The following is a 54019-nucleotide window of genomic DNA, read 5'->3' on the forward strand; positions in this document are numbered from 1 at the left end:
CTCCCGTCCCTCCGCCCCGTCCTCGACGGACGCGCCCGGCCCGGGCCTGCTCGCGCTGCTGGAGGGGCTGCCGGAGGCCTTCCTCGGCGTGGACGCGGGCTGGCGCATCACCTGGCTGAGCCCGCGCATGCGCGAGCTGTTGGGGCCCCGCGTCCAGCCGGGGGACGACCTGCGCAAGAAGGTGGCGGACGTGCTGGACCTGGGCTCGCACCTGCGCCTGGACGCGCCCGCGACCGCGCAGCCGTCCGCCGCGCGCTACGAGCACCGCTGGCACGAAGGCGGCTTCTGCTTCGAGGTGTCCACCCGCCCCGTGGACGGCGGCCTGCTGGTGCACTGCCGCGACATCACCCGCGAGTTCCAGGCCCGCCACGAGTTGCAGCGCGTGGGCCAGCTCTTCCAGGCGGTGATGGAGGGCACCACCGACGCCATCTACATCAAGGACATGGAGGGCAGCTACCAGGTCATCAACTCCGCGGGCGCGCGCGCGCTGGGCCGCACCGTGTCCGAAGTGCGCGGGCGCACCGACGCGGAGCTGTTCCCGCCCGAGGAGGCCCGGGCCAACCTGAAGCATGACCGGGACGTGCTCAAGGCGGGCCACCCCCTCACCTACGAGGACGCGCAGAAGGCCCCCAGCGGGGAGCAGCGCGTGTGGATGTCCACCAAGGGCCCGCTGCGCGACCCGGAAGGCAACGTGTTCGGCCTGTTCGGCATCAGCCGCGACATCACCCAGCGCAGGTGGGCCGAGGAAGAGGTGCTCCGGCACTCCGAGTTCCAGGAGCACCTGATGGGCATCATCAGCCACGACATCCGCAGCCCGCTCGGCGCCATCATGAACTGGTCGCGCGTGCTCGCGGCCGGTGGCCCCGCGGAGGAGACGGCGCGCACCAGCCAGCGCATCGCCACCGCGGCGGTGCGCATCGAGCGGCTGACGCGCCTCTTGCTGGACTTCACCCGCGCCCGGCTGGTGGGCGGCGTGGTGATTGAACCGCGCGGCACGGACACGCAGGAGCTGCTGGCCAAGGTGGCGCACGAGTTCCGCGTGGCCTTCCCGCAGCGCGCCATCGTCGTGGAGCACAAGGGCAACACGCAGGGGCACTGGGACCCGGACCGCCTGGCGCAGGTGGTGTCCAACCTGGTGGAGAACGCCCTCAAGTACAGCCCCGCGGACGAGCCCGTGCGCCTGGCCACGCACGGCCTGCGCAACAAGGTGGTGGTGACGGTCCACAACCAGGGCCGCCCCATCCCGGAAGCCACCCTGCCCCACCTCTTCGAGCCCTTCCGCCAGGGCCCGCAGCAGACGCGCACGCTGAAGATGAGCTACGGCCTGGGGCTCTACATCGTGCGCGAAATCGTGCACGCCCACGGCGGCACCATCGAGGTCACCTCCACCGAGGGCGACGGCACCACCTTCACCGTCACGCTGCCGCGCCGCGCGCCGCCCAGGAAGGGCCCGCCGCCGCCTCCTCCTCCGCCGCCTCCCGCGCACCGCCCCTGAAGGGCCGGGCGCGGCGGCGTCCCTTCGGCTTCCTCAGACGAAGCGGGAGATGAGGGGCACCAGCTCGTCCAGCGGCGCGCTGCCGTTGGACAGGCCCGCCTCCGCCACCGCGCGCGGCATGCCGTACACCACGCAGGAGGACTCGGCCTCCGTGATGACCACGCCGCCCGCTGCGCGCAGGGCCCGCGCGCCCTTGAGCCCGTCGTCGCCCATGCCGGTCAGCACCAGCCCCAGGGCGTCCCTGCCCCAGACCTCCGCCACGCTCTGGAAGAGCACGTCCACGGAAGGGTGGTGCGGGGTGCCCAGCGGATGGCGGTCCAGGCGCGCCAGGTTCAGCGCCCCGTGACGCGCCACCTTCAGGTGGTACCCCGCGCGCGCCAGCACCGCGCGGCCCGGCACCAGCTCCAGGCCGTCGCTCGCCTCCACCACCTCCAGCGCGCTCTGCGAGTCCAGCCGCTTCGCCACCGCCTCCGTGTAGCCGGCGGGGATGTGCAGCGCGAGCACCACCGGCGCCGGGAAGTCCCTGGGCAGCGCGGACAACAGCCGCGTCAGCGCCTGCGGCCCGCCCGTGGACGTGCCCACCGCCAGGAGCTTCGGGGACGTCGCGGGCAGCGGACGCGCGGGCGGGGCGTTCACGGAGGCCTCCAGCTCGTTCGCGTAGCGCGGCACCGCGCGCCCCGCGACGCGCACCTTCTCCACCAGCTCCGCGCCCAGCTCGTAGAGCCGGTCCGTGGCGAGCGCCGTGGGCTTGTGCACCATGTCCACCGCGCCCGCCTGGAGCGCGGCCACCGCCAGCTCGCTGTCCGTGCCCGCGCTGCTCACCACCACCACGCGCGGCGCATCCGGCATTCCGGACAGCGCGCGCAGGAAGCCCGTCCCGTCCAGCGACGGCATCACCAGGTCCAGGGTGATGACGTCCGGCTTGAGCTCCGCCACCCGCTCCAGCGCGTCCAGCCCGTCGCGCGCGGTGCCCACCACCTCCAGGCCCTCCGCGTCCGACAGCACCTTGCGCAGCACCTTGCGCGCGAACGCCGAGTCATCCACCACCAGCACGCGCAACGTCATGGCCCTGCCTTGCAGTAGAAGAACGACCCGCGGCGCTCCTCGCAGTGCAGCGCCGTGCCGAAGCGCATCAGCGATTCGGACGTGCCCACCACCAGGTGCCCGCCGGGCCGCAGCGTCCGGGTGAGTCCGTCCACCACGCGGCGCGCGGTGTCGTCCTGGAAGTAGATGAGCACGTTGCGGCAGAGGATGGCATCGCAGCTGCCCGGCGCCGGGTAGTTCGCGGTGTCCACCAGGTTGAGCTGCCGCCACTCCACCCGGGCCACCAGGTCCGGCCGCACGCGCGGACGGCCGTCCACCACGTCCAGCCAGCGCCCCTGCACACCCGGGGGCAGCGCGCGCAGACAGCGCAGGTTGTACTCCCCCGTTTGCGCGCGCTCCAGCGCCCGGGCGCTCAGGTCCGTGGCCAGGATGGACACGTCCTCCAGCACGCCCCGCGCGTCCAGGAGCATGGCCAGCGTGAGGGGCTCCTCGCCGGTGGCGCATGCCGCGCACCACACCCGGGGCTTCCGGCCGGCCCGGACCTCGGGCACGAGCAGCGAGTCCACCAGCACCTCCAGCGCCTGGGGCTCGCGGAAGAAGTACGTCTCGTGGACCAGCAGCGCTTCCACCAGCGAGTCCAGCACCGCGGGGCCCTTCGGGTCGTAGCGAAGGAAGTAGTAGTAGTCGAGCAGCGAGTCGAACCCGGCATCCAGCGCGCGGGTGGACAGCTTCTCCGCCAGCAGGTCCCGGTCCTCGGGCCCGTAGTGCAGGCCCGAGCGCTGCTCGATGAGCATCGCCAGGATGGCCAGGACCTGCGGGGACAGCGGCAGCGTGCTCATGGGCCGTGGCTTCTCTAGCGGCCCAGGGCCAGCAGGCAGGCGCGGCGCACTTCGGGGTCCTCGTCACGGTGGGCGGACCGGTCCAGCGCCTCGCGCGCCTCCACCGTGCCCAGCGCCGCCACCGCGGGAGCGGCGGCCCTGCGGCCCGCGGGGCTCGCGCCGATGAGCGACTGCATCAGCGCCGCCCTCGCGTCCGCCCGGCGCATGCGCGCGAGCGCCGCCACCAGCAGCGGCGCCGTCGCGTCGTCCGACACCTCCAGCGCCGCCATCAGCCCGGGCAGCCGCCCTTCCACCGGCAGCGCCAGCGCGCCCACCACCTGCTCGCGCAGCATCACGTCGCCCAGCAGTGACACCAGCTGCTGCGTCGCGTGCGTGCCCGTGCGCGTGGCGAGGAAGCCCACCGCCGCGCTGCGCACGCTGTCGTCCCGGTCTCCCGCCGCGCGCAGGAGCGCGGGCAGCGTCTCCGGCGCGTCGTATTCGGCGACCGCCGACAGGGCGACGAGCCGCGTGGCCGGGTCCTCCGAATGCACCGCCTCCAGCAGCACCGGCAGCGCGTCCGGACGCCGGGCCACGCCCAGCCCCAGGAGCGCCGCGCGGCGCACGTCCGCGTCCGTGGACGAGGCCGCCCGGCGCAGCGCCGCCATGGCGCTCTCCGTGTGCAGGTGCGCCAGCGCGTCCACCACCGCCACGCGCACCTGGCCCGCGTCGTCGTTGGCCAGCGCGACGATGGCGTCCGCGGCGGCCTCCTCGTTGAGCTTCCCCAGCGACTGGCACGCGTAGTAGCGCACCCACGGGTCGCGGTCGTTCAGGCCTCCCAGCAGCGTGGAGGTGATGCGCGCCTGCTTGTCCGTCTGGCCCAGCGCGCGCATGGCGGTGGCGCGCGTGCGCTCCGACTCGTGGCTCGCGGCGGCCAGGAGCGCGTCCACCGCGCGCGGGTCGTCGATGAAGGGCAGGCCGTAGATGGCCGCGTCGCGCAGCCGTTCATCCGGATCCCGCATGGCCGAAAGCAGCGCGTCCAGGCCGCGCGGGTAGCCGAAGTACGCCACGATGCGCAGCGCCGCCCGCCGCTGGCGCGCGTCCGCCGAGCGCGCCGCCTCCAGCGCCAGGGCCTCCGTGGTGTCGCTGCCCAGGGACTGGATGGCGCCCACCACCGCCTGCGACACGCGCGGGTCCTCGTCCGACAGCCGCGCGAACAGGGCCGGCACCGCGGACGTGTCGCCAATGCGCGACAGCGTCTCCGCCGCCAGCGCGCGCACCGTCGCGTCCCGGTCCTCCAGGCACAGGAGCACGTCCGGCACCGCCGCGGAGCGCTTGCCCACGAGCGGCAGCAGCACCCGCCTGCGCGAGCTGTCCCCCTCGCGCAGCGACTGGAGGATCTGCGCGTCAGCCTCCGCGCCCAGCTCACCCAGGGCCGCCGCGGCCGCGCGCGACACGCCCAGGTCCTGCGAATCCAACAGCTTCAAGAGCCCCGTGGCCGCGTCCGCGCCGCCCACCCAGCCCAGCAGGCGCGCCACCGCGGTCTTCTCCCCCGCGTCCGCGCCCGCGATGACCTGGGCCAGCCGGCGCCCGGTGGGGTGCGGCTCCGAGGAGGTGGAGCGCAGCACCGACGGCACCGTGCGCGCGCCGCCGAAGCGCTGCACCTGCGCGTCGTGGATTTCGACCAGCGCCACCGCCGCCACGCGCACCACCGCGTCGTTGCCGCGCTGGAGCAGCCCCACGAGCGCGGGCACTGCGGCCTCCTGGCCGGTGCGGCCCAGCGCGCGCGCCGACTCCAGGACGTAGAAGGGGTCCGACAGCAGCGCCATCAGCGCCGGCACGACGGTGGGGTCGGCCGCGCGGCCCAGCACGTCGATGGCGGGGAAGATGCGGAAGAAGTTGCCGCTGCCCAGCGAGGACAGGAGCGCGTCCACCGCCGCGCCGCCGCCCACGCGGCCCAGCGCTTCGATGGCGGCCACCGCCACGTTGTCGTCCGGGTGGACGATGAGCCGCGACAACAGCGGCACGGAGCGCCGGCTGCGCCGCCGGCCCAGCACCTGGGCGGCGTCACAGACGATGGCCGGGTTGGGGTCGTCCCCCAGCGCCTCCACCGGCCCCTCCACGTCGCCGGTGGCGGCCACCAGCGCGTCCACCGCCGCGGCGATGCGCGCCTCGTTGTCCCGGCGGTGGCAGAGCACGTCGCACAGGGGCCCCACGGCGGAAGTCCCCAGGCGCGCCAGCGCGGACACCACGGCGCGGCGCACCGCCCACGACGGCGCGTCCAGCCCGTCCACGAGCACCGGCAGACTCTCCGGGCCCCTGCGAGCCAGCTGCTCCACCTCTTCCACCCGGGCGCGGTCATCCGCGGACAGCGACAGCGGGTGTTGCTTCACTGTCGACCCTGTCACGTGGGCTGCTCCCGCGTATTTCGTGGCGTCCCTGACTCCTGGGCGCCCAGGAGCCCGCTCAAGTGGGCCAGTCCCTCCACCTGCTCCCCGTTCAGCCGCGCCAGCTGCCCCAGCCGGCCCGCGACCTCCCGCACCTCGTGGGCGGTGGCGGCCGTGGAGCGCGCCTGCTGGGCGGTGGTGACGGCGATCTCCCGCGCCCGCGTCCGCATCTCCTCCACGGACCGGCCCAGCTGTTCGGTCACGGTGGCCTGCTCCTGCACCGCCTTGGCCACCACCGCAGCGCCGGAGGCCTGCTTCGCGGTGGACGTGGTGAGCATGCTCAGCGCCTCTGACTGCTCATCCAGCGCGCGCGCGGTCGTCTTCGCCACCCGGCGCACCTCCTCCGCGCCGCGCACCAGCGACGTGAGCGCCTGGGCCTGCTCCTCCGTGGCGCGCGTCACCTCCTTGGCCAGGTTCGCCACCTGGCGGCTGGCCACCTCGCCCTGCTTGAGGGCGCGGGCCTGCTCCGCCATGGCGCGCGTGGACTGGGCCACCTCCTTGCGCGTGGCCTCCATGGCGCGCGTCACCTCCTGCGCGGCCTTGGCCTGCTCCGCGATGCCGGTGAGCGTGCGCTGCGTGGAGGACGCCACCTCCTGCGCCGTGGCCCCCAGCACCGCCACCTGCTGGCCCTGCGCCATCACCGCGCCGCTCACGCCCTGCACCAGCTGGCGCATCTGCGCCGTGCTCCGGGCCAGGTCCGTGGCGGCCTGCGCCTGCTCCTGCATCGCGCGCGACACCTTCTCCGCCACCTCCGTCAGCTGGGTGTTGGAGCGCACCGCGTCGCGCAGCGCCTTGGCCTGGTCCTGGGTGGCCTGGGTGGTCTGCCGCGCCATGCGCCGCATCTCCGTGCCACCCTGGTTCAGCGCCTGCGCGGCCTGCGCCTGCTCCACCGAGGACGCGGCGATGAGCCGTCCCTGCTCGCTCACCTTCGCCGTGGCCTGCACCAGCGCCTGCACCGCCTGCACCTGCTCCGTCGACGCACGCGACGCCTCGCGCACGTTCTGGCCCAGGTCGTCCACCCCCTTGAGGATGGTGCCCAGCGCCCGCTCCGCGTCGCCCGCCAGCGCCGCGCCCTCGTCCGCCGCGCGCACGCCCTCGCCGGTGGCCGCCGCCGCCTCGCGCGCCGTCGTCTGGAGGCCCCGGACAATCTTCGCGACGTCGCTGCTGGCCGCCGCCGCGCGGTCCGCCAGGGCGCGGATCTCCTCCGCCACCACCGCGAAGCCGCGGCCGTGTTCCCCGGCGCGCGCCGCCTCGATGCTGGCGTTGAGCGACAGGAGGTTGGTGCGGTCCGCGATGAGGTTGATGGTCTGCACGATGTCGCCAATCTCCTCGGCGCGCCGGCCCATCTCCTTCATCACCCCGGACGACTCCACGATGGACTGGCGGATGCGGCCGAAGCCCGCGATGGAGCGCGCCACGGTGACGCCGCCCTCGCGCGCGCTCGTGCCCACGCGCTCCGCCGCCAGCCGCGCCTCTTCCGTCAGCTGCGCCGCGCGCCGGGTGGACGACTCCAGCTGCGAGGACGCGGTGGCGCTGGTGGACGCCAGGCCATTGATGCTCTCCGCCGCGCGCGCCACCGCCTGGGCGGAGCGCGACAGCTGTTCGATGGTGGCCGCGTTGGTGTCCACCACGGCGGCGTTCTTCTCCGCGGTGGCGGCCACCTCCTCCACGCTGGCGGCCACCTCCTGCACGGTGGACGCGGTGGTGAGGGCGCTCGCCTCCAGGGCGCGCGTGTGCTCCGCGACGCCGCGCGTGCTGCGCGCCACCTGTTCGGTGGCGGCGGCCGTCTCCTCCACGCTGGAGGCCATGGTGGCCGCGTCGCGGCCCACGTCCTGGAGCGTCTTGCCCAGGGACACGACGGCGCCGGACACCTGCCCCATGCGCTCGCCCACGCCCTGCGCGTCGGCGGACAGGCGGGTGATGCCCTTGGACATCTCCTCGATGGTGGCGGCGACCTCTTCCGTGGTGGCGGCGCTCGTCTGGTTGCGCGACACCAGGTCCTCCACCGTGGCGGTCATCTCCTGCATGCTCGCCAGCAGCTCCTCGCTGGAGGCGGCCAGCTCCTCCGCGTTGGCGCTCACGCCCTTCACGGAGCGAGCCACCTCTTCCAGCGTGGTGGCCGTCACGTCCGCGCTGGTGGCGAGCGTGCCCGCGTCCTTGCGCACGCCGGACACCGACGCGGTGATCTCCTGCATCGTGCCCGCGGTGGCCTCCACCTCCTGCTGCACGCTGCGCGCGGAGGCGCTCACCGCGCCCTGGTTGCGCACCAGCGACTGCACCGCGGCGCTCGTCTCCTCCACCTGCGCGGCCACGGACTCGATGGCGATGCGCACCTGCTCGCCCGCCGCGGCCTGCTCGTTGCCCGCGGAGGCCAGCCGGGACGCGAGCTGCTCCGTGGACTTCACCAGGCCCGCGCCCTCCTCCACCTGGAGCGTGGTGCGCTCCGCCAGCGCCCGCGCATCCGCCAGCCGCACGCTGTTACCGTTGTCCGTCGACATCCGCTGTCTCCTCCCCTACCACGCGGGGAAAATCGATGAGCATCACCAGCCGCTGACCCACCTGCGCCACGGCCTTCACGAAACCCTTCGCGCCCTCCACCACCATGGGTGGGGGCGGCTGGATGGTGCGCGGGTCCAGCTTCAACACCTCGCGCGCGCTGTCCACGAGCAACCCCACCGTGCGCTCGCCCAGCTGTCCCACCACCACCCGCGAATCCAGCGACGGCGTCCCCGCGGGCAGCCCGAAGCGCATGCGGGCGTCCACCACCGGGATGACCCGGCCGCGCACCTGCACCAGTCCCGCCACGTGCGCGGGGGCGCCCGGCACCGGCGTCGCGCCGGTGAAGGACTCCATCTGCACCACGTCCGCCGCGGGCATCGCGTATTCCGTCCCGTCCACCTTGAACAGCACGTGCAGCACGTTCATGACACCCACTCCCCTGACCGTGACGGCGCACGCTTGCGGCGGCCTGCTCGCGCGGCGCCAAGCGCACCCAGGTCCAGCACCAGCGTGGGCTGGCCGTCACCCAGGTCCGTGGCGCCGGCCACGCCGGGCACGCGAACCAGCGGATCCTCCAGCGGCCGCAGGACGATCTCCTGCTGCCCCAGGAGCCGGTCCACCGCGAAGGCCACCGGCTCCCCGCGCTGCCGCACGATGAGCGCCTTGGTCCCCCGGCCCGCGTCCCCGTCCGCGGACGCAGCGCCGTCCAGCAGCCGCGCCAGCGACACCAGCGGCACCGCCGCGCCCCGGCGCTCCACCAGCCCCAGGCCGTCCGCGCCCGCGGGACGCACCACGCTCCCCACGTCGATGAGCTCCTCCACCGTGCCCACCGCGACCGCGTAACGGCGGCCCGCGCACTCGAAGACGATGGCGTCCATCAGCGTCACCGTGAGGGGGACGCTGAGGGTGAAGGTGGTGCCCGCGCCCTTGCGCGTCTCCATGCGCAGCTCGCCGCCCAGCTGCTCCACGACGATGCGCCGCACGATGTCCATGCCCATGCCCCGGCCGCTGGTGCGCGTGGCCTCCTGGCGCGTGGACAGGCCGGGCCGGCACAAGAGGTCCAAGAGCGCGTCCACGGAGTCCGGCACGGGGGCGTTCGCCGCCTTCGCCACCGCCTTCGCGTCCACACCCCGCCCGTCGTCGCGCAGGGTGAGCTCCAGCTGGCCGCTGGCGCGCGCATGGCAGGTGAGGCGCACCAATCCCTCCGGAGCCTTGCCCGCGGCCTGGCGCTCCTCGGGCAGCTCCAGCGCGTGGTCCACGGCGTTGCGCACCAGGTGCACCAGCGCGGGCAGCAGCCGGTCCGCCACCGCCTTGTCCAGCTCCGCGTCGCCCACGTCCAGCTCCAGCCGCACCGCCTTGCCCGTGGCGCGGCGCAGGCCCCGCACCAGCAGGGGCAGCCGCTCCAGCACGTCGCCCACGCGCACCATGCGCAGGCGCAGGATGGCCGAGCGCAGGTCGCGCAGCTGGCGGCCGTTCTCCTGGAGGATGGCGGTGAGCTCGCGCGTGGGCGCGCCCGCCTGGGTGAGCGCCGCCACCGCGCGCGTCAGCCGGGAGCGGTTGACGACGAGCGCCGCCAGCCACTCCATGGCCTCGTCCAGCCGGGACACCTCCACGCGCAGCAGGCCTCCGCCCCGGCGCACCTCCGGCTCGTCCAGCTCTTCTTCCAGGCCCGCGGCGCCCGGCGGGACAGCGCTGGCGGGCAGGACCGCGCTCCCCGGGGCCACGTCCACCGCCGCGGGCTCCGCGGACGCGGGCGCCTCCAGCGAGCGCACCACGGCGGGCGGGCCGCCCACGGCCTCCAGCAGCGCGGCGTCTTCCGCGCGGGTGATGAGCAGCAGCGCGAACGCGAGCGACGCGCCCCCCGCGGCGGCGCCGGACAGGGGCAGCACCTTCACGATGTCCGCGAGCTTCGCCACGCGCTCGCGCACGGTGTTGATGTTGAGGCCCTTCGCGGCGCGCTCCGACGACGGCACGAAGTCCAGCCGCAGCGCGCGCTGGCCACCGGACAGGCCGCCCTCCAGCTGCTCGCGCTCGGACGGGGCCAGGCGGGAGGCGAACGCGGCCTCCGCGTCCAGCATCACCGGCCGGGCCCGCTTGGGGGCCGCGTCCAGCACCTGGGGTCCCAATGCCTCCAGCCGCTCCAGCAGGTTCGCGGGCGCGGGCGACGCGACCTTCCCGGCGCCCAGCTGCCGCACGCGCACCTCGATGGCGCGCAGGCCTTCCACCAGGGGCTCCACGCTGGACTCGGGCAGCCGTCCGCCGGCCTGATCCGCCAGCCGCAGGGACGCCTCCATCCAGTGCGCCAGGGAGACGACGGGCTCCACGTCCACCATGGCGGACAGGCCCTTGAGCGTGTGCAGCGCGCGGAACAGCTCGCGCACGGCGCGCGGCTGGGCCAGCCCCTTGCGCACGGCCTCCTCCACCGCGAGCAGGTCCTTCTGTGCGGAGGCGAGCAGCTCATCCACCTCCGCCAGGTAGGCGGGGAGGAACTCCGCGAACTCCCCGGTCCCGCTCACCCGCGCGGCGCCTCGGCCGGGGTCTTCTCCAAGAGGGCGCGGGCGGCGCCCTGGATGGAGTCCGGCGTGAAGGGCTTGGTCATGAAGCGGTTCGCGCCCGCCTGGAGCGCGCGCTCGCGGGACGCCTCGTCGCCACGGGTGGTGACGATGATGATGGGCAGGTTGCGCAGGTGGTCCTGGCCGCGCACGAACTCCACCACCTCGATGCCCCCGATGTCCGGCATGTTGAGGTCCAGCACCAGCAGGTCGTACGGCTTGAGCGACAGCTGCTCGATGGCTTCCAACCCGCTGGAGGCCTGCGTGAAGCGGCTGTCCGGATAGGGCCGCAGGCAGGCGACCACCATCTCGCGCATCACCTTGCTGTCATCGACGACGAGTACCTCGGGCATGGCGTCCTCTGGAAACGACCGGCCAAGCTAGATCGATTCCGACCCGCTGAAAGAAATGAGTCATCAGGCATGTGTTGAACGTTGGCTGGTCCACGCCCGCGCTGGACGATCTGCCACGGCGGGCAACGGGGCGCCACGTCCGCCCGCACATCCGGCACCCTGTCCGCTCCTGCTTTTCCGCTCCGGGAACCGACTTCCTCCATGCGCCCGCCTCCCACGCCCGCCGCCTCCTTCCCACGCCCGCCGGGTCCTCTCCCGCACGACCCGGGACCCGCACCTTGCGTCTGGGTGGTGGACGACAGCGCCAGCGAGGCGCGCTTCATCAAGACGGCGCTGGGAACAGGCTTCCAGGTGGAGACCTTCCCGGACGGCGCGGCCATGCTCGAAAGGCTGCACGCCGGGCGGGCGCCGGACGTGGTGGTGCTGGACTGGGAGATGCCGGGGATGTCCGGCCCGGAGGTCTGCCAGTTCCTGCGAGGCCAGCCGCAGACGCAGGCCCTGCCGGTGCTGCTGCTCACCGCGCACAGCCGGCCGGAGGACCTGGTGCAGGGCCTGCGCGCGGGCGCCAACGACTACGTGGCCAAGCCCTTCCGCACGGAGGAGGTGCGCGCGCGGGTGGACGCGCTCGCGCGCACCAAGCGGCTGGTGGACGACGTGCGCCGCACCAGCGAGGAGAAGGCGGAGGTGTTCGCGCAGCTGGACGCGCTCCTCACGTCCTCGCCCGTGGGGCTGTCGCTGATGGACCGCGACCTGCGCTTCGTGCGCGTCAACGCGCGCATGGCGAAGCTGGACGGGCTGAGCGTGGACGACTATCCGGGCAGGACGCTGGCCCAGGTGCTGCCCCAGTTCGCCGCACGGCTGGAGCCCCTGCTCCGCCGCGTCATGGAGACGGGCGAGCCCGCGGAGGAGCTGGGCTTCACGCTGGAGCGGCCGGACGCGCCCGGTGGACACCTGCACGTGATGGCCAGCTACCACCCGGTGCGCACCGCCCGGGGGGAGGTGGTGGGCGTGGGCAGCGTGCTGGTGGACGTCACCCGGCACAAGCAGGCGGAAGCGGAGCTGCGCGCGTCCGCGGAGTTCCGCGAGCGGTTCCTGGGCATCGTGGGCCACGACCTGCGCAACCCCCTCAACTCCATCCGCATGGGCGCCAGCTACCTCGTCGCCAGCGAGCAGCTGCCCCCGCCGCTGGTGCGCACCGCCAGCCGCATCATCAGCAGCACGGACCGGATGACGCGGATGATCACCGAGCTGCTGGACTTCACCCGCAGCCGGCTGGGCGGCGGCATCCCGCTGGCGCCGGGCACCACGGACCTGGGCCAGGTGGCGCGTCAGGTGGTGGAGGAGCTGGAGCTGGTGCACCCGCACCGCACCGTGAAGGTGACGGCCACGGGCCCGCTCACCGGCCACTGGGACGCCGACCGGCTGGCGCAGGTCCTGAGCAACCTGGTGGGCAACGCCCTCCAGTACAGCCCGGCGGAGGGCACGGTGGAGCTGGTGCTCGCGGGCGAGCCGGAGCAGGCCGTCGTGCGGGTGAGCAACCCCGGAGAGGCCATCCACCCGGAGGAGCTGGCGCTGCTCTTCCACCCCTTCCAGCGCGCGCGCACGGGCGCCCACGTGCCGTCGGGCCTGGGCCTGGGCCTCTTCATCTCCGACCAGATTGCCCGCGGCCACCGGGGCATGCTGAGCGTCTCGTCGGACGCGGAGCGCACGGTCTTCACCCTGACGCTGCCGCGCGGAAGCGCATGAGTCCTGGCGGACGCACTCCTCCCCGCTCCCGTGCTTCCCGGCCATCCGGCCGTGCGAGCCCCTTGGAAACGCCCGGGCCCGTGCCCTACCGTGCGTGTGTGTCCACGCCGCAACGCCACGCCCCCCTGCTCCTCGTCGAGAACAACGAAGACGTCCGCGAGGCGCTGCGGGAGATCCTGGAGTCGGAGGGCTACCGCGTCCACACGGCGGTGAACGGCCATGATGCGTTGAGCGTGCTGGCGAAGCTGGAGCGGATGCCCGCCCTCATCCTGCTGGACCTGGTGATGCCGGTGATGGATGGCCACGCCTTCATCGAACACCTGCGCGGCACGGGCGCGCTCGCGCTGACGCGGGTGCTGGTGCTGACGGCGCACCCCACCCTGCCGCTGCCGCAAGGGGTCTCCGGACGGCTGGGCAAGCCGGTGAAGCTGGAGGCGCTGCTGGACGCCATCGCCGTGCACTCCGCACCGGAGTGACCTGACCGCCTCAGGCGGCGGCGGGGCAGTGCCGCGCCACCATGCGCAGCAACTCCGCGATGTCCACGGGCTTGCGCAACAGGCCCACCGTGCCCGGGGGCGCCTTGGCGGAGAAGTGGGCGGTGAGCATCAGCACCGGCAGCTCTCGGTGGCGCTCGTCCTCGCGCAGCCGGTGGAGGAACTCCAGCCCGTCCATCACCGGCATCATCAGGTCCAGCAACACCAGACAGGGGTGTTGCTGGGTGGCCAGGACGTCCAGGGCGGCCTGGCCGTTGGCGGCCTGGAGCACCGTGTAGTCCTCCATCTCCAGCAGCTCCGCCACGACCTCGCGCAGATCCGGTTCGTCATCGACGATGAGGATGGTGGAACGCGGGGTCTCTCTGCGCACCGCGGCAGCCTACGCACGTCGAGACGCGAGCGCCATGAATGACGTGCCTCCCTGCCCTCACCGCGCGCACCGGCTTCTCGCGGTGCGGGCCCCCGCCCGTCCGCCTGTTGGGAATCCCAGGAGAAAACAGGGTGTCCCGTTGCACCTGGGAGCCCGAGCCCCTACCCCCTTCTCTACGGGCCCATGAACCTCATCGCGGACTTCATCGAAGCGAACCTGGACGTCCTGGTGAGGCGCTTCGCGGAAGCCGCGCGAGGGCTGGAGAGCACGCAGGGACTGAAGCCGTCGGAGCTCATCTCCACGCTGCCGGAGTACCTCCACGCGGTGGCGGCCATCTGCCGGCACGGCGCCACGCCGGAGCGCCTGGAGACGCGGGCGCGCCTGGAGGAGGCGCACATCAACCTGCGCCTGCGCGTGGGCGCCACGCAGGAGGACGCGACGGACGAGTACACGCTCCTGGGCCGGCTCATCCCCCAGCTCTGGGAGGACGTGCGGCCGGAGCGCAAACCCACCGCCGACGACCTCCAGTGCCTCTTCCAGCAGTTGGAGAAGGCCATGGACCACGTGGTGGTCCTCTTCTCCGGCTACTCGCTGGAGGACCGGCAGCGCGAGAAGCGCTTCCTGCGCCAGATGGACGCGCTGGCGCCCCAGTGGTTGGAGTCGCGCGCGGATCCGCGGGGCCTGCTCAGGCCCCTGGTGGAGCTCATCGTCCGCGCGCTGGAGGCCACCGGCGCGGAGCTGTTCCTCATGGACGCGGGGGGCCGGAGGATGGTCCCCATCGCGCACACGGAGCACTCCGTCGTCGCCCCCGGCCGGTCGGTGGATGCGCAGGGGCCGTCCTTCCTGGGCCGCGTGGCCCGTTCGGAGGAGCCGCTCGTGCTGGCGCAGGCGCGGGGCCTGGAGGACTTCGAACGGGAAGGGCTGGACGCCACCGGGTGGAGCACGCTGCTGGGCCTGCGGCTGTGGCCCCATGGCGACCTGATGGGAGTCCTGTGCGTGGGTTTCGCGGAGGCCCGGCCGGTCCCGCCGCAGACCAAGCGCTTCCTGGAGACGCTGGTGGAGTACCTCTCCGGCATCCTCGACCGGGCCCTGCTCATGGGACAGCTGCACGAAGCCAACGTGCGGCTGGAGGCGTCCGAGACGCGCTACCGGCTGGCCAGCCAGGCGGCCGCGGACACCGTCTGGGATTGGAACCTCCTCACCGAGGAGGTGACCTGGAGCGGAGAGACGCTCAAGCTGCTCGGCTTCGCGCCAGGCGAGACAGGGCCCACGGCGGACTGGTGGGTCGAGCGCATCCACCCCGAGGACCGGGAGCGGGTCGTGCACGGCATCCACGCGGCCATCCAGGGCATCCAGGCGCGCTGGCAGGACGAGTACCGGTTCCTCAACCGCCAGGGCGACATCGTGCGGGTGCTCGACACGGGCGTCATCCTGCGCGACGCGGAAGGCCGGGGCGTGCGCATGGTGGGCGCCATGCAGGACGTCACCTCCCGGCGGGAGGCGGAGAACGGACACGAGCAGCTGCTCCAGGAGGCCCGCACCGCGCGCGTCCAGGCGGACACGGCGCTGAGCCAGCTGCGCGCGCTCTTGCAACAGGCGCCCGTCGCGCTCTCCATCTTCCGGGGCCCCGCGCACGTCGTGGAGCTGGCCAACGACCGCGTCTGCCAGCTCTGGGGCCGCCCTTGCGACCAGGTCCTGGGCCGTCCCATCCTCGAAGCGCTGCCGGAAGTGGCGGGCCAGGGCATCCGGGAGCTGCTGGATGGCGTGCTCGCCACGGGCAGGCCCTACGTGGGCCATGAGCTGCGCGTGCGGCTCGCGAGGGCCGCGGGCGGAGCCCTGGAGGACGCGTACTTCAACCTCATCTACCAGCCACTGCGCGAGGCGGAGGTCGGCTTCGAGGGCATCCTCGTCGTCGCCAACGAGGTCACCGAGGCCGTGCGGGCCCGTCAACGGGCGGAGTCCCTGGCGGCCACGCTCAAGGCCAGCGAGGAGCGCCTGCGGCTGGCCCTGGACGCGGCGGACATGGGCAGCTGGGACATCGAACCCGCCACCGGCCGGGCCACCTGGGACGCGCGCTTCCGCGCCATGCTGGGCCTGCCCGCCGAAGGCGACGTGACGCTCGACGAGGCCATGCAGTTCGTCCTCGATGAGGACCGGCGACAGGTGCTGCACGCGATGACGGAGGCCTCCCGGCTGGGGGGCTCCGGCGAGTACGCGAGCGAGTTCCGCGTGCGGCCTCTCCATGGCGGCCAGCCCGTGCGGTGGATCTCCGGACGGGGCCACTTCCACTTCGGGCCGGACGGCCGGCCCGTGCGCTTCGTGGGCACGGGGCTGGACGTGACGGAGCGCAAGCTCGCGGAGGAGACAGCGCGTCAGCGCGCGGAGTTCGAGCAGTACCTGGTGGGCATCGTGTCGCACGACCTGCGCAACCCGCTGAGCGCCATCATCCTGGGCACGACGTCGCTGCTCCGGCGCGACGACCTGAACGAGCGCGCGACGAAGGCCGTGCTGCGCATCCAGACCGCCGCGGAGCGCGCGGTGCGGATGATCCGCGACCTGCTGGACTTCACCCAGGCACGTCTGGGTGGCGGCATTCCGGTGCATTGCCAGGACCTGGAGCTGGGCGCGCTGGTGCGGCAGGGGGTGGAGGAGGTGCGGATGACCGTTCCGGAGCGCGTCGTCCAGACGTCCCTGCCCGCGAAGATGCTCCAGGGGTGCTGGGACCCGGACCGCATCACGCAGGTGCTCACCAACCTGCTGGGCAACGCGCTGAAGTATTCGCCGGAAGGCACGCCCGTGTCGGTGCGCCTGCGGGAGGCGCCCGGGAGCATCCTGCTGGAGGTGCACAACGCGGGAGCCCCCATCGCCTCCGACCTGCTGCCCCGCATCTTCCAGCCCATGCAGCGAGGGGAACCGGGCGTGGACGCGGCGACGCGCAGCGTGGGCCTGGGGCTCTACATCGTGCGGACCATCGTGCATGCGCACGGCGGCACCATCGACGTGACGTCCACGCAGGAAGCGGGCACGACGTTCACGGTGAGGCTGCCGCGCGCCGGCGCGAAACCGGCACCCTGCGTGTAGGGCCCGACGACACGGTGGCGACGCCCGGCGCCACCGTGTTAGTGAACCCGCAGCCACTCGACGCCCCGATGGCGGCACGACCTCGCGTCGTGACCGTAGGGGGTCCTCGGGTGGCCTTTGTCGGCTGGCGCCCCCCGAGCTCACTCTCGTTGCTGGAGGCCCCCATGCCCACGTCCGAAACTCCCGTCCTCGCGTTCGTCCTCGCGAACTACAAGAACTTCAACGCGCGCGCGACGCGCGATGCGCTCCTCGCCTACTGGGACCATGTCTCGAGCGGCGGCCGGATGTTCTGGAGCGTCGCGGGCGCGATGTCGTCCGCGCAGCTGGGCATCACGCTCGCGCCCGCCATCCGGGCGGGGCTGATCCACGGCCTGTCGGTGACGGGGGCCAACCTGGAGGAGTCGCTCTTCCGGCTCGTCGCGCATGCGGCGTACAAGGACTTCCCCGAGTACCGCTACTTCACCAAGCAGGACGACACGCGCATCCTCGAACAGCGGATGCGCCGGGTCACCGACACGAGCATCCCCGAGGACGAGGCGTTCCGCGCGGTGGAGAAGATCGTCGTCCCCATGTGGAAGGGCGCCACCGAGCGGGGCGAGCGCCGCTTCTGGCACGAGTACTTCTACGAGCTCATCCAGGTGCTGGAGCCCTCCGTGTACGAAGGGGACCCGGAGGCGTGCTGGCTGCTGGAGGCGGCGCGCCACAAGCTGCCCATCGTCGTCCCCGGCTACGAGGACTCGACGTTCGGGAACATCTTCGCGTCCTACGTGAAGACGGGTGACTGCGACGCGAGCATCGTCAAGTCGGGCATCGAGTACATGGCCGACTTCTACGACCGCTACGAGGAGCTCTCCGCGGGGAGGGGCGTCGGCTTCTTCCAGATTGGCGGTGGCATCGCGGGGGACTTCCCCATCTGCGTCGTGCCGTCGACGAAGTACGACCTGCAGAAGCCCGTGAAGCCGTGGGCCTACTTCTGCCAGATCAGCGACTCGACGACGTCCTACGGTTCGTACTCGGGGGCCACGCCCAACGAGAAGATCACCTGGGACAAGCTGACGGAGACGACGCCGATGTTCGTCATCGAGTCGGATGCCACCATCGTCACGCCGCTGATGCTCAGCGCCTTGCTGGAGTGCCAGCGCCAGCCGGAAGTGGCGAACGCGCTCATCACCAGGCACCGGCGCTAGCGCCAGCACGGCCCGCCCGCCGCCGCCTCACGCGGCGGGCGTTGGCAGGTGCAGCACGCTCCCCGGTGGAAAGGCGCCCACGTCCATCTGGAACGCGCTCAGCACCGGGGCAGTCGCCGCGAGCGCCCGCTGGAACTCCGCCGCCGCCTCCGCGCCGCCGTAGTGGCCGCCCAGCCGCGCAGCGTGGGCGCGGAGGTCCACCTCCAGGTCCTCCGCGGTCGCGTAGCGCTCCGTCCGCTCCCGCCGCAGCAGCCGGTGGAGGATGGCGCGCAGCCCTGGCGACAGCCGGAACATCAGCGACTCCAGGTCCTCCGGCCGGTAGGTGGCGGCGTGCATCACCACGTCGGCGTACTCACCGGAGCCCTGCCCCGCCTGCGCCGCCACCATCATCCCCTGGAACACGCGCTTCGCGTCCGCGTCCGTCAGCCGTGCCTCCAGGTCGCCCATGAGGGCGCGCGGCAGGCTGTAGAGGTGCAGGCTCGTCGCCAGCTCCAGCAGGATGAGCCCCAGCGAGAAGAGATCCGACCGCGCGTCCGCCCCTTCCCCGAACAGCACCTCCGGCGCGCCGTAATACACCTCGCCGTGCGGGCGCGTGATGCTGGAGGGCGCCCGGCCCGGCAGCCGGGAGAAGACATCCCCCAGGTCCGTGAGCATCAGGGCACCCTCCGGCCCGAACCGGAGGCCCTGGGGATGCAGGTCGCGGTGCACGAAGCCCAGCGGCATGCCGCGCGCGTCTGTCTTTCCATGCAGGAACGCGAGCAGTGACGCGAGCTGGAGGCCCACGTGCACCAGGAAGGCCTCGGAATAGGAATGCACATACACCAGCGGCAGCATCGCCACGTCATCCAGCGTGTAGCCGGGGACGTGCTCCCATTCGAGGTAGAGCATGTCGTCCACCTCGTGGCCGCCGTACAGCCGGGCGATGCGCGGATGTTCGAGCAGCCGTGAGAGCGCCAGCGTCTCCTGCAACCGCGCTCGCGGCTCCCTCGACAGGAATGCCTCCCCTCTTCGGAGGGACAGCGCCTGGAGGAACACCGGCACAGGCTCACGCCCGGGCTGCCGCCTCACGGCCAGGAAGTGCTGCTCCCCATGGCCGCGCCGCCGCAGGATCCGCTCCAGCTCGAACACTTTGGACCCGGTCTTGAACAGCACTTCGGGAGGGGAAGGCTTCACCGTCCTGGAAGGACTCATGCCGTGCGGGCTCCTGTGAGAACAACGGCAGACTACTTTTTGAGTAGCCACATTCTCCAGGACCCGTCAGGTTGTATTAGAACGTTTCGCGCCTCGCGACCCTCCGACAAGCACGGTTCATGGGAACGAGTTCACGACCGTATACGCGAAGGTGCGTGGCATCCGGACCGCGCCGGGCTTGGAACCCTCATTCCACTCAAGGCCATCAAAGTTCCCGTAGACGAAGCACACAGGATAGATACGCCCGTCTGGAAGTTCCGCCTTGGTGTAGCGGCCCGTCACCCGGCCCTCCCCCGTCCAGAGGCGCCCATACAGGCGGGTCCCGACGGGCAGATCCCCGTACTGCTCGATGACGAGGCTGACAATGGGGCCATCGTGGACAATGAGTTCTTCCGACCCCCGGCCCGGCCGCGTGATGTCGGTATAGACGCTGCCGCTGCCGCCCTTGTTCAGGGAAAGCTTCCGCATGGCGTCCAGGGAACCCGCCGGGCACCGGCTCGCGTCGGGCCGCACCTGGGCGCCCGTGCAGGCCGTGAGGACGGCGGCGCCGACCGCCGCGGAGCAGCGCTTGAGTGTGCTGGACCGCGCGGGCATGGGGATGACGGCCGCCTGCTGCGGCGAATGGGGAGTCATGGCTTCCTTCTCCTGTGGAAAGGGGACGGGTGGGGAGGTGCCCGTCGATGACCTGCGAGCTTCTTCCGGTCCGGAACGGGACGCCATTTGCTGGACGACCCGCTCCTGGCTCACGGCCAGTGGGCTGCCCTCCCTCGCCAGGGTCCGCCGCAAGCTCCAGACCGTGAGGCCCGCGACAAGGGGGCCCACCAACATGACCGCGAGCGCACCCCAGACGAGGGGATGCGAACGCCCTCTCCTGACACGTCCCTGAAGCGCGGGAATCGACCGGGCTTCCGCGGCGGCCACCTTCGCGGGATCCCGCCGGCGCAGCTCGCGGGCCCCTCGCAGCCGGAGGGAGTCCTCCAGGTGCCGGGCCCGGGCATCCCGCAGGGCGATCTCCTGCCCCGGCATCACGGGCCCCCGGACCTCATCCGCCTCCACCGTCGTACGTGAGCCACTGGCCGTCCGTTCGCGCCAGTCGAACAGCGGCGCGTCCCACCCCGGGCCTCCATCCGCCAGTCGCTGGCGCAGCTCACCCGCCAGCAATGCCATGCTTTCGGGGCGCCGCTCCGGCTCGAAGGCAAGCATCCGCATCACGGCGTCCGACAGCCCTTCCGTCACGTGGGGGTTGAGGTCCCTCACGGCTCGCAGACCATGGGGCGCCGAGACTTCACGGGGAGCGCCCCACTGGGCGGCGGGGTACTGGTCCGTCAACAGGCGATAGAAGGTGACGCCGACCGCGTACAACTCGTCCGCCACGCAGTAGGTGTAAGGGCTGGCGGCACCGGGACGGCGCTCCGACAGCACGCGCCACATGAAGAGCTGGGGGCTGTAGTAGCGCGGACTGCCCGGTGGCAACCGGGCGGTGGCGGTGAGCGGGGGTGCTCCCGCGTACCAGCCAGCGCCCCAATCCAGCACCTTCACCCTGCCATCCGGCGTGATCAGGACATTGTCGCCCTTGAAGTCCCGGTGCAGGGCTCCATGACGGTGCGCGGCAGCCAGGGCCTCCAACACCTGCACCAACACGTTCGTCATCTGGCGGGCCGTGGGATTGCGGGCCAGTGCCCATACGTAGAGGGATTCTCCCTCCACGTACTCCATCACCAGGTAGGGGTGCTCCACGGGGCCGAGCCGCCAGACACCGTGGGAGATCAACCGCACCACGGAGCGGTGGCGCACGCGGGTCAGCAGTTCCGCCTCCCGCGCGAACCACCGTTCGCCGGGGCGGCGGGACAACTTCAAGGCATACAGCCGCCCGCGAGAGCGGCCCACCCTGCGCACGGAATACGTGGTGCCGTAACCTCCCGCTCCCAGCCGTGCCATCACCTCCCAGCGGCCCACCTGTGTCCCAGGCAGCAACCATTCGGCGGACAGCAGGACCCGCCCCAGTACCGCCTCCGCATGGCGGAGCCCTAGCTCCGGCGACTCACTGCTCACAGGGACAGTCCTTTCCATCGCACGGAGCGATTGCCTTCCTGATTCCAGACTTCCAGCACGTAGAGAGCCTGCGGCTCCAGGTCCTTCGGCATGTGCCATTCCAGGACCACCTGTCCACTCGCACCGGGTGGCAGACGTGCCTCCAGCATCCGCACTGGAATCTCCTGGATGATGAGGTCTTCTTTTCCATCCGCCCCCAGCCGGGTGAGCCGTCCCACGCCGGGCACCCACGGGGCAGCGTCTGGTGAGTTGCGCAGGGCGAAGGCCATCACTCGGCTTCTGATGTGGCTGTAGAGGAGAGCACTCCCCACGACCTCCAGGCCTGGTGTTTCAACAGGTAGGGGAGACCGATCCACTGACACCGGCTCCGGCCCCAGGGCCCCCGTGAGTACGCGCCCGCCAGTCCGGTCTGGTCACACTGCGCCCGCAGGGTGGCGAGCCCCGCCTCTGCGGCGGCGCACCGTCCCCGCAACAGGGACAGCTCCTCGCCCAGGTCTTCCGCGGACAGCGCATGGCGGGACACCTCCACCACGGTGTCCACCTCCTTGGGGTCGGTGACGAGCAGGAACGACACATGCCGGGGCGCGTCCTCCCCCGCGAAGCGCACGGTGACGAGCGGCCGGGACGCGTCCGGCATGGCCACGGCGGGCCGCAGCACCATCACGCCCGGATACACCTTCACCTGGGCGAACAGCGGCGCCAGGGCCTTCGCGTCCACGGAGGCTGGCAGGATGTCGTCGTTGAACACGACCGTGGTGACCGCCCCGGGAGCGACACGCAGCAGGTGCAGCGTCGCGGCGTCTTCCGCGCGCACCACCAGCTTCCGCTCCCGAGGGACGCGCGGTCCAGGGGCCGAGGCCCATGCCGGAACCACCGCACCCAGCAGCATCAGCAGCATTGGACAGACAACCACACGGGGCGTAAGCACGCGGGGCAACCTCCAGCATCGCACCCTAACAGATGGGGGTGACGTGACGGGGAGGTTTGAGGTTCGCGATGCCTCAGGTCACCAGCGGTTCGGCCCTGCGGGTTCAGGGGCCCCCTCGCGCCTCCCTACAAAGGCACTGGAAGTCTCGGCGCTTGATACCGAACGTCCCCACGCGGAGCGGACGATCCATGGGAGGATGCCCCTCGATGACAAGCACGTCCGCGAAGCGCAGGTCCGCCTTCGCCACGCTCCCATGTGATTCAATGCGGGGCTGTTCGGCCTGAGCGGCTTACACTGCCACGAATTCCTTTCATGACCCATCGAAATCAAGAACAGACCTTGTTGATGAAATAAGCCTCATAGCAAAGTCAGGATGCCAAGCCCCCTGATTTCCAGAGGGCACCTTCGGGGGATTCCATGAGGCTCGCCGGAGTAGTCTCCCTGCTACTGCTTGCAGCAGGATGCGCAACCACCCGCGTTGTCCATATCGATGCGGGGAATGGTCAGCGGGTCGTCCACGAGTCAGTCGATGTCGAGCCAGTCGAGGTGACCGAGGAGGCGTTCAAGGAGGCTCTCACGCAACTCATCCTCGACATGCGCATGGACGTTGCATTCCGCGAGTCGGACGAAGCGGATCAGCGTGGATGGGTACGGTCTAGGACCCTGCTCGCGTCCTCGAGGGGTTTCGCAGATTCCGGCTCGGGGAGTTCACCTGAGTCGTTGTACGCGCGCATCTGCCCCGACTCGGACGAATGCTTGTCCCTGGTGGGTGGGACGGGGCTGACGTTCTCGCGCAAGGACCGGACGCTGATGGCCCTGTCCTTCGCGCTCGATACCGTGTGGGAGAGCGTCGAGGCCGAGGTTGGCAAGACGCTGAACCCCGTGGCGCTCAAGGCGATGGTGACGTCGGCCGCGCTGACCATGCTCCTCACGATGGCGCTTCCCGAACCGGTCACCAAGACCATCGCGGTGGCACTGACCGCGGCGATGGTGGCCTACCTGGGCGTGGTGCCGGTCTGGGAGATTGGCCGGGGCTTCGTCCGATTGTGGGACGACGCGGAGAGGGCAACGAGCGTCGTCGGGTTGCAGGAGATTGGGCATCGCTTCGGAAAGGTGCTCGGTACGAACGGCACACGCGTCCTGGTGCTGCTCGTCACGGCGGCACTTGGCGGAAAAAGCGCGATGGCGACCCAGGGCCCGAAGCTGCCGGGCTTCCCCCAGGCCGCGCTTCGAGCGCAGGCGGAGGCGGGGTTCCAGCTTGGGGCAGCACTGAATGGTGGAGTGACATCAATCGCGTTGCCCGCTACAGGTGTGCTCAACGTCGTGCTTGCGCCAGGGGCCGTTGCGGCTCTTGCGATGTACTCGAACAACCGGCTTCCAGGTGATTCCGAAGGGCCGGTTCATCACATCTGCACGAACAAGAACGCCACCTCTGCCGCGACAGGCGGTCCCTGGACGCCGATCTGCGAGGAGATCTTCGAAAAGGCGGGAATGAGTTTGGAGGACGTGGCAAACAAAGTGCGTCTCAAGGGGCACGAGGGACCGCACACCGAGGCGTACCACAGAGAAGTGGTGGGGCGCCTGCAAGATGCCGTCAGTCTATGCAAGACCCCTGAGACCTGTCGGGCCGAGCTATTGAAAGAACTCGCGAAGATTGCAAATGAGCTGCTTACACCGGGCTCGAAGTTGCGGAGTCAAATCGTGAAGGCGGGAGATTGAGGTGGAACGTCATTTCTATTGGGTGGATATCGCGGATGTACCCCAGTGGTACATCACGACTCCCGTCCCGGCCTCAGGAGGGAAATTCGAGGAGCCTTGGATGTTCACCGCTGGGCGTGTTCTTTCCGATCCTGGGCCCATCAAGGCTCGGGTTCGGAACCAGGGCGTGAGGCGCACCTTCATGTTCGCTGGGGTGGAGCGAGTGCCCATTGTCAGCGAAGGAGTTGCGAATGTCTTCAGGTTGCTTGCCCCTGACGATGTGCAACTGCTTCCGGTGACGGTGGAGAGCGAGCCCGAGCGCTACTTCATTGCCAATGCAACCAAGGTCGTTGACTGCATTGATGAAGTCAACTGCGAGGGACGACAACCCTACGATCAAGACGACCCTCATCCTGAGCGCAGAGGTGCATATCGCTGGATCTCTGGCTTACGAATTGACCCGGCGAGGACCGAGGGCACCCGTGTTCTCAGGCCGATGAAGTTCAAGATCGCATTTATCGTTTCAGAGGAGGTCAAGAATGCACTCGAACAGGTAGGGAACCTGGGCGTGCTGTTCGATCGTGTGACAGGCCCTCGTGGAGGGCATGGGGTGACGTGACGGGGGGGTGAGCTTCGTGATGCGTCAGGTCACCGGCTTCGTCTGGACAGCCCGCCGTCACATGCGCTTCCGCACGTCCACCCCTCACGGGCAAGAAGTCGGGCGACGCAAACGGAACCAGACCTACGAGCCGTGCGGGACAGCATCCGCCTCGCACCCTGGCACTGGCGGAAAGAGAGGAGTTCCCCACATCCCGGTTTCGTTCGGGAGAAAAGGTTCACGCCTGCACGCCAGGGCACCTGCCAGGTCGTTGAAAGTGGGGGGTGTGGGTGGACGCGGCTCGGGCCGCCCGGTTAGGAACCCGCCCATCCCTTGATGCCGCACGGCCCCCCCACGATGCCCGCCACCCGTTCGCCCGTGGTGTGGCTGCTGGAAGATTCTCCGACGGAGGCCCAGGCCGCGCGGGCCGCGCTCAGCACGACCTGCGACGTCATCCTGTTCTCCGACGGGGCCGTGCTGGTGGAGTCCCTGGGGTTCCAGAAGCCGCCGGACGTGCTCGTGCTGGACCGGGAGACCCCGGGCCTCACCGGCCTGGAGGTCTGCGCCTTCGTGCGGAGCAACGCCGTCACGGCGCTGCTCCCCGTGCTGCTGCTGACCTCCCACCAGCGCGCGGAGGACGTCGTCGAGGGCCTGGGCGCGGGCGCCAACGACTACGTGTTCAAGCCGTTCCGGTCCTCGGAGCTGGCGGCCCGCGTGCTGGGGCTCGCGCACTGGGGCTGGAAGCAGCGCCAGACGACGGCGGCGCTCGACACGACCCGCAGGGACCTGTCCGACGAGCAGGCCCGGCGCACCATGGCCGAAAGCGTGCTCGCGGAGGTCCGCGCCGCGGAGCTGCGCGCCTGGAAGAGCGACCAGCGCTTCCGGCTGGCTTCGCGCGCCACCCAGGACGCCATCTGGGAGTGGGACCCCCAGACGGACGCCCTGGAGTGGAGCAGTGGGGGTCAGGACCTGCTGGGCCGGCTGGACGACCCGCGGGTGCCGCGCCAGGACTGGTGGCGCAAGCGCATCCACCCGGAGGACCTCGCGGCCGTCCGGCAGAGCTTCATGGAGGCCCTTTCGGGAAGCAGTGACGTGTGGAGGATCAGCTACCGGTTCCACGACGCGCGCGGCGCCTGGCGCGACGTGGAGGAGCACGCCATCATCGTCCGCAACGGCGAGGGCGAGGTCCAGCAGGTGGTGGGCGCCCTGCGGGACGTGACCTCGCGGAAGCAGTTGGAGGCGGAGGCCCGCCAGCGCGCGAACTTCGAGCGGCAGCTCATTGGCATCGTGAGCCACGACCTGCGCACCCCGCTGTCCGCCGTCCTGTTGTCCGCCACGCTGCTCCAGGAGCGTGAACACCTCACGGAAGCGCAGCACAAACGCGTGGGCCGCATCCGGACCTCCGCGGAACGCGCCGTGCGGATGATCCGCGACCTGCTCGACTTCACCCAGGTGCGCCACGGCGGCCTCACCCTGCATCCCCGGGACACGGACTTCCACGCCCTGGTGGAGGCCGCCGTCGAGGAGACCCAGACCCAGGCCCCCGGCCGCGTCATCGCGTACTCCCAGGCGGGGGATGGCGCCGGGACGTGGGACGCGGACCGGCTGACGCAGGTGGTGGGCAACCTGCTGGGCAACGCGCTGGCCTACGGCGACCCGGCCGCCCCCATCCAGGTGCGCACCCGGGGGGAAACCGACAGCGTGGTGCTGGAGGTGCACAACGCCGGCGCCCCCATCCCCGCGGACCTGCTGCCGCGCCTGTTCGAACCGCTGGAGCGCGGAGCCCCGCACCAGGAGAGCCGGGCGGACCGCAGCATCGGCCTGGGCCTCTTCATCGTCCGGCAGGTGGTGCACGCCCACGGCGGCACCGTGAGCGTGACGAGCCTGGCGCAAGCCGGCACCACCTTCACCGTGCGCCTGCCGCGGCGGTCCCCCGCGTCACCGCCTGCGTCACGGCCCGGGTGAACTGGTCGATGTCATAGGGTTTCAACAGCAACTCGATGACCTCCGGACCGGTGTACTCCTGCGCGCCCTCCCGGTTGGTGGTGGTGAGCACGAAGGGAATGCCCGCGGCGGCCGGGTTCGCGGCCAGCTTCTGGAACGCGTGCCAGCTCAGGTCGAACGGCACGCTGATGTCGTAGACGATGACGGCCGGCGCGGTCTCACGCACCAGCGTGGCGAAGTCCAGGGGCCCGCGGATGACGTCCTGCACGCGGACGCCCCTGGTCTGGAAGCCCGAGTCCGCCAGGAGCTCCTCGAGCGCCGCGATGAGATCCTCGCTCCCGTTGAGCACCAGCACGGCCGGTTGTTTTCCCATGCGGGGAAATTGCGTCCTTCCCCGTGGCACAGCAGCAGCCATCTTCCGGCCTGTGTGACACACCAGACAAAGGCATTGAACGTCCGGACGCCTGCCCGTCAGGCGTGAACGGCGGGCGGGCCTGAACGGGGCAGCCGCACCCGGAAGGTGGCGCCCTGGCCCGGGATGCTCGTCACCGCCACCTCGCCGCCGTGCGCCTCCACGATGCGGTGCAGGCGGTACAGCCCCAGCCCCAGCCCGCCGTAGTTGCGCGTGGGCACGGCGCGCTCGAAGCGGCGGAAGAGGCCGTCCACCCGGTCCGGCGAGATGCCGATGCCGTGGTCGCGCACCACCAGCGAGGCCGTGTCCGCGTCCGCCTGGACCTCCAGCTCCACCGGCTTGCCCGGGCCGAACTTCACCGCGTTCACCAAGAGGTGCGTCACCACCTGCCCCAGCCGGAGCGCGTCCCAGTGGCCCACCGCGGACGCGACGTCGCGCACCACCAGCAGGCACCCGGCGCGCGACGCCATCTCCTCCGAGCGCACCACCACGTCCCGCACCACCTGCCCCAGGTCCACGTCCTCCAGGTTCAGCCGGGGCGCGTGGCCCTGCATCTGCGACACGTCCAGCAGCCCCTCCACCAGGTCCGCCAGCCGCTGCACCTGCCGGTCCGCCGCCACCAGCGCGCGCTCCAACCGCTCCGGCGCCACCGGATGCTCGTGCTTGAGCGCCGCCGCCGTGCCCTGCACGCGCAGCCGCAGCGCGGCCAGGGGCGTGCGCAGCTCGTGCGCGGCCACCGCCAGGAACTCGTCCCGCACGCGCACCGCCTCGCGCGCCTCGCGGTACAGCCGCAGCTGCTCCGTCACGTCGCCAATGATGCCCGCCATGCGCACGGGCCGGCCCTGCACGTCGCGGAGGGCCCGGCCCCGGCTCACGCACGAGCGGTAGCCCCCGGACTCGTGCTTCAGCCGGAAGGACACGTCATAGGGCGTGCCCTGCTCCAGGTGCCGCGCCAGCGCGGACGCGACCTCGTCCCGGTCCTCCGGGTGCACCCGCGCGAGGAACGCCTCGGAGGTGCCCGGGAAGGCCTCCGGCTTCATCCCCAGCATCTCCAACAGGCGCGGGCTCCAGTACATGCGCTGGTCGCGCACGTCCCAGTCCCACACGCCGTCGTAGGAGCCGGACACCACCAGCCGGTAGCGCTCCTCGCTCTCGCGCGCGGTGCGCTCGGCCTGCTCCAAGAGCCCCACGCGCCGCTCCAGCTGCCGCACCATCGCGAACAGGTGCGCTTCGGTGGACAGCTCGCCGGGCAGGGGCGCGGGCATCGGCCCCTCCGCGCGCGCTTCCCGCAGCAGCGTCCCCACCAGCTCGTCGTCGCCCTGCGCGCGCCGCACGAAGCCGTTGGCCCCCACGTTGGAGGCCATGCGCAGGTCCAGCTCGTCCGGCGCGGTGGCGTGCGTGAGGATGACCGGCACGCGCGCGAGCTTCGGATCCTGGCGCAGGGCCAGGCACAGCCGGAAGCCGTCCAGGCGGGGCATCAGCACGTCCGCCACCACGATGTCCGGCGGCCGCCGCCGCGCCAGCTCCAGCGCGGACATGCCGTCCTCCGCCTCCATGATGTCGAAATGGAAGGGCGCCAGCGCCAGCCGCAGCAGCTTGCGGTAGACGGGGTCGTCCTCCGCCACCAGCACGCGCAGCAGGACCCGGTCGTCGTCCGCCTCCCGCGCCTCGGGCGGCAGGGCCTGCCGCGCCGCCTCCACCCGGGCCCCCAGCGACAGGCCCGGCGCGAAGAAGCCCGTCACCGGCGCGCCCAGCCGCCGCAGGGCCTGCTGCTCGGCCGTGGGCGCCTCCACCCACAGGGCCGCGCCCGCCGCCGCCAGCGCCTCCCGCAGCGCGTCCAGGGACCCCGCCGCCGAGGCCAGGAGCCCCGCCGCCGCCAGCACCAGGTGCACCGGCGGGGACTCGCGCAGGGCGCGCACCAGCGGCTCCACCCCCGCCGCCAGCAACACCCGCCACCCCTGGCCCTGGAAGGCGAGGGACAGGAGCTCCCGGTGCGGGCCCGGGGCTTCGACGAGCAGCAGGGTGGGCTTCATCAAGGGGGGCGGATGCGGAGGAAGCGGGCGCGGGCAACGGGTCGTTCTGGAAGGTGGGACCCCAACGGCCCGCCACCAGGGTGTGGAAAGGGCGCAGTCTCGTGACGGGGGCCCCTGAGTCAAGGCAACCGTGCGGAAGTGTTGGAAGTTGGAAGGCCACGGGCCATGCGGACCAGCGGCTGGCTTGCCGCGTCACAGGTACAACCGGGCTACAGGTACACTTCGCTTGCACTGGCGTGGGGGACGTGCGCGGGCGGGTGTGTTATTCGACCGCGCATGGGTGCCAAGAAAGTCACGGCGCAGGAGAAGCTGACCGGGTTCCAGGACCGGATTCGCGCCGCGGGGCTGCGCAGCACCGCCCCCCGCGTGGCCGTGCTGCGCAAGCTGGAGACCGCCACCGCGCCCATGAGCCACGCGGACCTGGTGGAGGAGCTGGGCGGCGAGGGCTACGACCGCGTCACCATCTACCGCAACCTCACCGACCTCACCGAAGCGGGCCTCGTCGTGCGCGCCGACCTGGGTGACCACGTCTGGCGCTTCGAGCTCAAGCGCGCCGGCGCCACCGAGCACGCCAACAACCACCCCCACTTCACCTGCACCGACTGCGGCACCGTGGCCTGCCTCCCCGAGGAGTCCGTGCGCCTCACCACCGCCCGGGGCGTCCCCCGCGCCGTGTCGCAGCGCGCCGTGGAAGTGCAGCTGCGCGGGCTCTGCGACCGCTGCGAGTAGCCCCCGCCCGTCGTCGTCCAACCTGATGGGGAGCCAGCCAGGGGGGCGCCCGCCCCATATGTGCTCACTGGTAGGCATGCGCCTACATTGGAGCTTCCGCTCTCCTGCCTCCGGGTACAGATTCGTTCTGGCGAAGGCGGGGACCCGCCGTCCCGGCTCGGGGGACGGCGCGGGCGCTCCAAGGCTCGCAGGGGGATTGGGATGGAAGCCCATCACACGTTGCTGGTCGTCGACGACGACATGGATATCCGGGATGCGCTCCAGGACGCGCTGGAGTTGGAAGGCTACGCCGTGCAGCTGGCGGCGGACGGCCTGGAGGCCCTGGAGCGTCTGCGCTCGTCGGAGCCCCGGCCCCAGCTCATCCTCCTGGACCTGATGATGCCGCGCATGGACGGCGTCGCGTTCCGCGAGGCGCTGCGGCACGAGCGCGCGTGCTCGGACATCCCGGTGGTGGTGGCCAGCGCGGACCTGGACGTGCGCGACACGGTGGATGGCATGGGCGTGGCGGGCTACCTGCGCAAGCCGCTGGATTTGTCCGCGTTGCTCAGCACCGTGAAGCAGCTGTGCCTGCCGGTGTGAACGCCTGCCTGCCCCACCTGCGGCGGGGCGGCATGGAGTCCCTGGACACGAAGGGCCGGTTGGCGGCGGAACACGGCCGCCCCACCCTTGTGAGCAGACACGAAACCCATCCAACGAAAGGGAGCGGGACCAATGAAGAAGCTCATCGTCGCGGCAGTGATGTGCCTGGGAACGGCTGCCTTCGCGCAGGACACCACCGGAACGCCGCAGCATCCGGCGCCGAGCGCGCCCAGCAACCGTCAGATGAACGGCCCTTCCACGGGCGTGGAGGCCCAGCAGGTGGGCCCCGCCATCGGTGACACCGCCAAGAAGTTGGTGGGCGCGGACAAGGCCGCCCAGGAACAAGCGGACGCCGTGAACAAGACGGGCATGTGGAAGGAGAAGGACGCCTTCAGCCTGACCGGCACCGTGAAGGCCAAGGACGACGACGACATCACCCTGGCGCGCACCGGCACGCTGCCGGAGGTGAAGCTGGACGTGCGCGACCAGACGAAGGTGACCCTGGACGGCAAGGCCGTGAAGGCGAGCGAGCTGCCCGAGGGCGCCAGCGTGCGCGCGAAGTTCCAGCTGAACGGGGATGACTCCGTCGCGCTGGAGCTGAAGGCCACCTCGCCCAAGAAGTAGTCCGGCGGTCGGACCGGTTCATCGCGAAGCCCTTCGCCGGGCCCGCCTCCCCCAGGGGAAGCGGGCCCGGCTTTTTTACTGCTCCTTCAGGGTCGGCCGGTTGCCTTGGCTGGGAAGGAAATTGCCCTCTCCCCAGGGAATGCCGCACGAACAGCCTGCGCTCCAGGGTGGGTACGCCGCTTGCTTAGGTGGCGCGTACGCGTAGGGAGATCATGGTGAATCGACGACTGCTGGGCGTGTGTGTGGGGGCGATGGTGCTGTCGGCGTGGGGTTGCGGTGGGACGGATTCGCCCACGAACCCCGTGGATGACCCAAACAACATCGACCCCAGACCGGGGATTGATGCAGGCACGGATGCGGGGACGGACGCAGGCACGGATGCCGGGACGGACGCGGGGACCGACGCTGGAACGGATGCGGGCACGGATGCCGGCACCGACGCGGGAACGGATGCGGGGACCGACGCGGGCACGGATGCCGGGACGGACGCGGGCACGGTGGATCCGTGGCCGGCGGATCCGGTGACGAACTACTCGGACCGCTATGGCATTGGCCGGGTGCAGTCGGTGGGCGTGGACCTGGGAAAGAACATCTGGGTGCTGGATGGCGACCGCATCGGCGTGGTGAGCGCGGGCACGCAGAAGCTGGTCTGGATGCCGGCCCCGGCGGGTCAGGCGGCCGGGGGCCAGTCCTCCACCGTCATCTGCGGCGGCGCGGCGGGCCGGGCCTACGTGGGCTACAACGCGCCGGACCTCCAGCAGGACCCGGAGTACCCGGGCATCCACACCAACTTCATCGTCACCGCGAAGCCGTGCGAAGTCCCGGTGAACGAGCAGACCTGCTTCCCCTTCAGCGCGCGCCGGCTCCAGTACTACACGCAGGGTGACGTGGACGCGGTGAAGCTGGACGCCAACGGCCAGGTCGTCTTCGAGGACCACATCAACCAGTCGGTGCGAGCCAACACCGACGGGAACGGCAACCCCATCATCCAGACGGGACCGCGCGTGGTGGACGGCGTCAGCCTGGGCATCCGCAACAGCAACGACCACCACTTCGACGAAGACCGCGCCATGCTGACGTGCGCGTCGGTGCTGCGCGGCGCGAACAAGGGCGACGTCTTCTTCGGCACCAACCACGGCGTCGTGCGCATCCGCGGCCTGACGTACAACGCCCACCGGCACCCGGTGTGGTTCGACGCCAATGGTTCGCAATACGCGGGCTACACCTACGGCCTGGGCATCTCGCCGGACGGCGACGTGCTCATGGCGAACGACTGGAACTTCGGCACCGTCACGCCCTCCACCAAGGTGGAGAACTGGGATGACACCACCACGCCGGGCATCAACCAGCAGAAGGTGAAGTCCTCCTACCTGCAGGGCCTCAACTCGCAGTCGGAGTTCGACTACTGGCGCGGCTTCCAGCAGACCACCGACGGGACCTACTACCTGGGCAGCAAGTCCCTGGGCCTGTGGCGGATGACCATCCTGTCCGCCACCAACCCGTATCAGAACGGCACCCGCATCGGCGCGGACGTGGGGGCGCTCGACGCCATCAACGCGCTGGCCTCCACCAACGACGGCTCGCTCTTCGTCGGCACCAACGCGGGCGGCCTCTACCGGCTGACGCCCTCCAAGACGCTGGAGAAGGTGGCGAACGTGCGCGGCAGCAAGGTGCTCCAGCTGGTGTACGACGGCTCCGGCACCTCGCCCATGCTGCTGGTGCTGACCTCCGAAGGGCTGACGGTCCTGCGCGGCCACTAGGAATCCCACCCTGACGCCGGGGCGGTGCGCATGTCGCACCCGGCGTCACCGGGGGCTTGGGTCGCCTGGAAGGGCGCGGAAATGTTCTGGAAAGAGGCCCGGTTCTGCTTCCGCCCTCTTGCCTTCGTGCAAGGGGGCAGGCGGGCCGGGCCCCCGGGCTTCACGGCCCTCCGGACCGCTCTACAATCGCCCCTCGCCTCGCTGGAGGAATCCGAACGCATGCGCCTGAGACTCGCCCGCCGCCGTCACGCCGCTGGTGCCGCCTCCTCCCTCGCCGAAGCCGAGGCGGTGGAGCCCCACGGCCGCAACGAGCTCCAGGCGCGAGGCCCCGACCCCTTCCGGCCGGACCGGCGCCTGCGCTGGCGGGACCACTTCGTCCTCACCGAGCACCTGCTCCAGCTGGACAGCATCCACCCGGAGCATGACGGCCTGAGAATCGCGCAGCTGTCGGACGTGCACGTGGGCCAGGCGACCTCCGACGTGCGCATCCGCCGCGCGGTGGCCGCGGTGAACGAAGCGCAGCCGGACCTGGTGTTCCTCACCGGCGACTACGTCACGCACAGCCCCAAGCCGCTGCCGCGCGTGCGCCAGCTGCTCAAGGGGCTCAACGGCCCCGTCTTCGTGGTGATGGGCAACCACGACCACTGGGTGGACGCGCCCTACCTGCGCACCTCCTTCGAGGCGCTGGGCTACACGGTGCTCCAGAACGAGCACCGCGTGGTGCACGTGAAGGGCGCGCCGGTGACGGTGCTGGGCATCGACGACGGGCTCACCGGCATGGAGGACGTGGAGGCCACCTTCCGGGGCGCGCCCACGACCGGCACGCGGCTGGTGCTGGCCCACACGCCGCCCACCGCGGACAAGCTGCCCGCGCACGCGGGGCTGGTGCAGTTCTCCGGTCACACCCACGGCGGGCAGTTCATCGTGCGGGGCCTCACGGAGGCCCTCTTCCGCCGCGCGGGCCAGCCGTACATCCGCGGCCACTACCGCGTGAATGGCAACCACCTGTACGTGAACCAGGGGCTGGGCTTCGGGTTCGGCGGGCCGTACCTGCGCCGGGGCAGCACGCCGGAGGTCGCCTTCTTCACCCTGCGCAACGCCCAGGCCGCCCACGTCGGGGCGACCTGATCCGGGAAGCACCTTCCGGGCGCGCCCGCCTTCAGCGCAGGGGCGCGCCCAGCTTCATGCCGCCCAGGGACGCCTCGCGCTTCTTGCGCGACAGGCTGAAGGGGCCGGGCCCGAAGTAGACGATGAGCAGGGCGCCTCCCGCCATGGAGAGGTTCTTCATGAAGTGGATGAGGTTGTTCTGGGCCTGGATGGGGTCATCCATCTTCCAGAAGTGATGGACCATGAAGGCGGACGCCAGCAGGAACACCGCGAGCATGGCCGCGCCCAGGCGGGCGAACATGCCCAGCAGGACGCACAGGCCGCCCACCACCAGCACGCCGCCGGACACCAGCACCGCCATCCGGGGGTCGGGCACACCCGACGCCTGGGCGTAGGCCGTGAGGGCCTGAAGCTGGATGAAGTGATTGAGCCCGCTGGTGATGAAGATGACCGAGAACAACAGCCGTCCCAGCGGTGCGAGCAGCCCCATGAATGACCTCCATGCCTCCGGCGTGTCCCCCCTCAACGCGGACGGGTCGGTGTCATTCTCCAGATAGGCACGGAAGGGCGGGCGGACAGCCATCCCCCGCTCCCCCGCCTGCTGTCCAGGCCGGTGGACAACCGGTCCGTTCCCGGGGTGACGCACCCGCGGGCTGCGACAACACGCCGCAGCGCGCCGGGACGGGGGGACGCTAGGGTGCCCACGTCTTGAGACCCCCTGCCCTGGCCCTCCTGAGCGCCGCGCTCCTCCTCCTGCCCGCGTCCACGGCGTGGGCGTGCGCGAGCTGCGCGTGCGGGGACCCCACCCTCACGTCCATGGGCGGCGAGCAGCCCTTCGAAGGGCGCCTGCGGCTGTCCACCATGCTGCGCGCGTGGGGGCACACGGAGGGGCTGACGGGCGTGGACGCGCAGCGGCTGCGCGAATTGCGCATGGACGTGGCGGTGGCGTACGCGCCCAGGCCCTGGCTGGTGCTGGCGGTGAACCTGCCGCTCCAGGCCCGCGAGGTCCAGGACGTGAGCCTGGGGATGGAGCGCGGCTGGGGGCTGGGCGACATCGACGTGAGCGCGAAGGCGTTCGTGTGGAAGGACAAGGAGTTCTCGCCCGACCAGCTGGTCAGCGTGGTGGGCGGGGTGAAGCTGCCCACCGGCCCCCGGCTGCACGCGCGGGATGGCACGACGCTGGGCATCGACGCGCAGCCCGGCAGCGGCTCCGTGGACCCCATGGCGGGACTGGCCTGGCAGGGCTTCCGGGGCAAGTGGTCGTTCCTCGCCAGCGCCCTGGGCTTCCTGCCTTCGCGCGGGCGTGACGACTACCGGCTGGGCGCGTCGGTGCGCACGCAAGTGGCGGCGCAGTACCAGCCGTCCCCCATGTGGGCGGTGCGCATGGGCGTGGACAGCCGCGCGGAGCGGGCGCCGGACACGAACGGCACGCCGGAGGAGTCCGGCGGAGGCTTCATCGCGTACGCGTCGCCGGACGTCCTCTTCAGCCCGGGCATGGACGTGGTGGTGCAGGCCGGGGTGCGCATCCCCTTCGTCAACCAGCTGCGCCGGGTGTCGTCCACGCCCATCGCGGTGCTCTCGCTCGCGTACGACCTGTGATGATCCGCTCCTCGCGTCTGGGATGGCTGTTGCTGGTGTGGGGCCTGAGTGCCTGCGGCGAGCGCGTGGATGGCATGCGCGTCACGCTGGGCCTGGAGCACCGGGCCGCGCACGGCGTGCAGGCGGCGGGGGGCGAGCGTTCCTTCACGCGCGCGGATGGACAGACGCTCACGCTGACGCGCGGCTACGTGACGCTGGGCAGCGTGGAGTTGAAGCCCTGTGACGAGGCCTTGGGCTGGCGGCTGCTCAAGGCGCTGTCTCCCATTGGGACCGCGCACGCGCACTCGGTGGGGTCGCCCCTGAAGCTGGGCACGCCCTTCGTCAGCGGGCTGGAGCGGCCGGATGGGAACGTGCTGCCATTGGGCACGCTGCGTCCGCCGCCGGGGCGCTACTGCCGGGCACGGCTCACCTTCGAGCCCGCGGACGCGGACGCGGAAGGGCTGCCGGGCGCGGACAGCGGCGTGGACATGCTGGACCACACGCTGTGGCTGGAAGGAACGCGGGTGCCCGCGGGTGGCGGTGAGCCCCAGCCCTTCCGGCTGGTGACGTCCAACATCGCCACGGTGGACGTGGTGCTGGACGGGCTGACGCTGTCCGAGGACGAGCCAACGGCCGAGCGCACCTTCGCGCTCGCCTGGGACACGTGGCTGGCGGCGGTGGACCTGGAGTCCGCGGGCGCGGCGGCGTCCGTGCTGGACACGGTGGCCCGCTCCGTGGCGATGTCCTCCGCCACGCCATGACGCCATCGCCGCCGCCCTCCGAACCGTCGCCGCGAGCCCGCATCAACCTGGTGTGGCTGCTCAGGCTGCGCTGGGGCGTGCTGGTGGGGCAGGCGGTGCTGGTGGCGGTGGCGGCATGGGGGCTCAAGCTGGCGTTGCCGGTGCCCGCGCTGGTGGCGCTGCTGGGCGTGGAGGCGGTGACGAACGCGGCGGTGCGCGCGGGGCTCGCGAGGGCAAGGCCGGTGGCGGAAGCGGCCATCTTCGGGCTGATGCTCTGGGACACGCTGGTGCTCACGGGGCTGCTGGCGTTGAGCGGCGGGACGCACAACCCCTTCACCACGCTGTACCTGGTGAACGTGGCGCTGGGCACGGTGCTGCTGCCGCCGCGCCGCACGTGGGCGATGCTGGGCTTCACGCTGGTGGCGTTCGGGTCGCTGTTCGTGTTGCAGGACGTGACGCTGCCGGGCCTGGAGCGGCCGGACCACGCGGAGCTGATGCGGCTGCACCTGAGCGGCATGTGGGTGGCGTTCGCGGTGGCGGCGGGATTCATCGTGTATTTCATCCAGCGAGTGACAAGGGCGCTGGCGAGGCGTGAGCAGGAATTGGAGCAGGCGAGGGCCCGGCACGCGAGGCAGGAGAAGGTGGCCTCGCTGGCGACGCTGGCGGCGGGCGCGGCGCATGAACTGTCCACGCCGCTGTCCACCATCGCGGTGGTGGCGAAGGAGTTGGAGCGGGCGCTCGCGGCATCCCAGACGTCCGACTCCGTGCGAGAGGATTTGAAGCTCATCCGCCAGCAGGTGGACCGCTGCCGGGACGTGCTGGTGCAGATGTCCGCGGACGCGGGCCAGACGACGGGCGAGCCCTTCCAGCCCATTCCACTGGAGCGGCTGGTGGAGGAGACGCTGTCGGAGCTGTCGGGCCGCGAGCGCGTGAGGGTGGACGTGCCGGAAGCGCTGAAGCGCCATCCGGTGCACGGGCCACCGAGGGCGCTCGCGAGGGTGCTGAGAGGTCTGGTGAAGAACGCGCTGCAAGCGACGCCCGCGGGCCGGGGTGTGGAGCTGCGGGTATTGCCGGACGGCACGGGAGCGAGGCTGGAGGTGCGCGACGAAGGCCAGGGCATGCCTGACGCGGTGCTGGCACGCGCGGGTGAGCCGTTCTTCACCACGAAGGCGCCGGGCGAGGGCATGGGGCTGGGGCTGTTCCTGGCGCGTTCGCTGGCGGAGCAGCTGGGCGGGTCGCTGGAGCTGCGCTCGAAGGCAGGAGAAGGCACCACGGCGCGCTTGAGCCTGCCGGGCGCGGACGCACGGGAGGCAGCGGCATGAGCACGGCTCCAGTGGATCACCGTCCCAGCCTGCTACTTGTGGACGATGACAGCACATTGCGCGAGCGGCTGGCCCGGGCCTTCCGCGAGCGCGGCTGGGACGTGACGACGGCGGGCAACCACGACGAAGCCATGGTGGTGGCGAGGCGCGAGTCACCGGAATACGCGGTGGTGGACCTGCGCATGCCGGGGCAGAGCGGCCTGGAGCTGGTGCGGGACCTGTTGGCGGTGGATGCGTCCACGCGAGTCATCGTGCTGACGGGCTACGGCAGCATCTCCACGACGGTGGATGCCATCCGGCTGGGAGCGGTGAACTACCTGCCAAAGCCAGCGGACGCGGACGACATCCTGGCGGCGTTCGCACGAGCCGAAGAGGCACCCAACGTCGCCGCGCCGGAGACGCTCCAGGCGCCGTCACTGGCCCGGGCGGAGTGGGAACACATCCACCGCGTGCTCGCGGACAGCGCCGGAAACATCTCCGAAGCCGCGCGCAAGCTGGGCATCCACCGAAGGTCGCTCCAGCGGAAACTGCAGAAGTACCCGCCTTCGCGCTGACGCAGTGCCTCTCGCTTTCGTGTTCGTGGATGGGCTTTCCTGCGAGGACTCCAAATCCTCGCACCAGGAGGCCGGATGCACTGTCGTTGGCTCTTCGTCGCGTTGACCCTGCTGTCCATCAGCTGCGCCCATTCGAAGCGGGGAGCGGAGGCGGAGCTGCCCAAGTACGAGCACGTCTTCCAGAAGCCCCTGGCGGAGGCGCTCGCGGCCACGCGCCAGCTGATGGAAGAGCGGGGCCACGTGTTCGAGGACACGGAGGATCCGACCCAGCTCGTCACCACCTGGTCCGAGCCCGACCGGGCCGGCTCGCGCAACACCACGTACACGCGCTACCTGGTGACAGGCATCGCCGTGGCCCCGCGCCAGTCCGTCGTGCGCATCTTCCGCATGACGCAGCAGACGACGGGCAACGACGTCGAGTGGAAGAAGCTGTGGTGGAAGATGTACCTGGAGCGCCGCGAGCAGCGGGCCCAGCCCTTCGTGCAGGACGTGGACTTCAGCATCGACGACGCGGACACCAAGCGCCTGTCCATGCTTCGCGGCGTCCAGCACGGCATCCGCGACATGGACCTGGAGCAGGCGCTCACCCTGCGGCTGGAGTCCGCGCCCTCCGTCGAAGTCCTCGCCGGCAACGCGGTGGAAGACAAGCGCCCCGCCCCCGTCCGCGCACCCGGGTTCTACCTGGAGCGCTGGAAGGAAGAGGCCCCCGCGGAAGGCCCGTGCACCACGCCCGTGCGCGGCCTGCCGGAGCTGCTGCACCCCGGGCTGACGCTCCTCATCGGCGAGCAACTGGGTTCCAACGAAGTGCCGGACGTCGTGGGCCACGTGGTGTGCCAGGCAGCCCAGACGGGGCTCGCCGTGGTGCTGGGCCTTTCGCTTCCGGACACGGAGCAGGCGCGGGTGAACGCCTACCTGGCCAGCCCCGGCGCCCCAGCCGACCAGGACGCGCTGCTGGAAGGCCGCTTCTGGACGCGGACCTACCAGGACGGCCGCAGCAGCCGCGCGGTGCTGGACCTCATTGACCGCATGCGGGCCCTGCGCACGGCGGGCCTGCGGGTGACGGTGGTGGCCTACGACACGGACGTGATCAACGGCAGCGAGCGCGACGCGGCCCAGGCCCGCGTCTGGACGAAGCGCCGTGCCGCGAAGCCAGACGAGGTCCAGGTGGTGCTCGCGGGCAACACGCACACGCGGATGGAGAAGGGCACGCAGTGGGACCCCGCCTTCACGCCCATGGCCCACCTGATGAAGGAGGACCGCTCGCTCGTCGTGCTGGACATGAGCTACGCCCAGGGCACGCGCTGGGGCTGCGACCTGGACCGCGACAGCAAGCTGGTCTGCGGCATCGTGGGCGCCACGCCCGCCCCGGCGGTGGCCGCCCGCCCCGGCCTGAGCCCGTACATCCAGATGCGCGAGACCTCCGCCACCGAAGGCCTCCAGGGTCTGCTGTACGTGGGGAAGCTCACCGCCTCCCTGCCGGCCCTCCTCGGACCGCGAGCAGAGCCGCCGAAGGACCCCCGTCAAGCCCCGAGGACCCCCGGCCGCGACCAGCCTCTCCCCGGAGTGTTCTAGCGGGCGGACCTGGAGGATTGACGACCGTTAACGTCAGGGTTAATCATTCACCCTGACGTTAACGAATCACCCTTCGCCAGGAGCCACCGCCATGAAGCCCATCCCCGAGGACTGGCCGCGCATCTCCTCCAGCCTCTTCTACGTGGACGCCCCGGCCGCCATCGACTGGCTGGAGCGCGCCTTCGGCTTCCAGACGCGCCTCAAGGTGGAGGGCGCGGACAACACCATCGTGCACGCGGAGCTGGCCTACGGCGACGGCGTCATCATGGTGAACTCCTCCGGGCGCCACGGCCTCCACCAGAGCCCCCAGCTGCACGGTGGCGTCAACACCCAGACCCTCACCGTCTACGTGGACGACGTGGACGCCCACTGCGCCCAGGCGCGCGCGGCAGGCGCCTCCATCCTCCAGGAGCCCGAGACCAAGAACTACGGCGACGACTGGGGCACCAACCGCACCTATGGCGCCCAGGACGTCGAAGGCCACCGCTGGTGGTTCACCCAGCGCGTCTTCACTCCGGCGTAGATTCCCCCGCCATGGCCACCCCGTCCGCGCTCGACCGCACCCTGGCCGCACTCGCCGACCCCACGCGCAGGGGCGTCGTGGACCGGCTGCGCCACCGGCCGCACCCCGCCGGGGAGCTGGCCGCCGCGTTCGACATGAGCCCTCCCGCCATGTCCCGCCACCTGCGCGTGCTGCGACAGACGGGGCTCGTGGAGGAGCGCATCGACACGGACGATGCCCGCGTGCGCGTCTACTCGCTGCGCCCGGAGCCCTTCGCCGCCCTGCGCGGCTGGCTCGACGAGGTGGAGTCTTTCTGGGCGGATCAACTGGGCGCCTTCAAGGCCCACGCGGAACGCACCCGGGGCTCCAAGCCCCCCGGAGGACGCAAGTCATGACGGCCCCCTCCGCCGACCGCGCGCGCGTCACCACCTTCGTCGCCGTGTCCCCGCTGGACGCCTTCGAGGTCTTCACGGAAGAGACCGACCTCTGGTGGGGCAAGAGCCCGCGCTACCGCGGCCTCCGGAACCCCAACAGCCTGCTGCGCTTCGACCCGCCCGGTCCCGGCGGCCGCCTGCTGGAGTCCTTCGAGGAGGAGGTCTTCGAAATCGGACGCGTGCTCGTCTGGGAGCCCGGCGCGCGGCTCGTCTTCCAATGGCGCGCGAGCAACTTCGCCCCCGGAGAGACCACCGAGGTCGACGTCCGCTTCGAGCCCACCTTCGGCGGCACCCGCGTCGTGCTCGAACACCGGGGCTGGGACGCCATCCGCATGGACCACCCCGTGCGCCACGGCCTGGATGGACCGGCCACCGTCGCGACCATCGGGCGTTGGTGGGGGGACCTCGTCACGCGCTACCGGCTCCACGCCGCGCGGCCCCGCCCCACGTAGGAAGACCTCCCGTCGCGCCTACTGGCAGGCGCCGCAGTCGGCCGCGCAGCTGTCCGGCGTGTTGCTGCCGCCGCACTTCTCCGTCAGCTGGCACACGCCGTCGCCGCAGCGGTAGATGTCCTGGGGCAGCATGCGCGTGGTGATGGGCCGGTAGTTCACGCCGTTGTACGTGCAGCGCGTGTAGTACGTCCGCGTGGTGTCCAGCGTGCAGTAGTACCGGCACGCGCCCACGTGCTTGATGACGGGCGTGCACGCCGTCGTCTCACTCCAGGAGGACAGGCCGCAGGTGCGCACCGTGCTCTCGTCGTAGTCCAGGTACGCGCCGTCGTTCGCCGCGAACGTGCCCTCGCCCGTGAAGAGGTTGCCGAAGAAGCACGCCTCCTTCTCACTGTAGGTGTTCAGCTCGTCCGTGGAATACGGCATCGTCCCGCCCACCGCGTCGCGCCCCAGCACGGAGATGTTCACGTGCACGCCGTACTTGTTCGCGTGCGCCGCCAGGCACGCGCTCACCACCTGCTGCTCCGCCAGCGTCGCCGGCTGCCCTCCCGACCAGCCCGGCGCCAATCCCAGACTCCCGTCCCAGGTGTAGCGCGTCCCCGTGGACGGGGACTGGTACGTCAGCGTCACGCCCGCCGCCATCGAGCACTTCGCCACGTAGCGCATCACCATGTCCGCCGACGCGGGATCCTGGTCGAACCAGGTCTTGAAGGCGTTCGCCGCCAGGCCCGTCGCCGTCAGGCCATTCAATCTCAAACCATTCACGGTCATGCCATTCACGGTCATGCCATTCACGGTCATGCCGTTCACCGTCATGCCATTGGTGGACACGAGCGCGTCCGAGGACTGCCCCAGCCCGGTGGGCGTTTCATCCACCGGAGCGCCGCAGCCGGCGAGCACCGCGGCCAGGCAGAGCGCCGTCCAGGGGGAGGAACGGAAGGGGGAGTTGCGAGGGGGATTGAGGTGCATGGGGACTGCCTCCGCGTGGTTGACCGCACGAGCCGTGCGGCCTGATCAACCGGTAAACGCACTCCAACGAAGCGAGGAGCACCCCCTGCCCTCCCGGCCCATCCCCTTCGGTCCGTCGCACAACACGCGCGGCGTGCGGCGGCGGACGCTCCTCCATTCACCGCATGGCGGCGAACGCTCACCCCTTCCAAAAGATCAGGCAGTCCGCGTCCGGCTCTTGCCTGCCTTCACCTTCGCCTTCGGGCGCGGAGGCCGGGGCAGCCGCACCGTGAACGTCGTGCCGTCCTTCTGCGACGACGTCACCTCCACCGTCCCCCCGTGCGCTTGGACGATCTCCTTCACGATGAACAACCCCAGCCCCAGTCCGCCGTTGCGCCGGCCCTGCTCACGCTCGCCCTCGCCCTGGCGGAATGGATCAAACAGCCGCTCGCGCAGCTCCTCCGGGATGGGCGCGCCGGGGTTCTGCACCTCCAGCACCTGGTGCTCGCCCTTCGCCCAGCAGCGCAGGAACACCGGCGCCTCCGGGCTGCCGTGCTCCAGCGCGTTGCCCACCAGGTTGGAGAGCACCTGTGCCAGCCGCTCCGCGTCCCACTCGCCTTCCGCCTTGCCGTCCACGTCCACCGCCACCGCGCGGTCCGGGTACGCCGCCGACAATTCGTCCACCACCTGCTGACACACCGCCCCCAGGTCCGTGGGGCCCTTGCGCAGCGGGATGCCGCCGGCCAGCCGGGCGCGCGTCAAATCCAGCAGGTCCGCGATCATGTTCCCCATGCGCGTCGCGGAGGACTCAATGCGCTGCGCATGCTGCCGGTGCTGCTCCGGCGTGCACTCCAAGGGACCCCGGCGCTTCTGCGCCCGCGCGGACAGCACGATGGCGTTGAGCGGGTTGCGCAGGTCATGCCCCAGGATGCCGATGAAGCGCTCGCGGAAGCGCGCCTCCTCCACCATCGTCTCCATCTGGCGGGTGCGCTCGGTGACGTCCATCATCGAGCCAATCATCCGCACCGGGCGCCCCTCGTCGTCGCGCGCCAGCACGCCGCGGTCCAGCACGTGCGCCCAGCTGCCGTCCGCGCGCTGGAAGCGGTACTCCTCGCTCCACACGTCGCCCGTGGACGCGACGAACTCCACCAGCCGGTCCACCACCCGGTCCCGGTCGTCGTCGTGCACGCGCTCGCCCCACCAGCCCAGCTTGTGCTCCAGCACCGCCGTGGCGTGGCCGAACGCGTCCCCCGTGCCCGGGTCCCACCGCACGCGGTCCGTGGCGAAGTGCCAATCCCACAACACGTCATGCGTGGCGCGCGTGGCCAGCCGGTAGCGCTCCTCCGCCTCGCGCAGCGCGCTCACCGTCTGCTCCGCCCGAGCCAGCGCCGCCTCCACCTCCTGCCGCGCCGCCCGCTCCCGCTCCGCCTGATGCGCGTCCGCCGCCTGCCCCTCGTCGCGAGGCAACAGCCACAGCGCCAATCCCTCTCCGTGCCGCGTCACCACGTACCGCCGCCCCGCCGGGTCCCCCGCCAGCAGGCCCACGTGCGGCACCCCGCGCATCAGGACGCGCACGAACGCCGTCACGTCGAACAGCGCGACGCCTTCCCGCGTCCACAAGGACACGTGGCGGCCCAGCTCCAGGGAGCGCACCCAGCCCTCCGCTGGGACGTTCATGGACGTCCACCGGAAGTCGAGCGCTTCACCCGTCTCCCCGTGCAGCGGCTCGAGGAGGATGCAGGGCGTCTCGTTGTCAGCGGGCAGTTCCCATGCCGGAGCCATGCCCGGCCCCCAGGACAAACCCATCATCGTGCTCCCCCCGACGCTTTCGGGCCTGTCCCCCACCCTCTACGTCGGTGCCGGGCAGGCTGGAAAAACCCGCGTCTCGTGGAATACTGACACATCTGGCCAGGAGTGGAGCAGCCCCACGGGGCAGGTGGCGCGAAAAAATGCTCACCCCCGAGCAGTCACCCTACCCTCCAGGACAGGTCAGTACCGGCCCTTGACGCCGATGATGGGCAGGGCGATGGGCAGTCCCACCGCATTCTTGGTCAGGGGTTGCCGGCTGTAGCCGCCGCCCAGGTAGTCGAAGCCCAGCGTCTCCGTGTTGAGGGTGACGTTGAGCATGTCCAGGTAGGCCTCCAGGGTGAACGTCTCGTAGGCCCAGGCCTTGGACACGCGCAGGTCGAAGCGGAAGAAGGGCGGCAGCCGGTCCACCTGATCGCGATCCACCTGCACCCACGCGGGGCGGCCGTCCGCGTCGGTGCCCTCGCGGTGCGTCTGGCTTCCCAGGGTGCCGTACTCCGGGCGTCCACTGTTGAAGTGGAGCACGCCCCCCAGGGTGATGTTGTTGGAGAACTTGTGGCTGACCACCAGATTCAGGATGTGTGTCTGGTCGAACGCGAAGGGCAGGTCCGCGATGTCCTCGGAGATGGCCTGACCTGACGAGTCATACCGATAGAAGGTGGTGCGCCGCGTGCTGCGCTGGAGGCTGTACGAAAGCCAACCGAACCAGTTGTTCCCCAGCGGGTAGCGGATGAGCACCTCCAACCCATACGCCAGCCCATGGCTGGTGAAGTCCGGGAGGTCCCAGTCGTCCCGGCTGACTGGCGGCGGATCCACATCCACCTGCCGCGCGCGCACCCGGCGGAAACCGTAGGGATTGAAGTCCCCGCCGGGCGGGGTCGGCGGCGGCACATCCGAGTCGCCGCCGCCGTCCAGGTCGTCGGTCAGGCCCTCGTCGGAGAAGGGCGTGAGCTCGATGGTGCGGAGCATGGGGTTCACGTAGACGTCCAGCCCCACCTCCCACTTGTCGAAGGCCTTCCACTCCACGCCCGTGGAGAGCTGCACGCCCTCCTGCAAGCCCAACAACAGACTGCCCACGTCCACCACCGGCAGGCTGATGAGGGTGGTGGGCGGCTGGTGGAAGATGCCCGCGCCGCCCTTGAGCGTCACGGTGTCGGTGAGCTTGTGGCGCACCGTGAGGCGCGGCTCGATGACCTTGTGGTCGAACCCGCCGGACAGGTGGTAGCTGTCCAGGCGCAGGCCGGGCACCACCGTCCATCTGTCATTGGGCGTCCACACGCCTTCCCCATACACGCCTGCGAAGGTGGCCAGCGCCACGGGCACGCGCACCGTGTCCTCCTCCACCTCCTGGCCGTCCCGCACCGTGAGCACGTCCACGATGGCGCGCTTGTGTTCCAGGTCCGCGCCCGCGCGCAGGAGCAGCCGCTCATCCCATGGCACGCTGTAGCCCACGCGCCCGGAGTAGTTGCCCTGGTCGATGTAGATTTCATTCCCGCTGTCCGGCCCGCGCGACACGACGGAGAAGCGGTCCAGGCCCCAGGTGCCGCCCACCTCGAACTCGCCCTTGCCCAGCGGGTGGCGGCCGCGCAGGTCCACGCGGTGGAAGTTGATGGACTGGAGCGCGGTGTCGCCCTGGTCGTCCTGCGCCTCCGAGCCGAAGGTGTCCGACGAACCAAAGGCAAACAACCGCAGCTTGCCCTGCCCCACGTCCTGCTCCACGCGGGCCTGATAATCCCAGAAGTCCAACACCACCTTCGGGTTGGTGCGCCCCGGCGGCGGCGGGTCCTGCAACTGATTGGCCGCCAGCGCGATGATCCACGGCGTATAGGAATAGCGGCCCGCGAGGCTGACGTTGGTGCCGGTGGACTTGAACGGCGTCTCGATGAAGAACCCCGCGTTGATGAAGTCCGCGTAGGCGCTGCCGTGTACGCGGTCGTCGCGAGGCCGGGTGAGGCGCCCGTCGATGGCGCCGCCCATCAGCCGGCCGTACTGCGGCGGCGGCGAGCCCGGATAGAAGTCGATGGCGTCCAGGAAGTCCGGGTGGATGACCGCGGGCCCCAGGAACAGGTGGAAGAGGATGGGGATGCGGATGCCATCCAGGAAGTAGCCCGTGGACGCGGGCTGGCTGCCGCGCACCACCGGGTACGCCACGCCGGACAGCATGCTGCCCACGCCCGGCAGCAGCATGACCACGCGGAAGGGGTCGCCCATGGTGCCGGGCACTTCCCGCAGCTCCGCGTCGTGCAGCGTGATGCGGCTGACCTCCGTGCGCTCGCGGTCGCCGCGCACCACCGTCTCGTAGGGGTTCACCACGAGCGGCTCCAGGCCGTAGACGACCTCCAGCGACTCGCTGGACTTCAGCGCCTCGCGGAACAGGCCGGGCTTGTGGCCAGGAGCGAACACGCGCACCGCCTGGCCGCCCGTGGGGAAGCGCGCCTCGAAGCGGCCGTTCTCGTCCGTCTGCACCGGCGAGTCCGGCGCCGCGTCCGACACCAGCGTCGCGCCAATCAGCGGCCGGCGGTTGCCCTTCTCCCGCACCAGGCCCTTGAGGGTGATGGGCCCCCTCAGCTCGGCCCCCGCCAGGGTGCCGCCGTCCGCGCCGGAGGCCACCGGGACGGGCGCCTCGAAGCGGTACTCGAAGAACAGGCGCACCGCGACGGGCTGGCCCTCCATCATCGCGGGCGAGAAGCGCAGGGACGGCGCGGCATGCAGCGCGGCCTCGTTGAGCAGCGGATGCACGCCCTCCACCAGCGTGGCGCGGTCCACCTCGCCCGCCTCGTCCACCAGCAGCTCCAGCTTCACCGTGCCCGCCACGCCCTCGCCCACCAGCCGGGGCGGGTACGGCGCGGGCGAGTCCCGCATCAGCGCGGGCGGCACGAAGGCGGCCAGCGTGGGCCCGCCGTCCCCCGCGTCTGGCGCCGCGCCCGCCTCCAGCGCCCAGCCCGCGTCCGTGCGCTGGAGGTCCGCCTCCTTCACGACCGTGCCCGCGCCCCCGTCCTGGCGGTCGTCCCCCTGCGTCCACGGCGCATCCATGCTCCGAGGGGCGGAGCCGGAGGTGAGGTTCTCCTCCGTGACGGGCAGGCCCGCGTCCAGCGTGTCGCCCAGCCGGGCACTGCCGGGGTCCGCTTCAGGGGATTGGGCGCGAGCGGGGAGCACCGGCCACAGCAGGCACATCGAAAGCGCCAGCGCGGCGGCGTGCCAGGGCGTGCTCCTCTTCGCGAAGGTCATGGGTGATGGCGTTCGTGCAAGGCGGATCCCGGCCGGCGTCCATGAGGCCAGGGGATGTCCGCCCTGACAAGCGCTGCTCCGTGACGCATGCCATCACCGCCCGGCAGGGGCCGTGCGGGCGGCACCCCCTTTCCGCTGGAGGACATTTGCCTTCCGCGTCACGTCGCGCCGTGGATGCCCGGCCCCGTCCCGGGGACGGGGCGCCCCATTTCGGATCCATCCCCACCTTCCAGGAAGTCGCCCTTTCCCATTTCCCGGATGCCATGGAACGCCCCACCCCTCCCAGACCTCTCTCCAACGACATGCTCCAGGACAGGGTGCGCGCGGCGTCTGGCGTCACGCGAGCCTGCTTATGATTCCCCCGCCGTCCCTGCGCTACCTTCCCCACGGACTGCTCGCGTCACTGCTATTGGGCCTGATGTTGATGCCGCTGCTCTTCCCGCCGTCACTGGCGCGAGCGGGAAACGAAGGACCTGACACCTTCATCGACGAAGGGCCCCCGGGGGCCACGCCCTCCAGGGAGGCCACCTTCGTCTTCACCGCCACCACGCTGAAGCCCGTGTTCTGGTGCTCGCTGGACGGCAGCCTCTACATCCCCTGCGAATCCCCGTGGCGCCTGAAGGACCTGCCCGTGGGCGAGCACACCGTGGACGTCTACGCGGTGGACGTGAACACCGCGCACCGCGACCCCACCCCGTCTGGCTGGGTGTGGCGGGTGACGAAAACAGACCCGCGCGTGGGCCCCCCCCGCCCCCCTGCATCCGCGCCCTGAGGCAGAAGCCCCTGGGGCGGAGACCCGAGGGCTTCAGCGGCGCGTGGGCAGGATGGCGCTGGCCACCAGGCTCATCAGCTTGAGCTGGGGACGCGGCAGCCGGCGCACGGCGCGCAAGAGGCGGCGCATCTCCGGCAGGTCGTCCTTGTCCGTGGAGTCCTCCTCCCACAGCCCCGCGCCCGCCGCCGCCGCCACGGCCAGCCCCAGGGACGCGTCCGCGGACAGCTGCAGCGCCAGGCACAGGCGGAACAGCGTGGGGACGCTGGGCATCATCTTGCCCCGCTCCAGCCGGCCGTAGACCTCCGACGCGATGCCGACGCGATCCGCCACGTCCGCCTGCGTGAGGCCAGCCCGCAACCGCGCGGCCCGGGCCGCCGCGCCCACGCTGACCGCCAGCTTGCGCTCCAACTGCCGCCGCGACAGCGCGGCCGCCGACGCGGGCGCCACACGGGGCTTCTTCCGGACGCGGCCGGAAGCCAGAGGACCTCGGGGGTGGGTTTTCACCACATCAACCTTGCACGTGACGTCCGGTGGGGTGGCCGCAAGGCTCGCGACCCCGCCACCGCCGGAGCGGTTCAGAGGTCGTTATAACCCACCACGTCACTCGGGCCCATCCCTATATGACAGGTAGTCCTGCATTCCCCCGTCCACCGGAAGGGCGTCGTTCACGGTTCCATAAGCCCACATGAAACGACATGCAATCCCGCAAGGCGTCTGAGATTGTCCGGGTTCGGGGGCCTGGGTTGCGCCGGGGGGGCTCAACCGTCCGACGTGGCGACGCGTTCCCAGCCATCCGGGTAGTGCGTGATGAGCCCCAGGGCGTCGGTGTCCACCTCGGCGACGAAGGTGCCGCCCGCGCTCTCGTAGCGGTAGCGCGTGGAGGACAGCCGGGTGTAGCGCTGCTCCAGCCGCTCCAGGGACAGGTCCGGCAGCCGCACCCACGCGGCCGTCACGTCCCGGGCCTGGCCGGGTTCAAGCCCCAGCCGGCGGATGGGCAGGGTGTTGGTGGAGGGGGTGACGCTCAGGTCCACGTCCACGCACCCGCGCAGCTCCGGCAGCTCCCGCCCGTCGCGCCACCAGCGCTGGTGGTCATCCACCTGGAGCACCAGCGTCCGCCGGGTGCCGCCCTGGTGCAGGGCCAGCCGCGCCTCGCGCGTGTGCCAGTCCGGGTCGCACGCCACGGTGTAGCGCACCAGCAGCGGCAGGCCTTCGCCCACCAGCACCACGGTGCCCGTGAAGAGGGGCCCTTCCGCGGACTCCCACAGCTCGAAGTGCTCCGTGCCGGGGGACTCCAGGCGCCGCCAGGTCAGGGCCTGCAGGCAGCGGCCCTCGGGCGTGCCGCCGGGCCGGGCGGTGCGCGCCGTCACGGGACGGACCTCCGGAGGCTCCCTGGCCTCCCGGACCTCACCGCGAGGCCTCCGGGGGCGGCCACCTCACGGCGCGCCCCGTCCGGCGTAGAGGCAGTCCAGCGCCTCGTCCAGCAGGCACAGGGCGGCGTCGCTCCAGCCGCGCAGCCGCTGCTGGGGCGTGGGGCGGCCCACGTGGGGGATGAGCTGCGCGTCGGCGGCGTCCTCGATGAACTGGGCCTGCTGCTCCGGGTTGAGCTCCGCCCAGCGCCGGTGGCCCACGGCCTTGCGCCAGTCGTAGCCGTCACCCAGGTACTGCGCCGCCAGCGCGCCGCTCAGGTAGCCCGTGCCGCCGTGCTGGTGCTGCCACACGTGCGTGAGCTCATGCACGAGCAGCCGGAAGCCCACCGCGCCGTAGCCGGGCGGAATGAAGAGGATGTCGCCGTGGGCGAACGCGCGGCCCGGCAGGCCCAGCAGGCCCAGGGCGCCTTCCTTCACGCGCACGCAGCGGTAGTCCAGGCTGTCGCCGAAGATGGGACGCAGCCGGTCCACCTCCGCGTCCGTCAGGCGGCGGCCCACGGGCTCCAGGCCCGTCACCACCTGCACGGCGGACAGCACGCGCCCGCCCAGCATCAGCACCAGGTCCACCGGCACCTGCGCCACGCGGAACAGGCAGCGCTTGAGCTGCGGCAGGCCGTCACGCGAGCGCCCCGTCGCGCAGCGGGCCATGCCGCTGGCGAAGAGCATCAGCGCCAGGTACGCGCTGCGCGCGGCGCCCGCGGACGCCCCGGCGATGCCAGTGAACAACCCGTGGCCCGCGTCCGCCACCCGCGCCGTCAAGGGCGCGAGGCGGGGAGCGTCACGGCGGGAGTCACGGACGGCTTGCGGATTGAGCGAGGTGGGAGACCCCAAGGACCCTCTCCAGGAGCGAGCGCAGCTGACCGGCCCGCCAGGGCCGGCCAAGTGCGAAGTGGGTGTGGCAGGCCGTCGGGAGGGTGGCGCTCGCCTCGGGACGGAAACCGGAGGACAGGAGGATGCGCGGACCGTGGAAGCCACGGTCCACCAGCCGGCACAGGAAGTCGCTCACGACGCGGCGATCCGCGTCCAGGTCCAGCACCAGCCCGTCCACCGTCACGCCCGTGTCCAACCGCCGGTCCGCCGACGTCGCGCCCAGCGTCGTCACGATCCGGCACCCCAACCCCACCTCACGCGCCACCGCCAGCCGGACCTCGGGGGCCTCGGAGACCACCAGGAGCACCGGCGCCGCCTTCCCCGTCCGGGGCGCCGCGATCGGGACCACCGCCCCGCGCCGCGCACCCAGGACCGCGGGCGCCGTGGGACGGCTGAAAGCGAATTCCGGGACAAGGAGGGAAGACGGTGCGGTGGCCACGTCCCAATAATAAGCAGCAAGAACGGAAATATCAAGCTTGGCTTGAATCACCGTCAGAACGGTGAACTCCTACCAGAGTGAGGGCCGCGATCTCCGGGGCGGGGCCCAGACGGAGCGGGGGGCCCCAGTAGCCGGTGCCGCGGTGGGTGTAGACCCGGGTCCCGGCGACGGTGGCCAGCCCCTGCACGACGGGCTGCTGGAACTTCACGAAGAACATGAAGGGGAAGATCTGCCCGCCGTGGGTGTGGCCGGACAATTGGAGGTCCACGCGCAGGCCCTGCAGGAACAGGGCGGTGCGGGGCTGGTGGGCCAGGAGCACGCGGGGCACATCCGCCGGGGCGCCGGCGAGCGCGAGGTCGGGGCGGCTCTGGAGGGGCGGGTCGATGTGGCCCGCGTCGTGGTCGGTGACGCCGGCGATGACGAGCCGGGCGCCGCCGCGCTCCACCACGCGGTGTTCGTTGGTGAGGACGGTGATGCCCAGCCGGGCGACCTCGGCCATCCAGGCGCGGGCGCCGTGGTAGAATTCGTGGTTTCCGGTGACGTAGTAGACGCCCAGCGGCGCCTTGATGCCCGCGAGCGGCGTCATCTGGTCGCGCAGCTGGTCCACGGAGCCATCCACCAGGTCACCCGTGATGGCGACGATGTCCGGCTGGAGCGCGTTGACCTGATCCACCACGCGCTGAAGCCACACGCCGTCCAGGGTAGGGCCCACGTGGACGTCGGAGAGCTGCACGACGCGGAGGCCGTCCAGGCCCGGGCCCAGGTCCTGGAGGGCCACGGTGGTGCGCTCCACGCGGGCCTTGCCGCGCGCGGTGACGAAGGCGAAGGCCACGGCGGGCACGACGGTGCCCAGCACGGCGGCCGCGCGGCCCCGGGCGAGCGCGTGCATGTCGGTGACGGTGCCGGAGAGCGACAGCGCGGCGCCGACGATGTCGGAAGCCAGCACGGCGGTGAGGAACACGCCGAAGGCGCCCAGCCAGAGGTACGCGCCCCACTGGATGACGCGGGTGAAGCCGGTGGCCTCACGGCGCGCGGCGCGAAAACCCGCCAGCAGCACGAGGTAGCAGAGGCCCAGCAGGCCCCAGCCCAGCGCGGCCCAGGGAGCGGGCCAGCCGGGGGCGGTGAAGAGGCGCAGGCCGATGTACACGTGCAGCGCGGTGGGCAGGCCCAACCCCAGGAGGAGGGACAGCACCCATCGCCAGCCCGGAGCACCGGCCGAGCGCCGGCCCCGCCGCGAGGGAGCTTCTTCCGAGGACACGTCCGTCGTCACGCGCGCCACCCTGTCGTCCCGGGAGCCGGGACGCCTTCGAGGGCGGGAAGATAACGGCCCCCCCCACGCCGCGCCCGCCGACCCCGCCGGACGCCTGGCGGCCCCTCTGAAGATGGTATTCCATGAAAAATATGGAATCCTTCCGCTGGCGCTCATGGATCACGCTGATGCTGTGCAGCGTGCTGTTCGGGGGCTGCGCGACGGCGACGTGCATCGACAGCGAGACGTGCTGTATCGAGGCCCACCCGGGCAACCCCGCCGCGTGTGGGCTCACGGCGGGCGAAGCAGCAGCCCTCATGGGAGCCGCCGCAGGCGCCGGGACTGCCGCCGCGGTCACGTCGTCTCAAGCCAAGGAGGATGAGTTCGCGCACAACGCTCACCTTCCCGAATGGAAGCAGCGGTGCATCCGCGCATGGAACGACTGTGCCGACGGTAGACTCGATGGTCCCTGCACAGCCTGTCTCCGACGCTGCGAGGGGCAACACGAGTGGCCTGCCGATATGTGCGGCCCGAAGCCGAGGAAGCGTTAGATGACCGCCCGACCCGATTGGGACGCGATACGGGACCTGTCGCGTCGTGTGCTTCGAGAGGGAGCCCCCCTGGCCCTCACGGAGGACGTGCGCGCGCTCCTCCTCCGCACCGCCGACGAAGTCGGCATCGCCGGCGCCGACGAAGCACTCCGGACCGATGCCGGTGCGCTCACGCTCCTGCGCGAGTGCGCTCGCCGCATCACGGACGGCTCCAACAGACTCATGGACGCACTGCACCGGATGTTCCGGTACCAGGATGAGGGCGACTACGAGAGCGCGCGTCAGGAGATGCGCGACGTGCTCTCTGTCGAAGTCGTTCCCTACTACCGCGAGGCAGCACAGGGACAGCTCGACGACATGGCCGACGCGCCGTGACCGGCCCGGGCGCGGCGCCCACGTGGCACCGCGCCCGACCTGTCTTTCAATTCCGCGAGCGGCGGCGGCGCGCCAGGGCGCCCAGCCCCACCAGCGCCCAGACGCTGATCATCCCCGCGGGCGCCGCGCCACAGCCGCAGCCCACGTCCAGGTCGGTGGGGCCTCGCACCTGGAAGCCCACCTCCGGTGAACGCAGTCCCGCCTCGCCCTCCTCCGTCACCACCTGCGCGACGACCTTGTGCGCTCCCGTCGCGAGCGCCTTGTCCGCCGTCAGCACGTGGCGGAAGACGCCTTCGTCGTCCGCGGTGGCGGTCGCGAGCGCCTTGCCATCCAGCTCCAGAAGCACGGACGTGCCGGGCAGCGCCACGCCCACGAACGAGAAGGTCGGATCCACCGTCGCGCCTTCCGCGGGCACGACCACCATGGGCATCGCCGGATCCACCGGGCCCGCGTCGGTGCCGCCATCCGTTCCGCCGTCCCCGCCGGGCACCACCACCTCGAAGCCCACGACGTCGGAGTACGGCCCGTCATCGCCCGCTTCGTTGTGCGCGTGCACCGTGACCTTGTGCGTGCCCACGCTCAGCGGCGCCGAGCCCGGCACCTGGAAGCGGAAGCGCCCCAGCAGGTCCAACGGCACGATGTTGTCCGGCCCCTCGTCAATCACGACGCCCACGCTGACGCCATTGGCCGCGGTGCCGGCGAACAACGGCGTGGGACTCACGGTGTCCCCGTTCGAGGGCACCACCAGCACGGCCATCTGCACGACACCGCCGTCCGCGAGCGCCACCGCGGGCGTGCTGAAGCGCACCGGCGTGGAGGACTTGCTCGCCACACCCAGCGAATCCGCCCAGGCGATGACGTCGTGCGCGCCCGCGGCCAGCGGCGTGGTGGGGTCGTAGGTGAAGCGGCCGTCCGAACCCGGCACCGCCGCGCCAATCTCCCGCCCGTCCACGACGAGGTGAACGACCGGCCCGTTCGTGCCCGCGGTCCCTTCGATGCGCGGGCGCGTGCTGCTGGCCGCCTCGCCCGACACCGGCGCCGTGATGACGGGCGTGACGGGCACCTGGAAGGACTCAACCACCTGCTGCACCGTCCCCCCCGGGGTGCCACCATCCGACGTGGAGACCGGCCCCGCGCCGTACGAGCCCGCACCCGGGTACGCGGACACGCCCGCGCTGCCCGCGCTCACGTTGGGCGCACACGCGAGGCTCCTTGCCTGGAGCAACAGCCGGCCCCCGGCGCCACCGCCGCCCGGTCCGAAGGGCTGCTTGTCCATCCGCGTGTCGCCGCCCGCGCCGCCCCGCGCCTCGGCCCCGCCGCAGTTCAGGACGTCCACCGCGCGCAGCACCACCGCGCCGCCCGCGCCACCGCCGCCCGCGCCGTCATTGCCCTGCGAGGGCGCCGCCGCCAGGCCCGAGGCGCTGAAGACGCCCTTCCCATCGAACGCGGTGGCGCGGATGAACAC

At 71.4% G+C, this 54019-nt stretch carries 47 protein-coding genes; 23 read left to right on the top strand and 24 right to left on the bottom strand.

Features of this window, described 5'->3' with window-relative positions; genetic code table 11:
* On the top strand, positions 1-1495 hold a 1495-nt coding region (locus D7X32_RS15740), incomplete at its 5' end, for a sensor histidine kinase (RefSeq protein WP_120603363.1).
* A 33-nt stretch (positions 1496-1528) separates the two neighbouring features.
* Here D7X32_RS15740 and cheB read toward each other — a convergent pair.
* The 7 genes from cheB to D7X32_RS15775 are packed head-to-tail and all read right to left on the bottom strand — an operon-like array spanning position 1529 to position 11205.
* Positions 1529-2560: a chemotaxis-specific protein-glutamate methyltransferase CheB gene (gene cheB, locus D7X32_RS15745; RefSeq protein WP_120603364.1), complete on the bottom strand. Its 1032-nt coding sequence runs from the start codon at positions 2558-2560 to the stop codon at positions 1529-1531.
* Complete coding sequence (locus D7X32_RS15750; protein ID WP_120603365.1) at positions 2557-3378, bottom strand: CheR family methyltransferase; 822 nt, start codon at positions 3376-3378, stop codon at positions 2557-2559. The genes cheB and D7X32_RS15750 overlap by 4 nt, the downstream gene beginning before the upstream one ends.
* A 14-nt stretch (positions 3379-3392) precedes the next feature.
* A complete protein-coding gene (locus D7X32_RS15755; protein WP_120603366.1) occupies positions 3393-5762 on the bottom strand; it encodes a HEAT repeat domain-containing protein in 2370 nt (789 codons plus the stop codon).
* The gene (locus tag D7X32_RS15760) at positions 5759-8299 is read right to left on the bottom strand and encodes a methyl-accepting chemotaxis protein (protein WP_120603367.1); all 2541 of its coding nucleotides are present in this window, start codon (positions 8297-8299) and stop codon (positions 5759-5761) included. Before D7X32_RS15760 ends, D7X32_RS15755 begins: the two co-directional genes overlap by 4 nt.
* Positions 8280-8726, bottom strand: coding sequence for a chemotaxis protein CheW (locus D7X32_RS15765; RefSeq protein ID WP_120603368.1), 447 nt, complete (start codon positions 8724-8726; stop codon positions 8280-8282). The genes D7X32_RS15760 and D7X32_RS15765 overlap by 20 nt, the downstream gene beginning before the upstream one ends.
* Positions 8723-10816 (bottom strand): chemotaxis protein CheA, encoded by a 2094-nt coding sequence (locus D7X32_RS15770; protein ID WP_120603369.1) that lies wholly within the window; start codon positions 10814-10816, stop codon positions 8723-8725. Before D7X32_RS15770 ends, D7X32_RS15765 begins: the two co-directional genes overlap by 4 nt.
* Entirely contained in the window at positions 10813-11205 is a 393-nt protein-coding gene (locus D7X32_RS15775) for a response regulator (protein ID WP_120603370.1), read from the bottom strand. The genes D7X32_RS15770 and D7X32_RS15775 overlap by 4 nt, the downstream gene beginning before the upstream one ends.
* A gap of 291 nt (positions 11206-11496) precedes the next feature.
* Here D7X32_RS15775 and D7X32_RS15780 point away from each other — a divergent pair, with 291 nt between their 5' ends.
* Together D7X32_RS15780 and D7X32_RS15785 are read left to right on the top strand one after the other, a co-directional pair.
* Positions 11497-12951, top strand: coding sequence for a response regulator (locus tag D7X32_RS15780; protein WP_158625693.1), 1455 nt, complete (start codon positions 11497-11499; stop codon positions 12949-12951).
* 80 nt (positions 12952-13031) lie between these two features.
* On the top strand, positions 13032-13427 hold the full coding sequence (locus D7X32_RS15785) for a response regulator (protein ID WP_158625694.1): 396 nt from the start codon (positions 13032-13034) through the stop codon (positions 13425-13427).
* Positions 13428-13437: 10 nt separating this feature from the next.
* Here the strand turns inward: D7X32_RS15785 and D7X32_RS15790 are convergent, their stop codons facing one another.
* Positions 13438-13815: a response regulator gene (locus D7X32_RS15790; RefSeq protein ID WP_120603373.1), complete on the bottom strand. Its 378-nt coding sequence runs from the start codon at positions 13813-13815 to the stop codon at positions 13438-13440.
* Positions 13816-13998: 183 nt separating this feature from the next.
* Between D7X32_RS15790 and D7X32_RS15795 the strand changes: the two genes are divergently transcribed.
* Together D7X32_RS15795 and D7X32_RS15800 are read left to right on the top strand one after the other, a co-directional pair.
* Positions 13999-16896, top strand: a complete 2898-nt coding sequence (locus D7X32_RS15795) for a sensor histidine kinase (protein ID WP_120603374.1) — start codon at positions 13999-14001, stop codon at positions 16894-16896.
* 164 nt (positions 16897-17060) lie between these two features.
* Positions 17061-18083, top strand: a complete 1023-nt coding sequence (locus D7X32_RS15800) for a deoxyhypusine synthase family protein (protein ID WP_120603375.1) — start codon at positions 17061-17063, stop codon at positions 18081-18083.
* A 27-nt stretch (positions 18084-18110) separates the two neighbouring features.
* Here the strand turns inward: D7X32_RS15800 and D7X32_RS15805 are convergent, their stop codons facing one another.
* The 4 genes from D7X32_RS15805 to D7X32_RS15820 all read right to left on the bottom strand — a co-directional run bounded on the left by D7X32_RS15805 (position 18111) and on the right by D7X32_RS15820 (position 22254).
* On the bottom strand, positions 18111-19274 hold the full coding sequence (locus D7X32_RS15805) for a protein kinase domain-containing protein (RefSeq protein WP_120603376.1): 1164 nt from the start codon (positions 19272-19274) through the stop codon (positions 18111-18113).
* Between the two features lie 117 nt (positions 19275-19391).
* Entirely contained in the window at positions 19392-21326 is a 1935-nt protein-coding gene (locus D7X32_RS15810; protein WP_158625695.1) for a serine/threonine protein kinase, read from the bottom strand.
* Positions 21323-21595 (bottom strand): DUF2381 family protein, encoded by a 273-nt coding sequence (locus D7X32_RS15815; protein ID WP_369333689.1) that lies wholly within the window; start codon positions 21593-21595, stop codon positions 21323-21325. The genes D7X32_RS15810 and D7X32_RS15815 overlap by 4 nt, the downstream gene beginning before the upstream one ends.
* Positions 21595-22254 carry a DUF2381 family protein gene (locus D7X32_RS15820; RefSeq protein WP_147450169.1) on the bottom strand — a complete coding sequence of 220 codons (660 nt, stop codon included), beginning with the start codon at positions 22252-22254 and terminating at the stop codon, positions 21595-21597. Before D7X32_RS15820 ends, D7X32_RS15815 begins: the two co-directional genes overlap by 1 nt.
* 417 nt (positions 22255-22671) lie before the next feature.
* Between D7X32_RS15820 and D7X32_RS15825 the strand changes: the two genes are divergently transcribed.
* The 3 genes from D7X32_RS15825 to D7X32_RS15835 all read left to right on the top strand — a co-directional run bounded on the left by D7X32_RS15825 (position 22672) and on the right by D7X32_RS15835 (position 26515).
* Positions 22672-23973, top strand: a complete 1302-nt coding sequence (locus tag D7X32_RS15825) for an AHH domain-containing protein (protein WP_120603380.1) — start codon at positions 22672-22674, stop codon at positions 23971-23973.
* A 1-nt stretch (position 23974) separates the two neighbouring features.
* Positions 23975-24571 (top strand): imm11 family protein, encoded by a 597-nt coding sequence (locus tag D7X32_RS15830; RefSeq protein ID WP_208752438.1) that lies wholly within the window; start codon positions 23975-23977, stop codon positions 24569-24571.
* 315 nt (positions 24572-24886) lie between these two features.
* Positions 24887-26515, top strand: a complete 1629-nt coding sequence (locus tag D7X32_RS15835) for a sensor histidine kinase (protein WP_120603381.1) — start codon at positions 24887-24889, stop codon at positions 26513-26515.
* On the opposite strand, the gene D7X32_RS15840 is transcribed toward D7X32_RS15835, so the two are convergent.
* Positions 26457-26867: a hypothetical protein gene (locus tag D7X32_RS15840; protein WP_147450170.1), complete on the bottom strand. Its 411-nt coding sequence runs from the start codon at positions 26865-26867 to the stop codon at positions 26457-26459. The genes D7X32_RS15835 and D7X32_RS15840 overlap by 59 nt on opposite strands.
* A gap of 98 nt (positions 26868-26965) precedes the next feature.
* A complete protein-coding gene (locus tag D7X32_RS15845; protein WP_208752441.1) occupies positions 26966-28939 on the bottom strand; it encodes a sensor histidine kinase in 1974 nt (657 codons plus the stop codon).
* A gap of 276 nt (positions 28940-29215) precedes the next feature.
* Here D7X32_RS15845 and D7X32_RS15850 point away from each other — a divergent pair, with 276 nt between their 5' ends.
* The 5 genes from D7X32_RS15850 (at position 29216) to D7X32_RS15870 (ending at position 33759) form a co-directional block, all read left to right on the top strand.
* Positions 29216-29668 carry a Fur family transcriptional regulator gene (locus D7X32_RS15850; protein ID WP_120527796.1) on the top strand — a complete coding sequence of 151 codons (453 nt, stop codon included), beginning with the start codon at positions 29216-29218 and terminating at the stop codon, positions 29666-29668.
* Between the two features lie 201 nt (positions 29669-29869).
* Positions 29870-30247 carry a response regulator transcription factor gene (locus D7X32_RS15855; protein WP_120603384.1) on the top strand — a complete coding sequence of 126 codons (378 nt, stop codon included), beginning with the start codon at positions 29870-29872 and terminating at the stop codon, positions 30245-30247.
* A gap of 132 nt (positions 30248-30379) precedes the next feature.
* Positions 30380-30871: a hypothetical protein gene (locus tag D7X32_RS15860; RefSeq protein WP_120603385.1), complete on the top strand. Its 492-nt coding sequence runs from the start codon at positions 30380-30382 to the stop codon at positions 30869-30871.
* A 212-nt stretch (positions 30872-31083) separates the two neighbouring features.
* On the top strand, positions 31084-32631 hold the full coding sequence (locus D7X32_RS15865; RefSeq protein ID WP_120603386.1) for a ligand-binding sensor domain-containing protein: 1548 nt from the start codon (positions 31084-31086) through the stop codon (positions 32629-32631).
* Positions 32632-32850: 219 nt separating this feature from the next.
* The gene (locus D7X32_RS15870; RefSeq protein ID WP_120603387.1) at positions 32851-33759 is read left to right on the top strand and encodes a metallophosphoesterase; all 909 of its coding nucleotides are present in this window, start codon (positions 32851-32853) and stop codon (positions 33757-33759) included.
* A gap of 31 nt (positions 33760-33790) precedes the next feature.
* On the opposite strand, the gene D7X32_RS15875 is transcribed toward D7X32_RS15870, so the two are convergent.
* Positions 33791-34228, bottom strand: coding sequence for a DoxX family protein (locus tag D7X32_RS15875; protein WP_120603388.1), 438 nt, complete (start codon positions 34226-34228; stop codon positions 33791-33793).
* A 218-nt stretch (positions 34229-34446) separates the two neighbouring features.
* On the opposite strand from D7X32_RS15875, the gene D7X32_RS15880 reads away from it, so the two are divergent.
* From D7X32_RS15880 to D7X32_RS15915, 8 genes are all read left to right on the top strand, one after another.
* Positions 34447-35337 (top strand): transporter, encoded by an 891-nt coding sequence (locus D7X32_RS15880; protein ID WP_120603389.1) that lies wholly within the window; start codon positions 34447-34449, stop codon positions 35335-35337.
* The gene (locus D7X32_RS15885; RefSeq protein WP_120603390.1) at positions 35337-36077 is read left to right on the top strand and encodes a hypothetical protein; all 741 of its coding nucleotides are present in this window, start codon (positions 35337-35339) and stop codon (positions 36075-36077) included. The genes D7X32_RS15880 and D7X32_RS15885 overlap by 1 nt, the downstream gene beginning before the upstream one ends.
* The gene (locus D7X32_RS15890) at positions 36074-37378 is read left to right on the top strand and encodes an ATP-binding protein (RefSeq protein WP_120603391.1); all 1305 of its coding nucleotides are present in this window, start codon (positions 36074-36076) and stop codon (positions 37376-37378) included. The genes D7X32_RS15885 and D7X32_RS15890 overlap by 4 nt, the downstream gene beginning before the upstream one ends.
* Positions 37375-37932, top strand: a complete 558-nt coding sequence (locus D7X32_RS15895) for a response regulator transcription factor (protein ID WP_120603392.1) — start codon at positions 37375-37377, stop codon at positions 37930-37932. The genes D7X32_RS15890 and D7X32_RS15895 overlap by 4 nt, the downstream gene beginning before the upstream one ends.
* Positions 37933-38007: 75 nt before the next feature.
* Positions 38008-39504, top strand: a complete 1497-nt coding sequence (locus tag D7X32_RS15900; protein ID WP_120603393.1) for a hypothetical protein — start codon at positions 38008-38010, stop codon at positions 39502-39504.
* 91 nt (positions 39505-39595) lie between these two features.
* Positions 39596-40027, top strand: coding sequence for a VOC family protein (locus D7X32_RS15905; protein ID WP_120603394.1), 432 nt, complete (start codon positions 39596-39598; stop codon positions 40025-40027).
* A gap of 11 nt (positions 40028-40038) precedes the next feature.
* Positions 40039-40401 carry an ArsR/SmtB family transcription factor gene (locus D7X32_RS15910; RefSeq protein ID WP_120603395.1) on the top strand — a complete coding sequence of 121 codons (363 nt, stop codon included), beginning with the start codon at positions 40039-40041 and terminating at the stop codon, positions 40399-40401.
* A complete protein-coding gene (locus tag D7X32_RS15915; RefSeq protein WP_120603396.1) occupies positions 40398-40892 on the top strand; it encodes an SRPBCC domain-containing protein in 495 nt (164 codons plus the stop codon). Before D7X32_RS15910 ends, D7X32_RS15915 begins: the two co-directional genes overlap by 4 nt.
* Positions 40893-40910: 18 nt before the next feature.
* Here D7X32_RS15915 and D7X32_RS15920 read toward each other — a convergent pair whose 3' ends face one another.
* The 3 genes from D7X32_RS15920 to D7X32_RS15930 all read right to left on the bottom strand — a co-directional run bounded on the left by D7X32_RS15920 (position 40911) and on the right by D7X32_RS15930 (position 46871).
* Entirely contained in the window at positions 40911-41858 is a 948-nt protein-coding gene (locus tag D7X32_RS15920; protein ID WP_120603397.1) for a hypothetical protein, read from the bottom strand.
* Between the two features lie 195 nt (positions 41859-42053).
* On the bottom strand, positions 42054-43619 hold the full coding sequence (locus tag D7X32_RS15925) for a PAS domain-containing sensor histidine kinase (protein ID WP_208752443.1): 1566 nt from the start codon (positions 43617-43619) through the stop codon (positions 42054-42056).
* A gap of 207 nt (positions 43620-43826) precedes the next feature.
* Complete coding sequence (locus D7X32_RS15930) at positions 43827-46871, bottom strand: TonB-dependent receptor domain-containing protein (RefSeq protein ID WP_171449879.1); 3045 nt, start codon at positions 46869-46871, stop codon at positions 43827-43829.
* 352 nt (positions 46872-47223) lie between these two features.
* Here D7X32_RS15930 and D7X32_RS15935 point away from each other — a divergent pair, with 352 nt between their 5' ends.
* Positions 47224-47643: a hypothetical protein gene (locus tag D7X32_RS15935; protein ID WP_120603398.1), complete on the top strand. Its 420-nt coding sequence runs from the start codon at positions 47224-47226 to the stop codon at positions 47641-47643.
* A 33-nt stretch (positions 47644-47676) separates the two neighbouring features.
* Here D7X32_RS15935 and D7X32_RS15940 read toward each other — a convergent pair whose 3' ends face one another.
* From D7X32_RS15940 to D7X32_RS15960, 5 genes are all read right to left on the bottom strand, one after another.
* On the bottom strand, positions 47677-48051 hold the full coding sequence (locus tag D7X32_RS15940; RefSeq protein WP_167497754.1) for a helix-turn-helix transcriptional regulator: 375 nt from the start codon (positions 48049-48051) through the stop codon (positions 47677-47679).
* A 350-nt stretch (positions 48052-48401) separates the two neighbouring features.
* The gene (locus tag D7X32_RS15945; protein WP_120603399.1) at positions 48402-49010 is read right to left on the bottom strand and encodes a putative glycolipid-binding domain-containing protein; all 609 of its coding nucleotides are present in this window, start codon (positions 49008-49010) and stop codon (positions 48402-48404) included.
* Positions 49011-49076: 66 nt separating this feature from the next.
* Entirely contained in the window at positions 49077-49901 is an 825-nt protein-coding gene (locus D7X32_RS15950) for an eCIS core domain-containing protein (RefSeq protein WP_244239029.1), read from the bottom strand.
* Positions 49861-50289 (bottom strand): hypothetical protein, encoded by a 429-nt coding sequence (locus tag D7X32_RS15955; protein WP_244239030.1) that lies wholly within the window; start codon positions 50287-50289, stop codon positions 49861-49863. The genes D7X32_RS15950 and D7X32_RS15955 overlap by 41 nt, the downstream gene beginning before the upstream one ends.
* Positions 50290-50410: 121 nt before the next feature.
* Positions 50411-51649, bottom strand: a complete 1239-nt coding sequence (locus D7X32_RS15960) for a metallophosphoesterase (protein WP_438359017.1) — start codon at positions 51647-51649, stop codon at positions 50411-50413.
* A 530-nt stretch (positions 51650-52179) separates the two neighbouring features.
* Between D7X32_RS15960 and D7X32_RS15970 the strand changes: the two genes are divergently transcribed.
* Complete coding sequence (locus tag D7X32_RS15970; RefSeq protein ID WP_120603401.1) at positions 52180-52554, top strand: DUSAM domain-containing protein; 375 nt, start codon at positions 52180-52182, stop codon at positions 52552-52554.
* 46 nt (positions 52555-52600) lie between these two features.
* Here D7X32_RS15970 and D7X32_RS15975 read toward each other — a convergent pair.
* Positions 52601-54019 (bottom strand): MYXO-CTERM sorting domain-containing protein (locus D7X32_RS15975; protein WP_244239031.1); only part of this gene is annotated, 1419 nt, incomplete at its 5' end.

The organism is Corallococcus carmarthensis (assembly GCF_003611695.1).
GTDB classification, from domain to species: domain Bacteria; phylum Myxococcota; class Myxococcia; order Myxococcales; family Myxococcaceae; genus Corallococcus; species Corallococcus carmarthensis.

Excerpts from the sequence above, each read along its gene's own strand:
- D7X32_RS15835 (WP_120603381.1), top strand. The coding sequence starts at position 24,887 with ATGCCGCACGGCCCCCCCACGATGCCCGCCACCCGTTCGCCCGTGGTG.
- D7X32_RS15905 (WP_120603394.1), top strand. The coding sequence starts at position 39,596 with ATGAAGCCCATCCCCGAGGACTGGCCGCGCATCTCCTCCAGCCTCTTC.
- D7X32_RS15805 (WP_120603376.1), bottom strand. The coding sequence starts at position 19,274 with ATGAGTCCTTCCAGGACGGTGAAGCCTTCCCCTCCCGAAGTGCTGTTC.
- D7X32_RS15970 (WP_120603401.1), top strand. The coding sequence starts at position 52,180 with ATGACCGCCCGACCCGATTGGGACGCGATACGGGACCTGTCGCGTCGT.
- D7X32_RS15850 (WP_120527796.1), top strand. The coding sequence starts at position 29,216 with ATGGGTGCCAAGAAAGTCACGGCGCAGGAGAAGCTGACCGGGTTCCAG.
- D7X32_RS15750 (WP_120603365.1), bottom strand. The coding sequence starts at position 3,378 with ATGAGCACGCTGCCGCTGTCCCCGCAGGTCCTGGCCATCCTGGCGATG.
- D7X32_RS15915 (WP_120603396.1), top strand. The coding sequence starts at position 40,398 with ATGACGGCCCCCTCCGCCGACCGCGCGCGCGTCACCACCTTCGTCGCC.
- D7X32_RS15760 (WP_120603367.1), bottom strand. The coding sequence starts at position 8,299 with ATGTCGACGGACAACGGTAACAGCGTGCGGCTGGCGGATGCGCGGGCG.
- D7X32_RS15870 (WP_120603387.1), top strand. The coding sequence starts at position 32,851 with ATGCGCCTGAGACTCGCCCGCCGCCGTCACGCCGCTGGTGCCGCCTCC.
- D7X32_RS15890 (WP_120603391.1), top strand. The coding sequence starts at position 36,074 with ATGACGCCATCGCCGCCGCCCTCCGAACCGTCGCCGCGAGCCCGCATC.
- D7X32_RS15845 (WP_208752441.1), bottom strand. The coding sequence starts at position 28,939 with ATGAAGCCCACCCTGCTGCTCGTCGAAGCCCCGGGCCCGCACCGGGAG.
- D7X32_RS15935 (WP_120603398.1), top strand. The coding sequence starts at position 47,224 with ATGATTCCCCCGCCGTCCCTGCGCTACCTTCCCCACGGACTGCTCGCG.
- D7X32_RS15775 (WP_120603370.1), bottom strand. The coding sequence starts at position 11,205 with ATGCCCGAGGTACTCGTCGTCGATGACAGCAAGGTGATGCGCGAGATG.
- D7X32_RS15885 (WP_120603390.1), top strand. The coding sequence starts at position 35,337 with ATGATCCGCTCCTCGCGTCTGGGATGGCTGTTGCTGGTGTGGGGCCTG.
- D7X32_RS15825 (WP_120603380.1), top strand. The coding sequence starts at position 22,672 with ATGAGGCTCGCCGGAGTAGTCTCCCTGCTACTGCTTGCAGCAGGATGC.
- D7X32_RS15795 (WP_120603374.1), top strand. The coding sequence starts at position 13,999 with ATGAACCTCATCGCGGACTTCATCGAAGCGAACCTGGACGTCCTGGTG.
- D7X32_RS15865 (WP_120603386.1), top strand. The coding sequence starts at position 31,084 with ATGGTGAATCGACGACTGCTGGGCGTGTGTGTGGGGGCGATGGTGCTG.
- D7X32_RS15815 (WP_369333689.1), bottom strand. The coding sequence starts at position 21,595 with ATGGCCTTCGCCCTGCGCAACTCACCAGACGCTGCCCCGTGGGTGCCC.
- D7X32_RS15875 (WP_120603388.1), bottom strand. The coding sequence starts at position 34,228 with ATGGGGCTGCTCGCACCGCTGGGACGGCTGTTGTTCTCGGTCATCTTC.
- D7X32_RS15930 (WP_171449879.1), bottom strand. The coding sequence starts at position 46,871 with ATGACCTTCGCGAAGAGGAGCACGCCCTGGCACGCCGCCGCGCTGGCG.
- cheB (WP_120603364.1), bottom strand. The coding sequence starts at position 2,560 with ATGACGTTGCGCGTGCTGGTGGTGGATGACTCGGCGTTCGCGCGCAAG.
- D7X32_RS15800 (WP_120603375.1), top strand. The coding sequence starts at position 17,061 with ATGCCCACGTCCGAAACTCCCGTCCTCGCGTTCGTCCTCGCGAACTAC.
- D7X32_RS15840 (WP_147450170.1), bottom strand. The coding sequence starts at position 26,867 with ATGGGAAAACAACCGGCCGTGCTGGTGCTCAACGGGAGCGAGGATCTC.
- D7X32_RS15920 (WP_120603397.1), bottom strand. The coding sequence starts at position 41,858 with ATGCACCTCAATCCCCCTCGCAACTCCCCCTTCCGTTCCTCCCCCTGG.
- D7X32_RS15860 (WP_120603385.1), top strand. The coding sequence starts at position 30,380 with ATGAAGAAGCTCATCGTCGCGGCAGTGATGTGCCTGGGAACGGCTGCC.
- D7X32_RS15925 (WP_208752443.1), bottom strand. The coding sequence starts at position 43,619 with ATGGCTCCGGCATGGGAACTGCCCGCTGACAACGAGACGCCCTGCATC.
- D7X32_RS15895 (WP_120603392.1), top strand. The coding sequence starts at position 37,375 with ATGAGCACGGCTCCAGTGGATCACCGTCCCAGCCTGCTACTTGTGGAC.
- D7X32_RS15765 (WP_120603368.1), bottom strand. The coding sequence starts at position 8,726 with ATGAACGTGCTGCACGTGCTGTTCAAGGTGGACGGGACGGAATACGCG.
- D7X32_RS15900 (WP_120603393.1), top strand. The coding sequence starts at position 38,008 with ATGCACTGTCGTTGGCTCTTCGTCGCGTTGACCCTGCTGTCCATCAGC.
- D7X32_RS15855 (WP_120603384.1), top strand. The coding sequence starts at position 29,870 with ATGGAAGCCCATCACACGTTGCTGGTCGTCGACGACGACATGGATATC.
- D7X32_RS15910 (WP_120603395.1), top strand. The coding sequence starts at position 40,039 with ATGGCCACCCCGTCCGCGCTCGACCGCACCCTGGCCGCACTCGCCGAC.